The sequence below is a fragment of the Corynebacterium liangguodongii genome, from assembly GCF_003070865.1.
Classification (GTDB): Bacteria; Actinomycetota; Actinomycetes; order Mycobacteriales; family Mycobacteriaceae; genus Corynebacterium; species Corynebacterium liangguodongii.
This window is the reverse complement of record NZ_CP026948.1, coordinates 394,764-451,674: the sequence shown is the minus strand read 5'-3', so window position 1 is coordinate 451,674 and position 56,911 is coordinate 394,764. Positions and strand designations below refer to the sequence as shown.

General features: G+C 67.9%; 53 protein-coding genes and 2 pseudogenes (2 of these 55 only partly in view). 17 read left to right on the top strand and 38 right to left on the bottom strand.

From position 1 onward, the window contains the following. On the top strand, positions 1–205 hold the 3' end of the coding sequence (locus tag C3E79_RS11730; protein ID WP_341866414.1) for a DUF3800 domain-containing protein. Its footprint begins 596 nt before the window's first position; only the last 205 of its 801 coding nucleotides appear in the window; its start codon lies beyond the left edge, outside the window; its stop codon occupies positions 203–205. Positions 206–262: 57 nt separating this feature from the next. Here the strand turns inward: C3E79_RS11730 and C3E79_RS02205 are convergent, their stop codons facing one another. After that, positions 263–3,376, bottom strand: a complete 3,114-nt coding sequence (locus tag C3E79_RS02205) for an error-prone DNA polymerase (protein ID WP_108403438.1) — start codon at positions 3,374–3,376, stop codon at positions 263–265. Positions 3,377–3,480: 104 nt separating this feature from the next. Then, positions 3,481–4,038 carry a mycothiol transferase gene (locus tag C3E79_RS02200; RefSeq protein ID WP_108403437.1) on the bottom strand — a complete coding sequence of 186 codons (558 nt, stop codon included), beginning with the start codon at positions 4,036–4,038 and terminating at the stop codon, positions 3,481–3,483. A gap of 56 nt (positions 4,039–4,094) precedes the next feature. Between C3E79_RS02200 and C3E79_RS11780 the strand changes: the two are divergent. Both C3E79_RS11780 and C3E79_RS02195 read left to right on the top strand, forming a co-directional pair. Then, positions 4,095–4,310 (top strand): annotated as a pseudogene (locus C3E79_RS11780) (helix-turn-helix transcriptional regulator); the annotation flags it as partial. A 141-nt stretch (positions 4,311–4,451) separates the two neighbouring features. Further along, the gene (locus tag C3E79_RS02195) at positions 4,452–5,099 is read left to right on the top strand and encodes a helix-turn-helix transcriptional regulator (RefSeq protein WP_235840558.1); all 648 of its coding nucleotides are present in this window, start codon (positions 4,452–4,454) and stop codon (positions 5,097–5,099) included. 75 nt (positions 5,100–5,174) lie between these two features. Here C3E79_RS02195 and C3E79_RS02190 read toward each other — a convergent pair whose 3' ends face one another. The 3 genes and pseudogenes from C3E79_RS02190 to C3E79_RS02180 form a co-directional block, all read right to left on the bottom strand. Continuing rightward, positions 5,175–6,878: a DUF5635 domain-containing protein gene (locus C3E79_RS02190; protein ID WP_235840548.1), complete on the bottom strand. Its 1,704-nt coding sequence runs from the start codon at positions 6,876–6,878 to the stop codon at positions 5,175–5,177. Between the two features lie 119 nt (positions 6,879–6,997). Continuing rightward, a complete protein-coding gene (locus tag C3E79_RS02185) occupies positions 6,998–7,225 on the bottom strand; it encodes a hypothetical protein (protein ID WP_179948304.1) in 228 nt (75 codons plus the stop codon). Between the two features lie 114 nt (positions 7,226–7,339). Further along, positions 7,340–7,480: pseudogene (locus C3E79_RS02180) on the bottom strand (galactokinase); the annotation flags it as partial. Positions 7,481–7,890: 410 nt separating this feature from the next. Between C3E79_RS02180 and C3E79_RS02175 the strand changes: the two are divergent. The 6 genes from C3E79_RS02175 (at position 7,891) to C3E79_RS02150 (ending at position 13,493) form a co-directional block, all read left to right on the top strand. Further along, complete coding sequence (locus C3E79_RS02175) at positions 7,891–9,135, top strand: adenosylmethionine--8-amino-7-oxononanoate transaminase (protein WP_179948330.1); 1,245 nt, start codon at positions 7,891–7,893, stop codon at positions 9,133–9,135. Next, positions 9,132–9,809 carry a dethiobiotin synthase gene (bioD, locus tag C3E79_RS02170; protein WP_108403434.1) on the top strand — a complete coding sequence of 226 codons (678 nt, stop codon included), beginning with the start codon at positions 9,132–9,134 and terminating at the stop codon, positions 9,807–9,809. Before C3E79_RS02175 ends, bioD begins: the two co-directional genes overlap by 4 nt. Positions 9,810–9,994: 185 nt before the next feature. After that, positions 9,995–10,891 (top strand): MetQ/NlpA family ABC transporter substrate-binding protein, encoded by an 897-nt coding sequence (locus tag C3E79_RS02165; protein WP_108403433.1) that lies wholly within the window; start codon positions 9,995–9,997, stop codon positions 10,889–10,891. A 9-nt stretch (positions 10,892–10,900) separates the two neighbouring features. Further along, complete coding sequence (locus C3E79_RS02160) at positions 10,901–11,788, top strand: MetQ/NlpA family ABC transporter substrate-binding protein (RefSeq protein WP_108403432.1); 888 nt, start codon at positions 10,901–10,903, stop codon at positions 11,786–11,788. Next, positions 11,788–12,816, top strand: a complete 1,029-nt coding sequence (locus tag C3E79_RS02155) for a methionine ABC transporter ATP-binding protein (protein ID WP_108403431.1) — start codon at positions 11,788–11,790, stop codon at positions 12,814–12,816. Before C3E79_RS02160 ends, C3E79_RS02155 begins: the two co-directional genes overlap by 1 nt. Beyond that, positions 12,813–13,493, top strand: coding sequence for a methionine ABC transporter permease (locus C3E79_RS02150; protein WP_108403430.1), 681 nt, complete (start codon positions 12,813–12,815; stop codon positions 13,491–13,493). The genes C3E79_RS02155 and C3E79_RS02150 overlap by 4 nt, the downstream gene beginning before the upstream one ends. Here the strand turns inward: C3E79_RS02150 and C3E79_RS02145 are convergent. The 4 genes from C3E79_RS02145 to C3E79_RS02130 form a co-directional block, all read right to left on the bottom strand. Then, positions 13,480–14,394, bottom strand: coding sequence for a sucrase ferredoxin (locus tag C3E79_RS02145; RefSeq protein ID WP_108403429.1), 915 nt, complete (start codon positions 14,392–14,394; stop codon positions 13,480–13,482). The genes C3E79_RS02150 and C3E79_RS02145 overlap by 14 nt on opposite strands. 49 nt (positions 14,395–14,443) lie before the next feature. Beyond that, positions 14,444–16,012 (bottom strand): DNA polymerase Y family protein, encoded by a 1,569-nt coding sequence (locus C3E79_RS02140; protein ID WP_108403428.1) that lies wholly within the window; start codon positions 16,010–16,012, stop codon positions 14,444–14,446. A 1-nt stretch (position 16,013) separates the two neighbouring features. Beyond that, a complete protein-coding gene (locus tag C3E79_RS02135; RefSeq protein ID WP_235840549.1) occupies positions 16,014–16,502 on the bottom strand; it encodes a hypothetical protein in 489 nt (162 codons plus the stop codon). 424 nt (positions 16,503–16,926) lie between these two features. Further along, positions 16,927–17,577 (bottom strand): LuxR C-terminal-related transcriptional regulator, encoded by a 651-nt coding sequence (locus C3E79_RS02130; protein ID WP_108403426.1) that lies wholly within the window; start codon positions 17,575–17,577, stop codon positions 16,927–16,929. A 28-nt stretch (positions 17,578–17,605) separates the two neighbouring features. On the opposite strand from C3E79_RS02130, the gene C3E79_RS02125 reads away from it, so the two are divergent. Both C3E79_RS02125 and C3E79_RS02120 read left to right on the top strand, forming a co-directional pair. Beyond that, positions 17,606–19,495 carry an FAD/NAD(P)-binding protein gene (locus C3E79_RS02125; protein ID WP_108403425.1) on the top strand — a complete coding sequence of 630 codons (1,890 nt, stop codon included), beginning with the start codon at positions 17,606–17,608 and terminating at the stop codon, positions 19,493–19,495. A gap of 51 nt (positions 19,496–19,546) precedes the next feature. After that, positions 19,547–20,635 (top strand): oxidoreductase, encoded by a 1,089-nt coding sequence (locus C3E79_RS02120; RefSeq protein WP_108403424.1) that lies wholly within the window; start codon positions 19,547–19,549, stop codon positions 20,633–20,635. A gap of 9 nt (positions 20,636–20,644) precedes the next feature. Here the strand turns inward: C3E79_RS02120 and C3E79_RS02115 are convergent, their stop codons facing one another. After that, positions 20,645–21,802, bottom strand: coding sequence for an ATP-binding protein (locus C3E79_RS02115; RefSeq protein WP_179948303.1), 1,158 nt, complete (start codon positions 21,800–21,802; stop codon positions 20,645–20,647). Positions 21,803–21,914: 112 nt separating this feature from the next. Here C3E79_RS02115 and C3E79_RS02110 point away from each other — a divergent pair, with 112 nt between their 5' ends. Next, positions 21,915–22,943, top strand: a complete 1,029-nt coding sequence (locus C3E79_RS02110; RefSeq protein WP_108403422.1) for a PspC domain-containing protein — start codon at positions 21,915–21,917, stop codon at positions 22,941–22,943. Positions 22,944–23,033: 90 nt separating this feature from the next. On the opposite strand, the gene guaA is transcribed toward C3E79_RS02110, so the two are convergent. From guaA to guaB, 3 genes are read right to left on the bottom strand one after another with little or no spacing between them, the layout of a single operon-like run. Then, the gene (guaA, locus tag C3E79_RS02105) at positions 23,034–24,596 is read right to left on the bottom strand and encodes a glutamine-hydrolyzing GMP synthase (RefSeq protein WP_108403421.1); all 1,563 of its coding nucleotides are present in this window, start codon (positions 24,594–24,596) and stop codon (positions 23,034–23,036) included. A 50-nt stretch (positions 24,597–24,646) separates the two neighbouring features. Beyond that, positions 24,647–25,801, bottom strand: a complete 1,155-nt coding sequence (locus C3E79_RS02100; RefSeq protein ID WP_108403420.1) for a GuaB3 family IMP dehydrogenase-related protein — start codon at positions 25,799–25,801, stop codon at positions 24,647–24,649. 12 nt (positions 25,802–25,813) lie between these two features. Continuing rightward, positions 25,814–27,337, bottom strand: coding sequence for an IMP dehydrogenase (gene guaB, locus C3E79_RS02095; protein ID WP_108403419.1), 1,524 nt, complete (start codon positions 27,335–27,337; stop codon positions 25,814–25,816). 148 nt (positions 27,338–27,485) lie between these two features. Between guaB and C3E79_RS02090 the strand changes: the two genes are divergently transcribed. Further along, complete coding sequence (locus tag C3E79_RS02090; protein ID WP_108405002.1) at positions 27,486–27,842, top strand: DUF5319 domain-containing protein; 357 nt, start codon at positions 27,486–27,488, stop codon at positions 27,840–27,842. An 8-nt stretch (positions 27,843–27,850) separates the two neighbouring features. Here the strand turns inward: C3E79_RS02090 and C3E79_RS02085 are convergent, their stop codons facing one another. Then, positions 27,851–28,624, bottom strand: a complete 774-nt coding sequence (locus C3E79_RS02085) for a hypothetical protein (RefSeq protein ID WP_108403418.1) — start codon at positions 28,622–28,624, stop codon at positions 27,851–27,853. Further along, the gene (locus C3E79_RS02080) at positions 28,602–29,192 is read right to left on the bottom strand and encodes a sigma-70 family RNA polymerase sigma factor (protein WP_108403417.1); all 591 of its coding nucleotides are present in this window, start codon (positions 29,190–29,192) and stop codon (positions 28,602–28,604) included. Before C3E79_RS02080 ends, C3E79_RS02085 begins: the two co-directional genes overlap by 23 nt. 337 nt (positions 29,193–29,529) lie before the next feature. Here C3E79_RS02080 and C3E79_RS02075 point away from each other — a divergent pair, with 337 nt between their 5' ends. After that, on the top strand, positions 29,530–29,847 hold the full coding sequence (locus C3E79_RS02075; RefSeq protein ID WP_108403416.1) for a WhiB family transcriptional regulator: 318 nt from the start codon (positions 29,530–29,532) through the stop codon (positions 29,845–29,847). A 71-nt stretch (positions 29,848–29,918) separates the two neighbouring features. On the opposite strand, the gene groL is transcribed toward C3E79_RS02075, so the two are convergent. From groL to glmS, 10 genes are all read right to left on the bottom strand, one after another. Continuing rightward, positions 29,919–31,535, bottom strand: a complete 1,617-nt coding sequence (gene groL, locus C3E79_RS02070; RefSeq protein ID WP_108403415.1) for a chaperonin GroEL — start codon at positions 31,533–31,535, stop codon at positions 29,919–29,921. A gap of 20 nt (positions 31,536–31,555) precedes the next feature. Then, complete coding sequence (gene groES / locus C3E79_RS02065; protein ID WP_108403414.1) at positions 31,556–31,855, bottom strand: co-chaperone GroES; 300 nt, start codon at positions 31,853–31,855, stop codon at positions 31,556–31,558. A 125-nt stretch (positions 31,856–31,980) separates the two neighbouring features. Next, positions 31,981–33,036 carry a tRNA (adenosine(37)-N6)-threonylcarbamoyltransferase complex transferase subunit TsaD gene (tsaD, locus tag C3E79_RS02060; protein ID WP_108403413.1) on the bottom strand — a complete coding sequence of 352 codons (1,056 nt, stop codon included), beginning with the start codon at positions 33,034–33,036 and terminating at the stop codon, positions 31,981–31,983. Then, positions 33,033–33,506: a ribosomal protein S18-alanine N-acetyltransferase gene (rimI, locus tag C3E79_RS11550; RefSeq protein ID WP_108403412.1), complete on the bottom strand. Its 474-nt coding sequence runs from the start codon at positions 33,504–33,506 to the stop codon at positions 33,033–33,035. The genes tsaD and rimI overlap by 4 nt, the downstream gene beginning before the upstream one ends. Beyond that, positions 33,506–34,207, bottom strand: coding sequence for a tRNA (adenosine(37)-N6)-threonylcarbamoyltransferase complex dimerization subunit type 1 TsaB (tsaB, locus tag C3E79_RS11545; RefSeq protein WP_108403411.1), 702 nt, complete (start codon positions 34,205–34,207; stop codon positions 33,506–33,508). Before tsaB ends, rimI begins: the two co-directional genes overlap by 1 nt. Positions 34,208–34,228: 21 nt before the next feature. Next, a complete protein-coding gene (locus C3E79_RS02045) occupies positions 34,229–34,726 on the bottom strand; it encodes a hypothetical protein (protein ID WP_108403410.1) in 498 nt (165 codons plus the stop codon). 25 nt (positions 34,727–34,751) lie between these two features. Further along, positions 34,752–35,243, bottom strand: a complete 492-nt coding sequence (gene tsaE, locus C3E79_RS02040; protein WP_108403409.1) for a tRNA (adenosine(37)-N6)-threonylcarbamoyltransferase complex ATPase subunit type 1 TsaE — start codon at positions 35,241–35,243, stop codon at positions 34,752–34,754. Between the two features lie 3 nt (positions 35,244–35,246). After that, positions 35,247–36,344, bottom strand: a complete 1,098-nt coding sequence (gene alr / locus C3E79_RS02035; RefSeq protein ID WP_108403408.1) for an alanine racemase — start codon at positions 36,342–36,344, stop codon at positions 35,247–35,249. 3 nt (positions 36,345–36,347) lie between these two features. Beyond that, positions 36,348–37,004: a hypothetical protein gene (locus C3E79_RS02030; RefSeq protein ID WP_108403407.1), complete on the bottom strand. Its 657-nt coding sequence runs from the start codon at positions 37,002–37,004 to the stop codon at positions 36,348–36,350. Positions 37,005–37,009: 5 nt separating this feature from the next. Then, positions 37,010–38,872 carry a glutamine--fructose-6-phosphate transaminase (isomerizing) gene (gene glmS / locus C3E79_RS02025; RefSeq protein WP_108403406.1) on the bottom strand — a complete coding sequence of 621 codons (1,863 nt, stop codon included), beginning with the start codon at positions 38,870–38,872 and terminating at the stop codon, positions 37,010–37,012. A gap of 89 nt (positions 38,873–38,961) precedes the next feature. Between glmS and C3E79_RS02020 the strand changes: the two genes are divergently transcribed. Beyond that, positions 38,962–39,816 carry a dienelactone hydrolase family protein gene (locus C3E79_RS02020; RefSeq protein WP_108405001.1) on the top strand — a complete coding sequence of 285 codons (855 nt, stop codon included), beginning with the start codon at positions 38,962–38,964 and terminating at the stop codon, positions 39,814–39,816. Between the two features lie 4 nt (positions 39,817–39,820). On the opposite strand, the gene C3E79_RS02015 is transcribed toward C3E79_RS02020, so the two are convergent. The 10 genes from C3E79_RS02015 to eccCa form a co-directional block, all read right to left on the bottom strand. After that, entirely contained in the window at positions 39,821–40,057 is a 237-nt protein-coding gene (locus C3E79_RS02015) for a hypothetical protein (protein WP_108405000.1), read from the bottom strand. Next, on the bottom strand, positions 40,057–41,568 hold the full coding sequence (locus C3E79_RS02010; RefSeq protein ID WP_108403405.1) for a hypothetical protein: 1,512 nt from the start codon (positions 41,566–41,568) through the stop codon (positions 40,057–40,059). The genes C3E79_RS02015 and C3E79_RS02010 overlap by 1 nt, the downstream gene beginning before the upstream one ends. After that, entirely contained in the window at positions 41,565–41,864 is a 300-nt protein-coding gene (locus C3E79_RS02005) for a hypothetical protein (RefSeq protein ID WP_108403404.1), read from the bottom strand. Before C3E79_RS02005 ends, C3E79_RS02010 begins: the two co-directional genes overlap by 4 nt. 127 nt (positions 41,865–41,991) lie before the next feature. Then, positions 41,992–43,335, bottom strand: coding sequence for a phosphoglucosamine mutase (gene glmM, locus C3E79_RS02000; protein ID WP_108403403.1), 1,344 nt, complete (start codon positions 43,333–43,335; stop codon positions 41,992–41,994). A 127-nt stretch (positions 43,336–43,462) separates the two neighbouring features. Next, positions 43,463–44,011, bottom strand: a complete 549-nt coding sequence (gene rpsI, locus C3E79_RS01995; RefSeq protein WP_108403402.1) for a 30S ribosomal protein S9 — start codon at positions 44,009–44,011, stop codon at positions 43,463–43,465. Continuing rightward, positions 44,011–44,454 (bottom strand): 50S ribosomal protein L13, encoded by a 444-nt coding sequence (gene rplM, locus C3E79_RS01990; RefSeq protein WP_108403401.1) that lies wholly within the window; start codon positions 44,452–44,454, stop codon positions 44,011–44,013. The genes rpsI and rplM overlap by 1 nt, the downstream gene beginning before the upstream one ends. A 321-nt stretch (positions 44,455–44,775) precedes the next feature. Continuing rightward, positions 44,776–45,060 carry a WXG100 family type VII secretion target gene (locus C3E79_RS01985; RefSeq protein WP_108403400.1) on the bottom strand — a complete coding sequence of 95 codons (285 nt, stop codon included), beginning with the start codon at positions 45,058–45,060 and terminating at the stop codon, positions 44,776–44,778. Between the two features lie 25 nt (positions 45,061–45,085). Further along, complete coding sequence (locus C3E79_RS01980) at positions 45,086–45,403, bottom strand: WXG100 family type VII secretion target (RefSeq protein WP_108403399.1); 318 nt, start codon at positions 45,401–45,403, stop codon at positions 45,086–45,088. A gap of 143 nt (positions 45,404–45,546) precedes the next feature. Further along, on the bottom strand, positions 45,547–46,515 hold the full coding sequence (locus C3E79_RS01975; RefSeq protein WP_108403398.1) for a type VII secretion-associated protein: 969 nt from the start codon (positions 46,513–46,515) through the stop codon (positions 45,547–45,549). Between the two features lie 2 nt (positions 46,516–46,517). Next, entirely contained in the window at positions 46,518–50,162 is a 3,645-nt protein-coding gene (eccCa, locus tag C3E79_RS01970; RefSeq protein ID WP_108403397.1) for a type VII secretion protein EccCa, read from the bottom strand. Between the two features lie 144 nt (positions 50,163–50,306). Here eccCa and eccD point away from each other — a divergent pair, with 144 nt between their 5' ends. Then, positions 50,307–51,626: a type VII secretion integral membrane protein EccD gene (eccD, locus tag C3E79_RS01965; RefSeq protein WP_108403396.1), complete on the top strand. Its 1,320-nt coding sequence runs from the start codon at positions 50,307–50,309 to the stop codon at positions 51,624–51,626. Then, positions 51,626–52,765 carry a S8 family serine peptidase gene (locus C3E79_RS01960; RefSeq protein WP_108403395.1) on the top strand — a complete coding sequence of 380 codons (1,140 nt, stop codon included), beginning with the start codon at positions 51,626–51,628 and terminating at the stop codon, positions 52,763–52,765. The genes eccD and C3E79_RS01960 overlap by 1 nt, the downstream gene beginning before the upstream one ends. On the opposite strand, the gene eccB is transcribed toward C3E79_RS01960, so the two are convergent. The 3 genes from eccB to truA all read right to left on the bottom strand — a co-directional run. After that, positions 52,762–54,009: a type VII secretion protein EccB gene (eccB, locus tag C3E79_RS01955; protein ID WP_108403394.1), complete on the bottom strand. Its 1,248-nt coding sequence runs from the start codon at positions 54,007–54,009 to the stop codon at positions 52,762–52,764. The genes C3E79_RS01960 and eccB overlap by 4 nt on opposite strands. Positions 54,010–54,114: 105 nt before the next feature. Next, positions 54,115–56,310 (bottom strand): DUF6541 family protein, encoded by a 2,196-nt coding sequence (locus tag C3E79_RS01950; protein ID WP_179948301.1) that lies wholly within the window; start codon positions 56,308–56,310, stop codon positions 54,115–54,117. Between the two features lie 86 nt (positions 56,311–56,396). Further along, a protein-coding gene (truA, locus tag C3E79_RS01945) for a tRNA pseudouridine(38-40) synthase TruA (protein ID WP_108403393.1) crosses the window boundary here: on the bottom strand, positions 56,397–56,911 show its 3' portion. Its footprint extends 355 nt past the window's final position; 515 of the gene's 870 nt are visible here — the last part of the coding sequence; the start codon falls outside the window, past its right edge; it ends in the stop codon at positions 56,397–56,399.

Genomic DNA, 56,911 nt, shown 5'->3' with positions numbered 1-56,911 from the left:
GTCGAATGCTGAAACCAAAGACTCTAAATGCTTCCCTGACCAACTGGTCAATGCCACCCCGTTCTGGGAGATCGAGCAAAGACGACATTCTCAGCAGGAACGAAAGCGGCTCAAAAATGGGGGAATGTACCAACGCCTCATAGACGCTAGCTCCCCGGAGTTTCAAGCAAAGCTAGACGACATAAGAAAAGGCGATACACTCTAATCTCTCCGCGGAGCTGGCTATCGAGCACATCAAAGGAAGTCCGGAGAGCAGAAATCATCAATGGAAATCCCGCGACCCCCGGCTCAAGTACTCCCCCGCCTCGAGCGGCTCGAGCTTGTCGGCCACGACGTTGACGGCGCCGGAGGCGTTTTCCACGATGCCGCGCACGATGAGCGCCCTCGCCGTGCGCGCCACGACGTGCTGGCGCTTCCACAGTCCCGGGGAGACAACGACATTGATGAGACCTGTTTCGTCCTCCATCCCGAAAAAGGTCACACCACTGGCGGTCTGCGGCCGCTGCCTGTGCGTAACCACACCGGCCACCCGCACGCGAGTGCCGTCCTCCACGCCACGCAGGTCGGCCGCGGTGCAGATGCCGCGCTCGCGCAGGACCGAGCGCACAAGCTCCATCGGCTGCTTGTCGGGTGTGACCCCCGTCGCCGCGATGTCGGCGGCCATGAGCTCGAAGGCGTTCATACCGGGCAGCGCCGGGGCGTCGATGGCGGACAACCCCGGCAGCATGCCGTCCTTTTCGGTGGCGGCCACGCCCGCCTGCCACAGCGCCTGGCGGCGGTCCACGCCGAAACAGTCGAGGGCGCCCGCGCGCGAGAGCGCCTCGACGTGGCTGACCTGCAGGTCGGCCCGGCGCGCGAGGTCCGGGATGCCCGTGAAAGGCTGCGCGTCCTCGATGCGGTCGGCGGCGGCGCCGCCAAGGCCCTTGATCAGGTTGAGCCCGACGCGGATGGTGCGGCCGTCCACGCAGCGGGCCTCGCGGCCGGAGCCGTTGACGCTGACGGGCAGCACCTCGATGCCGTGGCGGCGCGCGTCCTGGATGAGCGACTGCGGAGAGTAGAACCCCATCGGCTGGGCGCGCAGGAGACCGACGCAGAACTGCGCCGGGTAGTAGCGCTTGAACCAGGCGGAGAAAAACACCAGGGAGGCGAAGGACTGCGAGTGCGACTCCGGGAAGCCGTAGGCGGCGAACGCGACGATCTTCGCCCACAGCTTCTCGGCCGTGGCCTCGTCGATCCGGTGGGTTGCCCAGCAGCCGTCGTAGAAGCGGCGTTGGAGCCGCGCCATCTTCTCGGGCGAGCGCTTGGCGCCCATGGCGCGTCGCAAAGCGTCCGCCTCGCGGCCCGTAAAGCCCGCGGCGTCGACGGCGATCTGCATGAGCTGCTCCTGGAACAGCGGGATGCCTAGCGTCTTGCCCAGTGACTTCTCCAGCACCGGGTGGTCGTATGTCACCGGCTCCCTGCCGTCGCGACGCCGCAGGTAGGGGTGGACCGACCCGCCCTGGATGGGCCCCGGACGGATCAGGGCCACCTCCACGACGAGGTCGAAGAAGCAACGGGGTTTGAGCCGCGGCAGGGTGGAGAGCTGCGCGCGCGATTCGACCTGGAACACGCCCACGGCGTCGGCGCGGCAGAGCATGTCGTAGACCTGCGGGTCCGTCACGTCGAGCTCCCACAGGTTCACCTCGCGGCCCGTGGTGTCGCGCACGAGGTCGATCATGTGGTGCAGCGCCTCGAGCATGCCCAGGCCGAGCAGGTCGAACTTCACCAGCCCGGCGGAGGCACAGTCGTCCTTGTCCCACTGCACCACCGAGCGGTTTTCCATCCGCGCCCACTCCACCGGCACGACGTCGGCAATCGGGCGGTCGCAGATGACCATCCCGCCGGAGTGGATGCCTAAGTGCCGGGGCTGGCCTTTGAGCTGGCTAGCAAGCTTTTCGACGCCCTCCGGTGGCCGCGAGATCCCCTTCGACCACGAATCCGCCGCACCCTGCGCGTACCCGAGCGCGCGGGCGGCGTCGCGAATCGCCCCCTTCGTCCGATACGTGATCACGTTGGCCACCTGGGCGGCGTTGTCGCGCCCGTAGGTCTCGTAGACGTACTGGATCGCTTCTTCGCGACGCCCCGATTCAATATCGATGTCAATATCCGGCGGCCCGTCCCTATCCGGCGACAGGAAGCGCTCAAACAACAGCCCCGCGCTGATCGGCTCCGCGTTGGTGATGCCAAGCGCGAAGCACACCGCCGAGTTCGCCGCCGAACCCCTGCCCTGGCAGAGGATGTTTTCGCGGCGGCAAAAGTCCACGATGTCGTGGACGATGAGGAAGTAGCCGGGGAAGTTCAGCTCCTCAATGACGCCGAGCTCGTAGTCGATCTGTGCCATCGCCTTGTCCCGGATCTCGGCGGGCCGGGTGGCGTAGCGGATCTCGGCGCCGGCGCGCGTGATGCTGCGCAACCAGCTCATCTCATCATGCCCCTCCGGCGTGGGGTAACACGGCAGCTGCGGCGCGACGAGGTTGAGCGCAAACGCGCACTGTGTGCCGATCTCCAGTGCCGTGTCGATCTTGCCGCGCGCCCCGGGCAGCATCTTCTCGATCTGTGCGGCGGAGCGCAGCCAGTTCGCTCCCATCGGGTGGAGGTGCGGGTGGGCGCTACCAAGCGAATCACGCCTGGCCAGCGCGCGCTTCGCCGCAGCTAGGCGCGCGCCATCGCGTGTCGACGCCCCCGGCACCGCCGTCACAATCGCCGGTACGTGCGGGTACCGATCGAGTGCCGCGTGGTGGTCGGCGTCCTCCGGCATCATCGACACCTCGTACTCGCGCACCACGTTATCGCCGAAGAGTTCGACCAGCCGGTCGAGCTCCTTCACCCAACGCCACCCCGCCAGCACGATACAGGTGCCTGCCAACTCGTGGGCGATGAGCTCCAGCGGCGGGTAGGCCACGGCCCCCTTTTCCCGGGTGGCCATGCGCGCCTGTGCGATGAGGCGGGAGAGCCGCCGATACCCCTCCGGCCCCTTCGCCAGCACCGGCAGGACGCGATCATCCAGTGTCAGCTCCGCGCCGAAGACCGTATTGATGCCGTGCTCTGCAGCAGCCTCGGCGAACTTCACCGCCCCGTAAAAACCGTCCCTGTCCAGCAGCGCGAGCGTGGTGACGCCGAGCTCCTTGGCGCGGCGCACCATCTCCTCCGGCTCGCTCGCCCCGCCGAGGAAGCTGTAGGCCGACACCGCGTGCAGCTCGGCGAAGGGGGCTTGGTCGGTGCGTTCCTGGGGAGCCGGCTTCTGCGTGTAGGCGGGCACCGGCACCGGCCCGGGGCGGCCGGAGAGGATGCGCTCCATCCGCGACCACGACAGCGGCACCCCACCGTTGAACCTCATGGAGGAAAATATTAGCCGTTTTCGAATGTGTTTTCTAGTTTTTCACCTTGGGGCACTTGAGCTCCAGCTTCACCCCCACCGATGGAAAACCGCTCATCGTCTTACTACGAACGCCAGGGGGTGACGTACTCGTTCGCCGGTCTCCCCTCAGCTGCCGCAATCAATTCGGGAGCTTTCGCGCCGTCCAATTGCTCGCGAATGATGTCAGCATGACCAGCATGACGGGCAAGCTCCTCTACATCGTGCACATACCGGTAACGCAGCCTGGCCTTCTGGGTTTCATGTACTCCGTACCACGGCATTGGCCCCACAGAGATCTCGGACTCAAGATCTCCCCCGCGGCAGGCACTCAAATAAACACTGCGCACGCGATCAAACTCACGCAACAGGTCGGAAAGGGTTTCGCTCCTTCCCGGCACGAAACTATCAAAAAAGGCCTCATCTGACTGGTCTGTTTTTGTATCCTTCGCAGCTATCAAGGACTGGTTCATCACGAACGTGACGTGCTTAATAATCCCACTAATGCTCAGCTCGCTGCGCAAGGGAGTTTCGCGGGCTTTACAGTCATCGAGACCGTAGGCACTGGCACGCAGAGACGAGAGCTGGTCATCAATGAAGTTGCAAAGCGTATCTCGCTCATCGTCCAACTTAGGTACATACATCCTTTTTCCTCCCGGAAGTGATTGCTTGTATGACGCAATACAGACGCTAAGCGACAATGCGGACAGATCTTGACCTCTGCCACTGGCAAAATATCCATATGACGAACGCGACTCACCGAGCACTCCAGCTTCTCGGGCTGCTCCAATCCCGTGACACGTGGCATTCCCGGGAACTAGCCGACCGGCTGGAGGTGTCTGAACGAACGGTTCGCAGAGATATCACGCGACTGAGAGAGATGGGGTATCCAGTCGATTCCGACCGTGGAACAGATGGGGGCTACCGCCTCGGGACCGGACGTAAACTGCCTCCGCTGTTGCTAGTCGCTGAAGAAGCAGTTGCCTTGGTCGCTTGCCTCCGTATGGGTGCCACAAACGGAGGCGATCTCCTAGGGGAGGCTGCACTTCGAGCCTTGATGAAAATTGAACAAGTTATGTCGCCTGCGTTACGCACAACAACATCAACGCTCAATGCCGCCACCCACGCCTTGCCGCGTAGACGAGCAGAAATCAGCATCACCCTTCTCCAGGAACTAGCTCGAGCGCAACAGGATCACTATCTTGTTCGTTTCAGATATCGCAGGGCAGATGGCGAAGAAACTGACCGGGAAGCAGAACCTCACAGACTGATGACACAAGGAGCCTTGTGGTACCTGCAAGCATTCGATCGCGCACGGAAAGACTGGCGTGTTTTCCGCCTGGATCGCATGGAAAGTTTCCATGTCACTTCGTGGCAGTTCACACCACGGGTGGCGCCGCCAAGCAACTTTGAAAAAGACCTATGCGAGCTTTATTCATGTACTCTTCGCGTCGAAATAGAGGCTACCGAGCAACAAATACTTCACAGGATTCCCGCTCCGTACCACGCCGAACTCGAAGTGACCCCCTACGGGTGCCGGTTCCTGGTCGGCGCAAACCGGTGGGATGATCTCGCGTGGCATCTGTTGTGGGTAAGCCGTGACTTAGGCCGGCCTATCCTTCTTCCTGATTCACCCGAAGCCGCTGAGTGCCGTGACGCGATGAAACGCATCGCAGCTAACGCCAACGAGATTGCTCAGGGTTAGCGCCACCTGGGGAATGTCAGAATAGGACCCCCTTATTCTGTCACGATTTCGCCGATCCGACGGAACCGTGACAGATTAGGCCAGCCGATAACGGGTCGACCTTCCCCCACCGACGGCCTCGATAGTGCCGTCGGCAAGCAGAGTGTCTACACACTTTTTCGCCGTCCCCCGGGACACATCGCACAGCATCACCAGATCGCTCGTCGCTACATCCCCCACCTCGGTGAGCCACAACATTGCCACTTCCTCCATCGTCGCGGGGTCGGTACCGAGATACGGAAGCCGAGCAGCCAGCACAGCCCTCGAACTAGGCCCGAGAATCCACGTCTGACGATAAGGCTCAACGAGGGGCTCACCATCAACCGTCGTCTGAGCGGCGGCTTCAAGGGCATTGCGCGCCTGCTCCTGGGCCGCCTGCAGCCCGTGGGCCACCGCCTCTTCCGTCACGAAGGCGCGGGACATGAGGAGGTAGAGGATGATTGCGATTCGGTAGTCCCTCTGCCGCGCCTTCGGTACAATGCGCGAGACCAGATCGAGCACCGCCACCACCGGCGGACCACCAACCAGCGTGTTCTCAACATACGGGCCGGCAACCTCCTCGATGATGGGAGGGCGGTGGCCGAGGGTAATCATGGACTGGTACATGCGGTCGACGCCCACCCCCTGCTTATCCACGAGTCCCACCGCCCGATACAAGTCAGCGAGCGCCGGATAGCGTGCAGAGCGATTGCTCAGGACATTCTCGGAGGTAACTTCCGCCGGGAATCCACCCGGGCTGCGCACGATGAGTGTGTTATCCAGCTCGATCCAGCGGACATCTACAGGTTCGCTGCGGTTCCAATCTCGGTGGATCAACGCGTTGAGCAGCGCCTCGCGCACCGCGCTGTGCGGAACCAGTGGTACCGGATCGTGTACAAACCCTTTCACGAGTGTGGCATTCCTATTCACCACACGCAACGACCTTTCGACGAGATCCAGCTGCTCGAGCACTGAAGTCCCCGGCTCGCTAACTACCCGATTGCTGATATCGCCACCGAAGACATCAAAGACTGTCAGCTCAACCACGGGTGCCGGTTGCGCCGTAAATACCAAAGCACCAGCAGCACTAAGTCGGCCGTCGGGGCCAAGCGCGCCGAGGTGGCGCATTACCTCTTCCGTCGTGAGCTCATCGGCCTGGGGGAGCGAACGCCGAAGGATATCGATGGCACCGGGACGCACGTCTGCGATTGTCTTGCCCGTCGGCTGCGCCATCTCGTCGAGCACCTGGTGCTCACGCTGGAACTGCCACCACTGGGAGCGATCTACCGGTACACACGAATCACCAACCCGCCAGCGCAATCTTCCGCTCGTATCCCCCACCGGCTCACGCGCTGGAGCAACGAAGATGACTAAAACCCTCTGGCCTTCCACTCGCTTTTCGACGATATCGGGGGCCACGTCGACTCCCGAATAAATCCGCTGCCGGAGCCATTCGATATCCAACTCGGTTCCGATAATTACCCCGGTCTTATCCTCCACCCCGACAATAAGGGCACCACCGCCTGGGGTGTTGGCCATGCATGCAACTTCGTCGGCAAGCTTCGTCGCCGCCGCGCCATTTTGTGGCGAACCCGGTTCAATACCTGCACCATTTCTGCGGCCCGCCTCCTCCTTGAAATCAATAGACTGCGTTTCGCGAATCTTGCCTACGCGCCCATCCGAGGCCGATCGCAAGATGGCGTCGACCTCCTCCTCCAGCCCCCTGCGACGCTCTCCTGGGTCACCGAAACCGACCAACACGCAAACCTCCCACCTGCACAATGCCAGAATAGATACCCCATATTCTAACATTGTTTCGCCGATCTGTCGGAACTGTGACAGATTAGGCCGCTACTCAACCGGCCCAGCCGCTTAAGGCCCTACCCCCGCGGCGCGAGATCCTGAGGCAACACCTCCTCGCCGGTCACGCAGCAGGTGAAGGTTTCATCGGAGGGGTTGCGGTGGGCGTCGAAAAGCGGCGCCTCGATGCCGCCATGGCTGCGGCGGCGGTAGTACCTGCCCTTGGTCAGCACGGCGATCAGCGGGGTGCACACAACCGCAATGAGCGCGGCGACGAGGGCCGGCCGACCGAGCGAGCCCAGGACCACCGGGTTGACGATCCAGGCGATCGCGAGGTTGGAGTAGAAGCCGAGGACGAAGAACGTGCGCCCCGGGTAGGACTTCGTGATGCGCGTCTACGCGTTGGCGGTGCCGTGGGTGACTCCGAAGCCGCCCCCGGTCATGCGCGCGCCATCGCGACCTGCGGCCTGGAACGCGGATTCGAGTTCCGGGGTGACCACCTCGTAGTCATCACGAAGCGATTCGTGGCTGGCCCGCATGAGCCGGCGGAATTCCTCCATCTCCCGGCGCGCGCCCCGCGCCCAGAGAGGAAGAAGTCTATCGAGGACGACACCTTCGAGCGCGCCGCCCAGCCAATGCCGAGGACGAAGGCAAAATAGAGGGCGATGATGGCGTAATCGAGCCACGCAGCGTCGAGCCGCAGAGCAGAATCCATGCCAAACCTTTCCTCACACTATTGCCCGCATGTGCATGCGGTGGACGATGGGGCAATCGTTCCCCAGGCGCGCGAGGTCGGCGCGGTACTCGCCGTGCGATAAGGCGACCGCACCGCTCTCACGTCCCGTCATAGCCCCACCCAAAATGGGTCAAACGCGGCTCCGATCTGGGAATAAATGCCCGAGATACTAGCGCCCGGGAGTGCGCGCGGCCACACCCGACCCGCACCCGTGCTAGACCTAGATCCATGCCCCAGATGAACAGCGTTCAAGTCGAGCGTGTTGACACCGCCCATATCTGGCACCCCTACGCAGCCCCCGGCGAGCCCACCATAGAGGTCACCGGCACGCGGGGGGCCTACCTCGAGCTTGCCGACGGGCGCCGCGTCATCGATGCCATGAGCTCCTGGTGGGCGGCCTGCCACGGCCACTCGCACCCCCGGCTCGTCGCGGCCGCCAAGGACCAGATCGACCGCTTTAGCCACGTCATGTTCGGCGGGCTCACCCACGAACCGGCGGCACGGTTAACGCAGAACCTCCGAGAGCTCACCCGCGGGGACTTCTCCCAGGTCTTCTACTCCGACTCCGGCTCGGTCTCCGTCGAGGTGGCCATCAAAATGGCGCTGCAGTACTCCCGCGGCACCGGGCACCCCGAGCGCACGAAGCTGCTTACCTGGCGCTCCGGCTACCACGGCGATACCTTCGAAGCGATGAGCGTGTGCGACCCGGTCGGCGGGATGCACTCCATGTGGGGCCCGGCCGTCACCGCGCAGGTCTTCGCTCCCCCGCCGCCGGCCGAGGGGGCGTCGGCAAGCGAGCGCGAAGCCTACCTCGAGCACATGTCCTCTCTGGTCACGGACGATATCGCCGCCGTCATCATCGAACCCGGCGTGCAGGGCGCCGGCGGCATGCGCTTCCACGACCTCGAGCTGGTCCGCGGGGTGCGCGCGCTGTGTGACGCCCACGGAATCCTGCTTATCGCCGACGAAATCGCCACCGGCTTCGGGCGCACCGGCGTGCTCTTTTGCACCCAGGCCGCCGGCGTCGTCCCCGACATCATGTGCGTTGGCAAGGCGCTCACCGGCGGGTTTATCTCGCTCGCCGCCACGCTCGCGACCGATCGCGTCGCGCGCGGCATGGAACCGGCGGCACTCATGCACGGGCCAACCTTCATGGCCAACCCGCTCGCCTGCGCCGTCGCCGCCGAATCCACCGCCATGATCGCCGAAGGGAACTGGGCGGAGCAGGTCGCACGCATCGAGGCGGGGCTGCGACGCGGGCTTGCCGACGCCCCCGGCATCACCCGGGTCCGCGGGGCTATCGGGGTGCTCGAGATGCCCCACGAGGTCAACATGGCCGCCGCCACCAGCGCCGCGCTCGACGAGGGGGTGTGGCTGCGCCCCTTCGGCCGGCTCATCTACACCATGCCCCCGTACATCTGTACAGAAGAAGAAATCTCGCGGATCAGCCACGCCGTCGTCAAAGCAGGAGAAGCCGCATGATCATCTGTGTCACGGGAACGAACACCGACGTGGGTAAGACCGTCGCCACCGCCGCTTTAGCCTCCGTGGTCAAGGGGACGGGGCGGCGCGTGGCGGTGGCCAAGCCGCTGCAAACCGGGGAGCCGCAGGGCGCGGGCGACGCCGCGAGCGTGGCCTCGCTCGCCCGCGTGACGACGCACGAGTTCGCCCGCTACCCCGAGCCATTAGCCCCTAACCTCTCCGCCCGCCGCGCCGGAATCCCCCAAGCCGACCGCGCCGAGCTTCTCGCCTGGCTCCGCGGCCTCGAGTCCACCACGGACGTCCTTTTCGTCGAGGGCGCCGGCGGACTCCTCGTCCGCCTCGCCGATACCTTCACGCTTGCCGATATCGCCTCTGACCTCAACGCCCCCCTCATCGTCGTCACCTCCCTCGGCCTCGGCAGCCTCAACGCCGCCGAGCTCACCGTCGAGGCAGCCCGCGCCCGCGGCCTGACCGTTTTAGGGCTGATCGGCGGTTCCCTCGCGCAGGAGCCCGACCTGGCCACGCGCCTCAACGTCGCGGAGCTGCCCGTGGTCACCGGCGTGCCGCTGATCGGCTGCCTGCCCGCCGGGATGGGTTCGCTGGAGCCCGGCGCGTTTACCGAGGCGGCGCGCGGGGCGCTGGGCTCCTTTTCGGTGGGCGGGGCGATGTCTTAGTGTGGGGCCGATCTGCGGGGTTTCCCATCTAGGCCACCCCGCCATCCCGCACCAAAACACCCCCCCAAAAAACCAGCACAGCCCCACAGATGCAGACCCGGTTGTGCAAGACAATAGACTAAGCGGTACGGAAGGTGATAGATTCAGTTCCCGACGTCAATCTCCCCCTACATAAAGGAGCACTCATGCACCTCAACCGCGTGATCGCCACCATCGCCGCCGCGGGCCTCGCGGCCACCAGCCTCGTTGCGTGCGGCGGCGAGTCCGCCGAGCCCGCCACCCCCGGCTCGACGGATGCCAACGGCCAGACCACCATCAAGATCGGCACGACTGAGGCAGACCAGCAGGCGTGGTCGGTCTTCCACGACCTTGCCGCCGAGCAGGGCATTAACCTCGAGATCGTGCCGTTTTCGGACTACGCCCCGGTCAACGAGGCGCTGGCGCAGGGCGAGCTGGATGTCAACAAGTTCCAGCACATCAAGTACCTCGCGGAGTACAACGCGTCCTCCGGCAAGGACCTGCGCATCGTCGGCTCGACCGAGATCGTGCCGCTGGCGCTGTTCTGGAAGGGCCACACCTCCCTCGACGGCATCGAGGGCCAGGAGGTCGCGGTGCCCAACGACCCGTCGAACCAGGGCCGCGCAATTAACGTGCTGGTGCAGGCCGGCCTGGTCAAGCTCACTGACGGTGTGGCGGATCCGCTGACCCCGACGCCGGCGGACGTCGATAAGAAGGCGTCGAAGGTAACCATCGTGCCGGTCGATGCCTCCCAGACCCCGGCCGCCTACAACGAGGGCCGCCCGGCGATTATCAACAACACCTGGCTCGATCGCGCCGGCATCGAGCCGGACCTGGCCATCTTCGAGGACGACCCGAACTCTCCGGAGGCCGAGCCCTATATCAACGTCTTCGCCGCCCGCGCGGGCGATATCGATAACGAGACCCTGAACAAGCTCGTCGAGATCTGGCACGACCCGAAGGTCATCGAGGCCAACGAGCAGGATTCCAAGGGCACCTCCGTTGAGGTCACGCGCGACAAGGCCGAACTCAACGACATCCTGACCAAGCTCGAGAAGAAGTAGGAGCACACGATGTTCAAGCGCATTGCGGCGACCGCAGCCGCCACCGTCCTCGCCGCCGCCGGCCTCGTCGCCTGCGGCAGCGAATCCGGCGAGAACGCCCCGGGCGAGGGCAACGACACCGTGACCATCAAGATCGGTACCACGGACGCGGACCAGCAAGCCTGGACCGCCTTCGAGCAGAAGGCCAAGGACGAGGGCATCAAGCTCAATATCGAGAAGTTTACCGAGTACCCGCCGGTCAACCCCGCGCTCGACGAGGGCCAGATCGAGGTCTCGAAGTTCCAGACCATCAACTACCAGGCGCAGTACAACGCCTCGGCGGGCAAGGACCTGCGCATCATCGGCTCCGGGGAGATCAACATCTTGGGCCTGTATTGGAAGGACCACTCCTCGCTCGACGGCATCGAGGGCGAAGAGGTCGCCGTGCCCAACGACCCGTCCAACCAGGGACGCGCTATTAACGTGCTCGTTCAGGCCGGCCTGGTCACCCTGAAGGACGGGGCGCCGAAGCTCACCCCGACACCGGCGGATATCGACGCGGCGGCCTCCAAGGTCTCCGTCGTCGCCGTCGACGCCTCGCAGACCCCCTCGGCCTACCACGAGGGTCGCCCGGCCGTGATCAACAACAACTGGCTCTCCCGCGCAGGGATCGACCCGGCCTCCTCCGTCGCCGCGGACGACCCGAACTCTGAGCTTGCGGAGCCCTACATCAACGTGTTCACGGTGCGCGCGGAGGACGTGGACAACCCGATCTACGCGCGGCTGGTCGAGGTGTGGCACTCCCCCGAGGTCACCGACGCGCTCAACAAGGACTCCGGCGGCACCGCCGTCCAGGTCAAGCGCGATAAGGAAGAGCTCAACGCCATCCTCGATAAGCTCACGGAGGAGTACAAGTAATGGCTACCACCGGCACCCGGGTCGAGTTCCGGGACGTGTCCAAAGTCTTTACCACGGGCAAACGCGAGGTCAGGGCCGTCGACGGGGTGAGCCTGACCGTCGAGCCCGGTGAAATCCTCGGCGTCATCGGGTACTCGGGTGCCGGTAAGTCGACGCTCGTGCGCCTCATCAACGGCCTCGACATGCCGACCGGGGGCGAGCTGCTTCTCGACGGCACCAACATCGTCGGGATGAAAGAGCACGAGCTGCGCTCCATCCGCCGCGGCGTGGGCATGATCTTCCAGCAGTTCAACCTGTTTAACTCCCGCACCGCCGCGGGCAACATCGAGTACCCGCTCACGATTGCTGGCATGGGGGCGTCGCAACGCAAAAAGCGCGTCGCGGAGCTGCTCGAGTTCGTCGGCCTTTCCGACCGCGGCTCGAACTACCCCGAGCAGCTCTCGGGCGGGCAGAAGCAGCGCGTAGGCATCGCGCGCGCGCTCGCGACCAACCCTTCGCTCCTGCTTGCCGACGAAGCCACCTCCGCCCTCGACCCAGAGACCACCCGCGAGGTGCTCGGCGTGCTGCGCCGCGTCAACGAGGAGTTCGGCATCACCATCGTCGTCATCACCCACGAGATGGAGGTCGTGCGCGCCATCGCCGACAAGGTCGCCGTCATGGAGGCCGGCAAGGTCGTCGAGTACGGCACCGTCTACGAGGTCTTCTCGCAGCCGCGCACCGATGTGGCGAAGCGCTTCGTGGCCACCTCTTTGCGCAACACGCCCGACGAGATCGAAGCGCGCGAGCTGCTCGCGCAGCCCGGCCGACTGTTCACCGTGGATTTGAGCGAGAACTCGGGCTTTTTCGGCGCGGTGGAATCCGCACGCCGTCAAGGCGTCGAGGTCCAGCCTGTGCACGGCGGGGTGACCACGCTGCAAAACCACTCCTTTGGCAAGATGACCGTGCGCCTGACCGGCGACGACGCCGCCGTCAGCGAGTTTTTGTCCACGCTTCAGCGCACCACCGAGATTGAGGAGATCGTCCGATGAACCAACTCGTCCTCGCGCAGGCCAACTGGGAGCGCCTCGGCCCCACGTTTGTCGAATCGATCGGCGACACCCTTTTCATGGTGGCCATCACTATGGTCGTCGGCGGCTTCTTCGGGCTCCTCCTCGGCCTGTTCCTCTACACCACCCGCCCCGGCGGGATCCTGCAGAGCACACCGGTCTACTGGATCATCAACGTGCTGGTGAACTTCTTCCGCCCCATCCCGTTCATCATCATGATCGCCATGCTCTACCCCATCACGCTGGCCGCGGTGGGCACGACCATCGGGCGCTCGGCGGCGACATTCGTCATGTGCTTCTCCGCAACGTTTACCGTCGCCCGCATCGTCGAGCAGAACCTCATCTCGATCGACCCGGGCATGATCGAGGCCGCCCGCTCCATGGGCGCCGGCCCGTGGCGAATCATCCGCACCGTCATCCTGCCCGAGGCCCTCGGCCCCCTGATCCTCGGCTACACCTTCATCTTCATCGCCGTGATTGACATGTCCGCCATGGCCGGCTACATCGGCGGCGGCGGCCTGGGAGACTTCGCCATCGTCTACGGCTACCGCCAGTTCCAGCCCGCCGTCACCTTCGCCGCCGTGATCGTCATCGTGGTCATGGTGCAGCTCGCCCAGTTCCTGGGCAACTGGCTGGCGAAGAAGGTCATGCGCCGGTAGAGATCTCTTCCACTCCCCAGCTCACGCCGTCCTTCGGTTCCTCGCCACACGAGGAGATCACCCCGCTCACGGCGCTTTGGCGAAGCGTGACGTCGAAAGTGGCGCCCGTGTGGGCGTCGACAAGCGACACGCTCGCACGCTGGCCGTCGACTGTTTCGTCGACAACCTGGAGCTGCGCGTAGCTAATCCGCGTACCTCTCCCGGCGAGCTGCGCGGCGACGGCGACCTCGGCGGCCTGCGCGGGAGCGGAGAAGATCCCACGGCCGCGATTGCCCGGCACGAAATACATCCCTCGCATCGCGTCCTTAATCATCGCGTCGGTGGCCTCGAGGTTCATCCGCCCGAAGCTATAGCCCCACGGCATGAGCATGAGCGTGGCGGCAAAGCGGTGCCCTTTGAGGTGGGAAGACTCCCACACCACGTCGCTGCCCCGGTTGAAGGGGTAGAGGCTTTCTAACTCGCTGACCAGGGGGCGGCCCTTGACGGCGCAGCAGCGGTCGCGCTTGCCGTGCGTGCACACGAGCACCAGCGGGCTAAGCCTGGCCATCGCGTGGTTCAGCCCCGGGCCCGAGAGGTCGAGATCCAAGATCGCCTCGGGCCCCGCGACATGCTTGACCTCTGTGAGCCCAATGCGGGTGTGGACGATGTAGAGGTGGTGGTTATCAATCCTGCGGCCCTCGCGCGTGGGGTGGCGGATGAGCTGCAGGGTCGCGCCGAACTTCTTCAGGTGCGCCTTGATTCGCGCCGAGAGCTCGGGGCCGAGGGTTGCGCCGTCGAGCACATCGTGGCTCCACGGGCCGGGCCACTCAAAAAGCACGTAAACATCGCCTTGCTTGGCGGTGCCGGGTAGCGGCTCCGCCTCCACATCGGAGCAGAAGGTCCCGTCGGTGCTGGCGCTCATAGGAACTTAGCATACCCTTCCCCCGATTTACGCAATACTTGTGTGACGTTTAAGAGTAGACGGCCTCCACACGCCAGCTCCCGCGCGTCCACGCCAGGAGCCAGCCGCACGTCTCCTCCCCGCTTCCCCGCGTGCTTCCTTGCGCGCTCTCCCGCGTGCCGACGACCTGCATCCGCGCCACCTTATTCGGCGCTCTCGTCCACCACCCCGCATCCACCGGCCAGGGCCCCGCCCACCCTGTGACGAGGTATCTCCCCTCCCCCCAGGCCAGAGCGTAGGGCTCGGCGGTCAGCAGCACTTCAGCGCTCACCCCGACGGGGCGTCCCCCCTGGTCGATGAGCCTCACGCGCGAGGCCGGGTGGTCTACTCCCCCGCCGAGGCGCGCGGGGAGCGGCGGCGGGATCTCCCCTGGCCACGGCCGGCCGTCCGGACCCGGCGCGTCCTCGCCAAAAGGCACGAGCTCCACGCGCTCTGCCACCCCGCGCCCGCCGACAAGCCGGGGCTGCACCACCGCGTCGATGCCTAGCTGGGATTGCACCCGCTGCGCCACCCGCAGCGCCTCGTCGCGCGTCGTGCCCGCAGACCACAGCTCGCCGAGAACCTCCGGGGCAGAGAGCTCGAGCGGTTCGAGAATAAGCGAGGTGATCTGCCCCGCCCCGCCGGCGGTGAGCCACCCGTCGAGCTGCCAGCGCACGCGGTCCGCGGTGGCGGATTCGCTCAAGGCCTCGCGGGTGCGCCAGACGCGCTCGACCCGACTGCCGTCGCCCAGCTCCGCAGTGACCTTCAGGCGCAGGCAGACGCTCCCCGCCTCCTTCAGCCGCTCGTGCAAGCCGGCGGCGAGCGCCCGGGCGGCGAACGCGGCGGCATCGACGCGCTCGATCGGGTCTTCCGGGGTGATCGCCACCGCGAGATCCCGCGTCGGCAGTTCAGGCGCGACTCGGCGGTCGGGTGCCGCGCGCGCGATGCGGTGGATATGTGCCCCGCGTGCGCCGAAGCGGGTCGCCATCGCCTGCGGCGGGACCTCGGCCACGTCCCCCAGCGTGGCCAGCCCGAGCTGGCTCAGCGCGGCGAGCGTATCGGCATCGGCTCCCAGCGCCTCCTCCGCGCGCAGCACCTGCAGCGGCTGGGAGGCCAGAAACCGGGCGGATCCGCCCGGCTCAACCACGGCCTGCGCGCGCGTGGCGATCACCGCGGTCGCGATTTCATCAGCAACCCCGGCGCAGGCGTCGATGCCACGGCGCGCGGAGGCATCAATAAGCATCTCCGTGGCGCGGTCTTCGCCACCGTGAAACTTCCCCGCCGCCGCCATATCGACCACGGCGAGTCCCGGGCGGAGGATCTCCACGCTCGCGGCGACATCGTCGAGCCCTGCGGCGAGCCCAGCGAACATACGCCCGTCGCGCTCCGGGTCATCGTCTACCGCCTGAAGCTCCGGGACAAGCGCCTGAGCGTGACGCAGCTTCATCCCGCGGCGCACCCCGCGGGCGCGGGCATCCTGCGAGCAGGCCTTAACCCTGTGCTGGCGCACGATGGCGATAGGTTCTGCCAGCTCACCGTCCGCGTCCAGGCGCGCGGCCTGAACCGGCCAGTCCGGGAACCACACGGCGGCCACGCGCACCTTAGCGCACCGCCTCGAGCGGGGCACGCCCCGCCGCCTGCCCCAGCGTGATCACCGCCGAGGCCGTGCGGTGACCCGCCGCCTCGACCCGCAGGTCAAACCCCGTAATGCGGCCAGAGCCGCGCCCGATGCCATGGAAGCCGACCACCCGCGCGCTCAGCCGCAGCGCCGGGGAAGGCACCTCCGCGTTGACGGTGATAAGCGCCGCCCGGCCACGCCGCACGCGGGCAAGCAGCGGGCGGGCGCGCACCGGGCTCAGCGCGATGCGCTGCGGTAAGTGCAGCACCACGAGGTCGAGGCCCTCAACAAGCACCCCGGCAACGCTCAGCGGGTCGATCCCGGGATCCGGCACAGCGATGACCCGCTCGAGATGGGAGATCCCGGCGTACGACAGCTCCGGCCAGCCCACCACGCCGGCAAAACCGCCCGTCGCGGTGACTGCCTCTAGCATCTCGACAACCAGGGCGGCGGTCTCGCTCGCGTGTGTCACCGCCTGGCGCGGCAGACCCCCGCGGGGAAGGAGAGATCGAAACTGTGAGCCAACTTCTAAGACGTCCCCCGGCGCGAAACGGCGCGGCTCCGGGGCGCCCCCCATAGCCTCTACCCTGGCACGCAGCTGGGCAATCTGGGCGCTGCGGGAAGGTTCCTCCCCCTTCCCCTGAAATCGAATAGCCGTTCCATTCACGCTCTACAGTATGCACCGCGGTCGCGACATGAGCAACGCCGCGTTTCGAACAAATAGCCTAATGCTCGCCCGCCACGCCAAGGCCGGGTTCAGCCTCAACCCGGACACCCCGAACATGCTCCGAGTTGAGGCGGAAGACCCGCGGGTTTACCTCTCCGGGTTTACCTCTCCGGGTTTATCTCTCCGGGTTTACCTGATCCAGACAGCGCCCCTCGGGGCCGAATGGTGCCTAATCCAAATCCCGGTCCGCCGCCCACCGGGTCAGCTGGTGCCGGTTGGAGGTCTGGGTCTTGCGCAGGATGTTCGACGCGTGGGTCTCTACGGTCTTGACCGAGATGAAGAGCTCTTTACCGATCTCTTTGTAGGTGTAGCCGCGGGCGAGTAGGCGCAGGACTTCGAGTTCGCGGCGCGTCAAGGCGTCGACAAGCGGGTCGTCGACCTTGACCGGCTCGCCCGCCGGATCCTCGACCACCCCGCCCGTAGCGAAGGCGTCGAGGACGAAACCGGCCAGGCGTGGGGAGAAGTAGGCATCCCCGCCGTTGACCCGCTCGATGGCCTCGGCGAGCTCGGCGCCGCTGATATTCTTGGTCACGTACCCGCGCGCGCCCGCCCGGATGAGCGCGATGACGTCCTCGGCGGCGTCCGAGACGGACAGCGCGAGGAAGCGGGTCGGCGCCGTGACTCCCCGGATGACGGCGAGGCCTCCGCCGTCGGGCATGTGGACGTCGACAAGCACGACGTCCGGGCGCGCCACGTCGATGCGGGAGATAGCCTCCGCGACCGTGCCTGCCTCACCGACGATGTCGACCTTTGCCGCCAGTTCGGCGCGCACGCCGGCCCGGAACACCGAGTGGTCATCAACCAAAAAGACGCCAACCATACACCCGATGCTAGCTAGTGTGGTGGACATGGACGCACACATCGCACTCATCGGGATGGGGCCGCGCGGGATCTCCACCGTCGAGCGGATCGCCGCGTATCTCGACGGCGTCGCCGCCGTGCCGCAGCTCACGCTGCACCTTATCGACGACTCCGAGATCGGCTCCGGCCGCGTTTGGCGCACCGACCAGCCCCGCGAGATGCGCATGAACACCCTCGCCGGAGCAGTGACGCTGTTTACCGAGCCCGGCGCGAGCGTCGGCGCGGCCGTGCTCGAAGGCCCCACACTCTACGAGTGGATCCAGGCCCTGCGCGGCGAGCCCCTCACTGAACCCAAGGCGAGGCTGCTTCGCGCGCACCCCGTAAGCGAGGCGGTGGCCGAGGGGTTTGCCGCGGAGATCGCGCGCACCCGGGAGGAGTCGAACCCCACCCGGGCGCTCTACGGCGCCTACCTGCGCTGGGTACTCGGTGTCGCGCTGGCGCGGCTGCCGGAAGCGGTGACGGTGGAGCGCCACCGCGCCCGGGCGGTGGGCATAGCAGAGCGAGACGGGCGAGACGAGATCACCCTTGAGACCGGCGAGCGCATCACCGCCGACGCCACCGTGGCCTCCACGGGATGGCTCCTCAACACCTCCGAGGAACGCCTCGCGCGCAGCGGGCACCCCTGGGTCCGCCCCGACAACCCCATCGAGCAGGACGTCGATGCCTTACCGGCGGGCGAGGACGTGCTCGTGCGCGGGCTCGGCATGGGCTTTTTCGACCTGCTCACCCTGGTCACCGCCGGGCGCGGGGGCCGTTTCGAGCCCGCCAGCCTGCGCTACGTCCCCTCCGGCGCAGAGCCGCGGCTCACCGTCACTTCGGGCCGCGGATACCCCTACCTGCCAAAATCCGACTACCGCTCACTGCCGCCGAAGGCCGTGCTCGCGCGGCACAAGGCGCGCCTCGCGCAGCTCTCGCGCGGCGATGCCGAGATCAGCTTCGGCACCCAGCTCTGGCCCGACCTCGTGCGCGACGTCTTCGAGGCCTACTACCGCACCCTCGCCCGCGTGAGGCCGGAGGCGCTCAACGAGGGCGTCGATAAGATTGTGCGCCGCATCGACGACGCCGACCTTGAGGCGCACGCCTCCGCGCACGACATCGAGCGCGTCCCCGCCGCCCTGACCGCAGCGCTCGACGGCGTATCCAGCGAGCCCTTCGACCTCGTCGAGCGCATCACTCCGCTGCGCGGCACCGAGGGGCTCGGCATCGACGAGCTCACGGCCCGCATCAAGGACCTGATGGGGCGCGACATCAGCGAGGCGGCCGCGGGGTGGGATTCGCCGGTCAAGGCCGCCCTGTGGGAGATCCACGGCGCGCGCAAGCCCACCGGCCTGGCCACCGAAAACGGCCGCGCCGCCCCCGACGATACGGCGCTGGGAAAGTTCATGGCCTTCGGCCAGATGGTCGGCTCGGGCCCGCCGCTCTTTCGCACCCGCGAGCTCTACGCGCTCGTCGAGTGCGGGCTCGTGCGCTTCCTCGGCCCGCGGCCCTCGCTCGCGATCGACGAGGCCGGCTACGAGCTCTCCAGCGAGGGGAGGGTGGCGCGAGCGGGCGTACTTGCCGACGCCTTCTTGCCCAACCCCAACCTCTCCCGCACCGCCGACCCGTTCATGCGCTCGCTCCTCAGCGCCGGCCGCGTGCGCCCGTTTAGCCCGCACGGCACCCCCACCGCCGCCCCGGAGACCGACGGGGCGACGAGGCGCGTCGTCCGTGCGGACGGCGAGCTCGACCCCCGGGTTCACGTCTGTGGCATCCCCACCGACAGCCAATGGGCGGACGTCGCCATCTCCCCGATGCCCGGCACGAACGCCCCTTTTCTGCAGGAAACTGACAAGGTAGCGGCCTCGTTGTTGAGTGTCGCAAAACAGCGTAGCATGTAGCGAGCGAGGGCAATTACCCTATCGATTCTATTAGAATGATGGAAAGGTAACATGGCTAACATCGATGTTCTCTGGCAGCCGCTCACCGCGGGTTCGATCGAGCTGAGCAACCGCGTGGTGCAAGCGCCGATGGGTAGGCTGCGCGCCGCAACCGACGGCACCCCCACCCCGATGATGGTGCAGTATTTCCGCGACCGCGCCTCCGTCGGTCTCATCGTCACCGACGGCACATCCCCTTCCCTGGCCGGCCGTGTCCAGTACACCCAGCCCGGCCTCTACGACGATAAGCACATCCCCGCCTGGCGGGAGATCACCGACGCTGTCCACGCCGAGGGCGGAGCGATCGTCGTCCAGCTCATGCACGCCGGCTGGAACACCCACACCAAGGTCACCGGCCTGCCCGTCGAGGCGCCGAGCGCGGTAGCCCACGAGGGCCACAGCCGCGACGAGCAGGGAAACCACCTGCCCTACGAGACGCCGGAGCCTGCCACCGCAGAGCAGCTGGAGAAGGCTCGCGACGAGTTCGTCGCCGCGGCCCGCCGCGCCATCGAGGCAGGTTTCGACGGCGTGGAGCTCCACGGCGCCAACGGCTACTTCCTGCACACCTTCCTGGGCAAGAACTCCAACGTGCGCGACGACGAATGGGGCGGCACCCCGGAAAAGCGCGCCGCCTACCCGATCTCGGTCGCCCGCGCGGTTGCCGAGGAGATCGGCGCGGACCGCCTCGGCATCCGCATCTGCCCCGGCATGAGCATCCAGGGCGTCGACGAGTCCGATGAGGCGCACGGGATCGAGACCTACACCGCGCTCGTCGACGCGCTCAACGAAATCGGCCTGGCCTACATCTCCATCGAGCAGGAGAACCTCAACGGCACCTTCGCCAAGCTCGTGCGGGAGCACTTCGATGGTGTCATCTTCGGCAACGCCACCATCAGCACGCCGGAGACCACCACCCGCGAGGACGCTGCCGAGATGGTCGAGCAGGGCTGGGTCGACGCCGCCGCCGTGGCCCGCCCGATCCTGGCCAACCCCGACCTCATCGCCCGTTGGAAGTCCGGCGCCGAGGAAAATGTGCCCGATCCCGCCACCTTCTACGTCGGCGGGGAGAAGGGCTACAACGACTACCCCGCCCTCGGCTAGAAGGCAAGGCTAGGCTGGCAGCGAAAGCTCGACCTCCGTGCCCTCCCCGGGCGCGGAGGTCACGCTCGCGCTGCCCCCGGCGCGTTCCATCCGCGCCACAATCGATTCACTCACGCCGTGCCTATCCGCAGGCACCGCGCCGACGTCAAAGCCGCGCCCGCGGTCGCGCACAAACACGCTGAGCCGGCCTGCGAGGTGCTCCGCGTACACATCGATGGCATCGGCCCCCGAGTGCTTGCCGGCGTTGACCATTGCCTCGCGCGCCGCTAGCACGATCGCCTCGTTGCCCTCGGTGTAGGCGACGTCCTCGCCGACGGTGACGGGGCGGATGATCACGGAGAACAGGTCCTCGACCTCGCCTGCCGCCCTGGTCAGCGCCGTAAAGACCGTGGCGGGGTGCGCCTTCGTGGCACCGTCGCCGTCGAAAAGCCACGAGCGCAGCTCGCGCTCCTGCCCGCGGGCCAGACGCGAGACCTCGGCGGGGTCCCCGGCACGCTTTTGTATCAGCGCGAGGGTCTGCAGGACCGAATCGTGCAGCTTCGAGGCGATCTCGGCGCGCTGGTCGGCCGCCGCCTTTGCTTCTCTCTCCGCGACGAGCGATGTGGCCAGGCGCACGATGAGCGGAACCACGAGCAGGAGGACCCCGAAGACGCTGGAGAGCACGGCGGCGACGATGCCGAAAAGGCCCGCGTTCTCGCCGAGCACGGCAATGGCGAGCACCCCGCTCATCACCAGCGCGATGCCCGCAGCGAGCGCCGCGACGTTCCTTTTCGACCCCAGGTCGCGGTCGTACGCCTGCCAGGCCACCACCGCACCGACGGCCACCACCCCAACGATGAAGGTAAAGACCGCCCCAAGCCCGCTCGCCAGCGATACCGAGACCAACACTCCCGCCAGGCTCACCGCCACGAGCGTGGTGTTGACCCAGCGCGGCCAGCTCCCCGCTCCCCGCACCGCGGTGCCATCGCGTAGCGGCGCGAGGGCCCACAGCGCGGCATAGAGGATTGGCCCAAGTCCCCCTGCGAAGCTCGCCAGTGCGAAGAACACGCGCACCCACGACACCTCCACCCCGAGGTGGGAGGACAGGCCGGCGGCTACCCCGGCGACGACGCGGCCGGGGCGGCTGCGCACGTAGCGCGGGTAGAGGGAGGCAGTCTGGTCTGGCATGCCCCGATTCTCACACGGCGCTCGCCTCAGGCGCATCAGGGTTTACCCCGAGTGGGAAAACCCGGGGTTTTCCGGATGGTGTGACGAGGCGCGGATACGCCATGCTTAAAGCATGAACACCACGCTTCAGGACATCTGGTCCACCCGCCCCGTACGAATCCCCAAAGACCAGGGCGGCAACGCCGCCATTGCCGGTGTCTGCGAAGGCATCGGCGCCCGCTACCGCATCGACCCCGTCGTCGTCCGCATCGCCTTTGTCGCGCTCACCCTCGTCTACGGCGGGGGCCTCTTTCTCTACCTGCTGATGTGGCTCAACATGCCGCGCTTCGGCATGGATACCTCCCCGTGGAGGGCGATCAACGCACCCAAGGGGAGCCTCGACGCGCACCAGAAGAAGGACCGCGAGACCGGGTGGTGGCTGCTTGTCGGGCTCGTTATCCTCCTGCCGTCGATAAGCGCCGGCGCAGGCGGCGCAGCAGCCTCCTCGCTGGTCACCTTCGCCCTCGCCGGTATCGCCCTCTACCTGCTGCACAACGCGCACCCGGTGCCCCCTGCGGGTCTCGGTGCCCGCCCCGGCGAGGGTACGGTCACCGAGGAGGCGGATACATCCCATCTCACGGCGCCCGAGGGCTACCCCCACCCCGGGGTGGGCTCGCCCCGGCCGCCGAAATGGGACCCGCTCGGGACGGTTCCCGAGCTGTGGCACCTGCCCGATCCGTCGGAAGAGCCTGCGCCCGCGCCTGCTTCGCGGGGTCGCACCGGCGCGCTCGTCGCTCTCGGCACCGTCGCGGTGGCCATCGCGGTGTTCGCCTCCGGCGCGCGATTGATCAGCGTCGACCACTCCGACGACACCTTCACCATCACCGACAACCTCGACGGCTCCTACAACTCGGGCATCGGCACCGCGTCCTTCGACTTCTCCGACATGGCACCCCTGACCGAAGACAAGACGGTGACCATCGATCACGGCATCGGCAAGGTCACCATCACCGCCCCGCGAGATACCCGCGTGATGTTCTCCTGCGACGAGGGCATCGGCGAGCACAACTGCCCGCCCGTGCTTAACGACGCCTCCCCCGGCCCCACCCTCACGCTCGACGTCAACGTCGGCATCGGCGAGATCAGCGTCGTCAGCCCCTAAAAACCCTCCCCCTAGCCGCGGTAACGCCGGGCCTCATAGCTCGTTGATCCGCGCTCATGGCACCGTGCACCTTGCCCCCCAGGGGTGGCGCTACTCCCACTCAATGGTGGCCGGCGGCTTCGAGGTGATGTCGAGCACGACGCGGTTGACACCTGCTACCTCGTTGGTGATGCGGGTGGAGATGGTCTCTAGCACCTCGTAGGGCACGCGCACCCAGTCCGCTGTCATCGCGTCCTCCGAGGCGACGGGACGCAGCACGATCGGGTGCCCGTAGGTGCGCCCGTCGCCCTGGACGCCGACCGAGCGGACGTCGGCAAGCAGCACGACCGGGCACTGCCAGATCTGGCTGTCGAGTCCTGCGCGGGTGAGCTCCTCGCGGGCGATCGCATCGGCCCGGCGCAGAGTCTCCAAGCGCCCCTCGGTGACCTCGCCGATGATGCGGATGCCCAGGCCGGGCCCCGGGAAGGGCTGGCGGTTAACGATGACCTCGGGCAGCCCCAACTCGCGGCCCACCGCGCGGACCTCGTCCTTGAACAGGAGGCGCAGGGGCTCAACGAGGGTGAACTCGACGTCGTCAGGCAGGCCGCCGACGTTGTGGTGGCTCTTGATGTTCGCAGTACCCGTGCCGCCGCCGGACTCGACGACGTCCGGGTAGAGCGTTCCCTGGACGAGGAAGTCCACCGTGTGGTCGGAGAGCACGTCAGAAACCGCCCGCTCGAAGGAACGGATAAACTCCGCGCCGATCGCCTTGCGCTTCGCCTCCGGCTCGGTCACCCCGGCGAGCTTGTCCAAAAATGCCTCGCGCTCGTCCACGGTGACCAGCTTCGCGCCGGTGGCGGCAACAAAATCCTGCTCGACCTGCTCGCGCTCGCCCTGGCGCAGCAGGCCGTGATCGACGAAGACGCAGGTGAGGCGGTCCCCGATGGCGCGCTGAACGATGGCCGCGGCGACCGCGGAATCGACCCCGCCGGACAGGCCGCAGATCGCGTACCCCTCGCCCACCTGCTGCCTCACCTGCTCGACGAGCTGGTCGGCGATGTTGGAGGCCGTCCAATCCTGCTCAAGCCCGGCGATGTCGGTGAGGAAGCGGGTGAGCACATGCTGGCCGTGCGGGGAATGCATGACCTCGGGGTGGTACTGCACGCCGGCGAAGCGCTTCTCCGCGTTCTCGAACGCCGCCACCGGCGCGCCCGCGGACGACGCCGTCACGGTAAAGCCCTCCGGTGCCTGGGTCACGGAGTCGCCGTGGCTCATCCACACCGGGTGCTCGGTGGGCAGGCCGCCGTGGAGCACGCCTTCGGTGGTGAGCACGGTGGTGCGCCCGTATTCGCGCTTGCCGGTTTCCTCCACCGTGCCGCCGAGGGCCTGCGTCATCACCTGAAAGCCGTAGCAAATACCGAACATCGGCACGTCGAACTCGAAGATCTCAGGGTCGAGCTGCGGGGCGCCCTCCGCGTAGACGGAGGAGGGACCTCCCGAGAGCACGAGTGCCGCGGGGTTGAGCTCGCGGACCTCGGACGCAGTGATTGTCGACGGCACCACCTCCGAGTACACCCGCGCTTCGCGCACCCTGCGCGCGATGAGCTGGGCGTACTGGGCACCGAAGTCGACGACGAGGACGGGGCGTTGCTGGGGCTTCTGGGCTTGAGTCACAGTGTCACATACTAGCCGACGGGCCCGCTGCCCCTCCCCTACGCACGCACCTAGCGCGAGACCGTCAACCCGACCTTCTGAAACGACTTCACGTCCGTGTACCCGCACTTCGCCATGATGCGGCGCAGGCCACCGACCAGATTCGTCTCGCCGAAGGGATCCGAGGACGGGCCCTTGAGCACCTGCTCGAGAGGGGCCGGGGCGCCGCCCAAATCGATACGCTCGACAGAGCCGCGCGGGAAGCGCGGGTGCGCAGCCGCGTGCTCCCAGTAGTAGCCGCGGGCCGCCGCCTCGGCGGCCCGCGCCAGCGGGCGGCCGAGCATCACCGCGTCAGCGCCGCAGGCGATCGCGGTGGCGATGTTGCCGCTGTTGGCGATCTCCCCGTCGGCGACGACGTGAACGTAGCGGCCGCCCGTTTCGTCGAGGTACTCGCGGCGCGCGGCGGCGACGTCGGCAATCGCAGTTGCCATGGGCACGCCGAGGCCGCCCGTCGAGGCCGAGGAGACTGTCGAGGACCCGACGATGATGCCCGCCGCCCCGGAGCGCATGAGGTGCATCGCCGTGGTGTAGTCGTAGAGCCCGCCCGCGATGACGGGGACGTCGAGGGAGCCGATGAATTCCTTTAAGTCGAGCGGTTCTCCACCCCGCTGCACGTGCTCGGCGGAGATGATGGTGCCCTGGATAAAGAGGATCTCGGCGCCGGCCTTAATCACCACAGGGGCGAGCTCGCGGGCGTTTTGCGGGGAGACCCGCACGGCAACGGTAACACCGGAGTCGCGCACCTGGGCGATGCGCTCGGCGAGCAGGTCGTGGTCGAGCGGGGCGGCGTGGAGGGCCTGCAGCGCCTTCGTCGACTCGCGCCCACCCTTGAGGATGTCATCGTAGGTCCACTCTCGCGGATCGAATTCGGGCGGAAGCACGCTGGCGATGGCGTCGTCAAGCGAGGCGTGCCTGGCCAGAATGCCTTCGGCGTTGAGCACGCCGAGCCCGCCGAGCTTACCCATCTCGATGACAAACTCCGGGCTGGCCAGGGCGTCGGTGGGGTGGGATACCAACGGGATGTCGAAGGTGTAGGCATCGATGTTCCAGGTCGTATCCACGTCCGAGGACGACCTCGTGCGCCGCGAGGGAACCAGCGAGAGCTCGCCTAGCCGGTAGGCGCGGCGGGCCTCCCGGCCGATCCCGATTTCTACGTAGTCGCGCATCTGCTTGCCTTCCTAGCCACGGTAGTTGGGTGCCTCGACGGTCTGCGTGATGTCGTGCGGGTGCGACTCGCGCAGCCCGGCGGAGGTGATCTGCACAAACCGCTTCGTCTGCAGGTCCTCGATGGTCGTCGAGCCGGTATAGCCCATCGCGGCGCGCAGGCCGCCGACGATCTGGTGGGTAATGGCGTCGAGGTCGCCGCGGAAGGGAACGCGGCCCTCGATGCCCTCGGGCACGAGCTTGTCCTCGCTAGCAACATCGGCCTGGAAGTAGCGGTCCTTGGAAAAGGAGCGCTTCTCGCCGGTGAGCCCGCGGCCCTGCATGGCCCCCATCGAGCCCATGCCGCGGTAGCGCTTGTACTGCTTGCCGCCGACAACGACGATGTCGCCCGGCGCCTCCGCCGTGCCGGCGAGCATCGAGCCGAGCATCACCGTCGACGCGCCGGCGGCGATCGCCTTGGCCACGTCGCCGGAGTGCTGCATGCCGCCGTCGGCGATGACGGGCACGCCCGCGGCCTGGGCTGGCACGGAGGCCTCGAGGATCGCCGTGATCTGGGGCGCGCCCACGCCGGCGACGACGCGCGTGGTGCAAATCGAGCCCGGTCCGATCCCCACCTTGATCGCATCGGCTCCGGCCTCGATCATCGCGGCGGCCGCCTCGCGGGTGGCGAGGTTTCCGCCGATGACGTCGACCCGGTCGCCGAAATCGCGCTTGACGCGGGAGACCATCTCGAGCACGCGGTTGTTGTGCGCGTGGGCGGAATCGACCACGAGGGCGTCAACCCCGGCCTCCACGAGCAAGCCCGCGCGCTCGTAGGAGTCGTCCCCGGTACCGATGCCTGCGGCGACGAGCAGGCGGCCCTGGCTGTCCTTCGACGCGTTCGGGTACTGCTCCGATTTGACGAAGTCTTTGACCGTGATCAGCCCGGTGAGCTTTCCTGCGTCGTCGACAATCGGGAGCTTTTCGACCTTGTTGGACGACAACTTGGCCAGCGCCTCCTCCTTCGAGACACCGTCGCGGGCGACGACGAGCGGCATCGCCGTCATCACCTCGGAGACGGGGCGATCGAAATCGGACAAAAACCGCATGTCGCGGTTGGTGATAATGCCCACCAGGGTCCCCTCGGAATCAACCACGGGCAGGCCTGAGATGCGGAAGCGCGCGCACAGCGTATCGACGTCCCTAATCGTCATCTCGGGAGAGGCGGTCACGGGGTTGGTGATCATCCCGGACTCGGAGCGTTTGACAATATCGACGTGCTCCGCCTGGTCCGCGGCGCTCAAGTTGCGGTGCAACACGCCGATGCCGCCCTGGCGCGCCATGGCGATGGCCATGCGCGACTCCGTGACCGTATCCATCGCCGCCGACGCGATCGGGATGCCGAGGCGGATGTTGCGGGTGAACTGCGAGGACGTGCTCACCTCGGAGGGCACGATGTGCGACTCGGCCGGCAAGAGCAGGACGTCATCGAAGGTCAGGCCCCGCAAAGCCACCTTGTTCGGGTCGTCTCCACCTGTAGCTACTCGTTCGCTGGCCATGAAACCGCCTCTCCCCTGTGACTGCAAAAGGTTCACCTCGTACGTTTCACGTCATGATATACCGCTGCTGGGGCTGCCACATACCCACAGGTGAATTGCCCCGCTTATGGCAAGCGAATTAGGGTAGGCCAGTGTGAACTACGACGATATGATGCCGCTCGACCCTTTCAAGGACGACCCGAACGACCCGGCATCGTTCATCGAGGACGACGAGGTCGTTGAGCCGCTCAGCGCGGAAGAGCGCGTGAGCGTGATTCGGGACCTCGCGCAGGTGCGCGAGTTCAAGGAGGTCCTGCGCCCCCGCGGCATCCTCGGCATCTACTTCGAGTGCGAGGACTGCCGCGAGATGCACTACTACGACTGGGAGATCATGGAGCAAAACATGCTGGCCACGCTCAACGGCGAGCTGCCTCCAGTGCACGAGCCGAGCGCCCAGCCCAACGTCGAGGCCTACGTGCCCTGGGATTACGCGCTGGGCTACCTCGACGGGCTCGACGCACGCTAGGGGCGCCCCTACTCCGCGGTGCCCGGCGCGGCCGAGGAGCTCGGCGTGCCCGACTCGCCCGCCGCCGGTGCGGTGGTCGGCTCGGAGGCCTGCGCCGAGGTCGGCTCCGAGGGCCGCGCCGCGGGGGTTGCGGTGACCGTGGCGGTGACGGTGAGCGTCTGCGTGACGGTCTCGGTCGGCGCCGGCGAGGACGGTGCGGGCGCGGAGGGCTCCGCAGGCTCCGCGGGGGCGGGCTGCGGTGCGGGTGCGGTAACCGTGTGCGTCACCGTCACCGAGTCCGCTTGAGCCTCGGGCCTCGCCGGGGACCCCATGGATTGGACGAGGTCGCGCGCCTGCTCGAGCAGGCTGCGGGACGCCTCCCGGTCGCCGGATTCGCTGGCGATCTTGAGCTCGTCGAGCGTGCTGGCGAGCTCGACGACGTTGCCGCGCTCCCCGAAGACCTGGCTGGAGGGGCCCCACAGGGCGGAGCCCGGCTGGGCGTTGTAGAGCGCCGCGCCCGAGCCGGCGACGATCACGGTGGCGGCCGCAGCTCCCATCAGCCCCGCTGCGAGCGGGCCCGGCCCGCGGCGAGACGCAGGGGCGGGCGGGAGATCGAACTCGGGTGCGGCGGGCATTGGCTCATCGACGTCCGCCCGCAGCTCCAGCAGCGCAGCCGCGAGCGGGTCGCTGCCTTCTGAGGGGTCTACGCCGCGAGAGAGCTCGGTGAGGAACCTGTCGTCGTCGAAAAGCGGCCGCAGGTGCGGCGTGACGTCGTCTGCCTCAGATCGAGAGTGACGCTTCATCGCTCCCCCCTTCCTCTAGTGCCTTGCGCAAGGTCGCCAGCGCGCGGTGCTGCGCGACGCGCACCGCGCCAGCGGTGCCGCCGACGGCCTGCGCAGTTTCTTCTGCCGACAATCCCACGAACACACGCAGGATGATGATGTCTCTTGCTTTATCACTGAGTACATCGAGAAGCTGGCGCACTCTGTTACTTCCATCCGCCTCTAAGATCGCCTCCTCGGGCGTCGCCGTGGCGTCATCTGCGGAATCCGGTACCTGCTCCGTGGGGGTGAGCTTGTCGCGCGCCAGCGCCCGGTGAGCATCGGCCACCTTGTTAAACGCGATGCCGTAGACGAAGGCCATGAAAGGCTTGCCCATATCGACGTAGCTGCCCACGGATGTCACCACGGCGAGGCAGATTTCCTGGGCGACGTCCTCCGGCGTCGGCATCCGGCCCCCGCTGATCCTGGCGCGGGCGTAGCGCAGCACCCTGGGATGGATCGTGCGCACGAGCTCGTTGAGGGCCCCGGGCTCGCCGGCCGCGGCGCGCCTGGCCAGGCGCGCGAGGTCATTGTCCTCCTCTGTCGCCACGGGGCTCCTCTCTATCTCTGAACTTCCCGCCGTGCCTGGGCGGGGCCGGGCGCTGATTCGGGGCCGAAGCGGGCCCAGATCCGCGCTGATCCTACCCGCGCGCGGGAGAGCACGCCGGGTATCCAAGAATTCACCGACGTTTAACCTTAATCAAACTCCCAGCGTGTTGCCAATATTTCCGCCCGCTTTTCATGCTTTCAAGCTTGGCGTTACCGCCGGGAAACTTGCAGTTAACCCGGCCGTACTTAACTTCTTCCACGTGCAACGCCTCCGTTGCTTTCGTTGGAAATCGACGCGCGCCACGCGCGTCGCCGTGGAGTAAGGAGCCTCAAACGTTATGTCTCAACCTCAGCAGCTGCCCGGGCCGAACGCGGATTTCTGGGATTGGCAATTGCACGGCGCGTGCCGTGGAGCAGCTTCCGAGGTTTTCTACCACCCCGACGGCGAGCGCGGCCGCGCCCGCATCCAGCGCGAGAACCGCGCGAAGGCGATCTGCTACAACTGCCCGGTCCTCGCGCAGTGCCGCGACCACGCACTGCGCGTCGCGGAGCCCTACGGCATCTGGGGCGGCCTGAGCGAGTCCGAGCGCCACGCCATCCTGCGCGGCACCGGGTCGCGCACCTCGCTGCCGGTCGCGGCGGTATCCGCGAAGTAGAACGCGCACGGCAAAAGGCCCCGCCGAAGCGGGGCCTTCTTTCACGTCCGCGTGCGCGGCACCTGCCACTCCTAGTGGTGGTGGTGGCCGTGCCCGTGATCGTCGTCGTTTTCCGCAGGCTTCGTCACCACGGAAGCCTCCGTGGTAAGCACCATGCGGGCCACGGAGGCGGCGTTGACCACCGCGGAGTGGGTCACCTTCACCGGGTCGATGATTCCCTGCTCGATGAGGTTGCCGTACTCCAGCGTCGCGGCGTTAAAGCCCTCGCCGTTGGGGCGGTCGGCGACCTTGGACACAACGACGGCGCCGTCGAGCCCGGCGTTGTGCGCGATCCAGTACGCCGGCTTCGTCAGCGCGCGTGCGACAGAGAGCACGCCGGTGCGCTGCTCGCCCTCGAACTGATCGGCAAAGGCCTCGAGCTCGCGGGAGATCTGCACCAGGGCCGAACCGCCGCCGGCGATGATGCCCTCCTGCACGGCCGCGCGGGCGGCGTTGATGGCGTCTTCGACGCGCAGCTTGCGCTCGTTGACCTCGGTCTCGGTGGCGGCGCCGACGCGGATGACCGCCACGCCGCCGGAGAGCTTGGCCAGGCGCTCTTCCATCTTTTCCTTGTCCCAGGTGGAATCCGTCGCCTCGATCTCGCGGCGGATCTGCGCGCGGCGCTCCTCAACCGCCTCAGCGGTGCCCGCGCCGTCGACGATGACGGTGTCGTCCTTGGTCACGGTGATGCGGCGGGCGGAACCGAGGTGTTCCAGGGTGGCGTCCTTGAGGTTAAGGCCGACCTCCGGGTCGATGACGGTGGCGTCGGTGACCACGGCGAGGTCATCCATGAACGCTGCGCGGCGCTCGCCGAAGTACGGCGACTTCACGGCAACGACCTTCAGCGACTTGCGGATGGTGTTGACCACCAGCGTCTGCAGCGGCTCGCCCTCGACGTCCTCGGCGACGATGAGCAGCGGCACCGATTCGGTGGCCACCTTCTCCAGCAGCGGCAGGAAGTCGGGCAGGGAGGAGATCTTGCCGCGGACGAGCAGCACTCGGGCGTCATCAAGCACGGCCTGGCCCGCGTCGGGGTCGGTCATGAAGTAGGGCGAGAGGAAGCCCTTGTCAAAGGAGATGCCCTCAGTGAGGTCGACGTAGGACTCGATGGACTGGGATTCCTCGACGGTGACCACGCCGTCCTTGCCCACCTTCTCCATCGCGCCGGCGACCATCTCGCCGACCTCCGGGTCGCGGGAGGAGACGGTGGCGACGTTCGCGATCTCGCCGGTGGACGAGACCTCGGTGGCGCGGTTAACCAGCTCTTCGACGGCCTTGTCCGCGGCCGCCTTAATGCCCTTGTTCAGCTCGATCGGGTTGGCTCCAGCAGCAACGTTGCGCAGGCCCTCGGCGATGAGCGCCTGGGCGAGCAGCGTCGCGGTGGTGGTGCCGTCGCCGGCGATGTCGTTCGTCTTCACCGCGACGGACTTCACCAGCTGAGCGCCGAGGTTTTCGAAGGGGTCCTCGAGGTCGATGTCGCGGGCGATGGTGACGCCGTCGTTGGTCACGGCCGGGCCGCCGAACGCCTTGGCAAGGACGACGTTGCGGCCGCGCGGGCCGAGGGTGACCTTGACCGCGTCGGCGAGGGTGTCCACGCCGCGCTGGATGCCCTCGCGGGCCTGTTGATCAAATGCAATGAGTTTTGCCATAGTAGGCGATCGCCTCGCTTCTACTTCTCGACGACGGCGAGCAGGTCACGGGCGGAGAGCAGGAGGTAGTCTTCGCCGTTGTACTTCAGCTCGGTGCCGCCGTACTTGGAGAACACGACGGTGTCGCCCTCCTTGACGTCCACGGCGATGCGGTTGCCGTTGTCGTCGAGGCGACCCGGGCCGACTGCGATGACGACGGCTTCCTGCGGCTTCTCTGCGGCGGAGTCGGGGATGACCAGGCCGGAAGCGGTGGTGGTCTCCGCCTCAGCGATCTGCACCAGGACCTTGTCCTCGAGCGGCTTGATGTTAACGTTTGCCATGATCGATCAATGACCTTTCGTGATGGTGTATCTCTCTTCTGATCGGTTTCCATCTCGCGGCAGCCGTCGTCGCGGGTAAACAACTGTGCTCAATGCAACCTATTGGCACTCTACCCGCGAGAGTGCTAACTGACAACACGTACAAGCGGCACGTCGACCTCCAACGAGGTATCCGTGCCCACCCCCAGATCCGACGGCCCCCAACCGGCGCGGATGAGCTCGGCGGCCAGGGCCGCGACCATCACACCGTTGTCCGTACACAGCGCCAACCGGGGCACGCGCAGCTCGATCCCTGCTGCGGCGCACCTTTCCTGGGCCAGCTCGCGCAGCCTCCCGTTCGCCGCGACACCCCCGCCGATGAGCAACACCTCCGCGCCCGTATCCTCGCAGGCCATGACCGCTTTGCTGGTCAGCACATCGCACACCGCCTCCTGGAAGGAGGCGCAGACGTCTTCGACGGAGATCACGCGCCCCTCCCGCTCGGCCGCCTCGACGTAGCGGGCAACGGCGGTCTTTAGCCCGGAGAAGGAAAAATCGTAGCGGTGCTCCCCGCGCAGGTCCTCCGGCTTGCACAGCCCGCGCGGGAACGGGATCGAGGGCTGGCCCCGGCGCGCAAGCGTATCGACGACCGGCCCACCCGGGTAGCCGAGCCCGAGCAGGCGCGAGACTTTGTCGTAGGCCTCGCCGGCGGCGTCGTCAAGCGTGCTGCCCAGCTCCCGCATGGGCCTGCCCACGGAGACGACCTCGAGCAGCTGCGTGTGCCCGCCGGAGACGAGCAGCGCCACGGAGTGCGAAAGCTCGCCGGCCCCGTCGAGGTTGGCCACGGCGACATGCCCGCCTAGGTGGTTGACCGCGTAGAAATCCACTCCCCACGCGGCCGCGTACGCCTTCGCGGCAGAGGCGCCGACGAGCAGCGCCCCCGCCAGACCAGGGCCGACCGTCGCCGCGACGCAATCCGGCTTGTCTATCCCGGCCTGCGCCAGCGCATCGGCCATGACCTGCGGCATCGCCTCGAGGTGTGCGCGCGAAGCGATCTCGGGCACCACCCCGCCGAAGCGGGCGTGCTCGTGCATGGAGGAGGCCACCGAGTCCGCGAGGATCGTCATCGTGCCGTCGTCTTTCAGCTCGACGATGCCCACCGCTGTTTCGTCACAGGACGATTCGATACCAAGGACGATCATGTTCCGGGGTCCCTTTCGTTGCTTGCGTGCCGCATCATGGAATAGGCATCCGCGCCCGAGGGCTGATAATAGGCCTTTCGAGTGGCCAGGATGGAAAAGCCGTAGCTTTCATAGAGCGCGATCGCCGCGGCGTTATCGGTGCGTACCTCCAAAAACATCGGGCCCCCGGCGAGGTCCGCAGCGTGGACGAGCTGATCCATCAGGGCCCGCCCGATGCCGCGCCCCTGGTGCGAGCGCGCCACCCCAATCGTGTGCACCTCGAATTCCGGGTCCTCCCTCGGCCCGAGCATGGCCAGGCCCGCGTAGCCGACGAGCTCATCGGCTTCGAACGCGCCCACGTAGAAGGTGTATGGGTGGGCGAGCTCGGCGAGGAAGACATCGCGCGACCAGGGCGCGTCGCCGGCGAAGAGGTCCGCCTCGATCGCGGCGAGTGCGGCGGCGTCGCCAGCCGCCAGCTCGCGAAAGCGCACTACGCATCCCCCAGGGCTTGCGTATCGACGTCCGGAATCGCCCGCGACTTCGGCCCCCGCGCCGGGGGCACCGCGTCCGGGCGGCGCAAATAGTGCGCCACGAGCGGGCCGGGCCGCGCCGCGAGGTCCGCGGCGGCAACCAGCCCGGCCGGCCGCGGCGCGCAATAGATCACCTTGGCGTCGTGGGCGGGCAGCAATCCTGCGAGTTCCTCGGGCACGCTCAGCATTTCCACCCCGATGGTATCGACCTGCGACGGCGCGGTCACGTGCGGCCCGGAGACCCGGCGCCCGCCGGAATACCTCGCCCAGTAGACCTCGCGGCGGCGCGCGTCCGTTACCACCAGGCATTCCGCGCCGCTCTCACCGCACGCACAGCGCGCCACCGCATCGTGCGTGACCACTCCGTGCACCGGCACCCCGAGGGCCTGCCCGAACGCCTGGGCCGTGGCCATGCCGACGCGCAGTCCTGTAAACGGGCCCGGCCCGCAGCCCACGACGATCGATTCGATATCGGCGAACGAGGCCCCGGCTTGCTCGAGCAAGCCATTGACCGTGGGCACAAGACGCTCGTTGTGCGCTCGGGTGCGCGTGACCGATTCCGCCAGCGCCCGCGCTAAGGCCTTGGTTTCTCCGGCCTCACCCGCCTCCACGACGCCGGCGACGAGGTCCGCCGTTGCAGTATCGATCGCGAGAACAATCACAACGCCACCTCCCCGCCGCGGCTAGGAGGCAATCCCCATCGTCCAGGTGCCGTCTTCGACGAAGAACGGGATGGCCGCATCGATCCGGAAAGACTCGGTTTGCGGCACCGTGCAGATGTTGACCGCGTTGAGGTTGACCGGATCGAGCATGACATCCCCGCTCTGCCGCGCGGGCAGCAGCACCATGTAACCGCTCTCCCCGCCAAGGTCGAGCTCGGATGCGTCCAGGCCAAACGCGTCGAGCTTCGCGTCGATCATCTCGGCAGGCTCGTTCGGGCACAGCATGGTGTAGCCCGCGTACTCCTCACCGTAGATGCGGGCCGGGTTGACCAGCTCGCCCATCACGGCGTCGCTCTTCGCCGGCTCCGAGAGCTGCAAAGCCTTCTCCAGCGAGTTGGGGTAGGCCGCGGCGGTGGTCCCCCGGCTCAGCGGGATGAAGATGATGGCGACGAGCACAATGAGCCACAACGCGAGCGCCAGGCCAACCCAGCGGCGGTTGATGTTGGAAAGCTTCAGCATGCCCTAGAGCCTACATCGGGCCCGGCTAGCACCCCACCATCTCCCACGAGATGAGGCGGGCCTGGGAGTCGGGATCTTGCCCGGCTAGGCTCTCGCGGTCGAGTCGCACGACAAGGTAGCGGGAGGCAATGGATTCCACCACACCACCGCCCCATTCGGCGACGACGACGGCCTCGCTGAGCTGCGCGTCTAAATCGAGGGCATCGAGCTGCCCCAGCGGATCGCCCACAGAGCCCTCGCCGAGGAGCCGGTAGGCGTCGACGTGGATGAGCGACGGGCCCTCACCGAGGGGCTTGTGCTCCCGGGCGATGATAAACGTCGGGCTGGTCACCCTGCCCCGCACCCCCATACCCGCGGCGATGCCCTGGGTCATGGTGGTCTTGCCCGCCCCGAGCGGGCCATCGAGGATCACCACATCGCCCGCCTCGAGTGCGGCGCCGAGCTCACGGCCAAGCCGCGCGGTGTCCTCCGCGCTCGGGCACATCCTCGAGCCGCGCTCGGGAAAATCCGCCTTCACCTGCTACTCCTTCTCCCCTGCGAGGATATCCCCACCATAGACGCGCCGTGTCCGTCCCTTCGGCGCGCACACGACCTCGTAATTGATGGTACCCACGCCCGCTGCGAACTCGGTCGCGCTCACGCCGCCCGCGCCGAAGATCACGGCGTCATCGCCCACCCGCACGCCGTCCTCGTTATCACCGAGCCAGACGATGAACTGGTCCATGCACACGCGCCCGACCTGGGGGTATTGCTTGCCTGCCACCGTGACGGTGAACGCGCCCTGCCACGAGCGCGCCACCCCGTCGGCATACCCCGCAGGGATCACGGCGGTATACCCGTCGCGCGGCGCCGACCACGTCAGCCCGTAGCTCACCGGCTCCCCGGCGGCGAGCCGCTTCACCGCGAGCACCGGCGCGGACCACGTCATCGCCGGCCGCAGGCCGTGATCTCCGCCCGCGATCGGCTCGAGCCCGTAGAGCCCCAGCCCGGCGCGCACCTGGTCGAAGGCCAGGTCGGGGCGGCTCAGGAGCGCCGGGGTGTTCGCGAGGTGGCGCACCGTGGGGGAAAGCCCCGCCGCAGCGGCGGCCCGCACCGCCTCCTGAAAGCTCTCCGCCTGGGCGCCTGTGTAGGGGTCTGCCGGGTCGTCGGCCACCGCGAGATGGCTGAAGAGCCCGACGACGTTGAGCCCCGCCTGCGCGGCGCGGGCGAACGCCTCGTCCCACTCGTGCCTGCCGAGGCCCGAGCGGTGCATTCCGGTGTCTACCTTGATGTGCAGCGGGGTGCCGGCCGGGGGTGCAGAGGGGGCGTCGATAAGCCAGCGAAGGTGCTCCATCGTGGGCACGCCGAGCTCCACACCATCGGGAATGGGCTGGCCCGGCACCCACAGCCACGCGAGGACGGGCGCATCCGTCAGGGCGCGCACCGCGGCCGCTTCCTCCAGCGTGGCCACGCCGAAGGCGTCCGCGCCGGCGGCGTCCATCACCGGCACGACGCGCTCGGCGCCGTGGTTGTAGGCATCCGCCTTGACCACGCACATCAGGCGCGCATCCCCGGCGAGGCGCTTGAGCACGCGCGTGTTGTGCGCGATAGCACCAAGATCAATCCGTGCGGTCAACATGCTCTACAGCATATGGACGAGCCCGAGGACCACCAGCAGCGCAGCAACCGCCCACGTCGCCGCGCGCGTGACCGCCTCCGGGCGGGCCCTCGCCCACTCGAACGCCCGCGCAGGGCTGCTGGCCGGACGCGCCCGCACCCACGCCACCGCGAGCGCGCACGCGGTGGGCAGGCTCAACGCCACCGTGGCGTATGCCACGAGGGATCCGTAGCGCACGGCGACCTCAATCCCCGCGGCGGAGAGCAGCGCCAGCCCGCCGTAGAACGGCACCGAGGTCGCCGACTGCACCACACCGAGGATGAAACCGGTGAGCACCGTCATAGGGCCCGGGCGGCGCAGCGGCCCCATGATCCGCTCGATCAGCTCCGAGTTATCCCCTCCCCGCAACGCCAGCAGAGCCGTGGCCAGGCCCGTGGCCACGAGCACGAGGCCGAAGATAGGGCCGTCGACGAAGCTGCGGACCACGGGGCCCAGGCCGTCGAAAATCGCGAGCATGACCAGCGCCAGACCCGCCACCCCCAGCCAATCCCCGGCGATAAGCAGGCCGGTGATCCGCGCGAACCGGCCGCCGGCGGGCACCACGATGCCCACCGCGAGGATGACACCGATCAGCAGCAGGTTGATCGAATCGACGAACGCGAAGGAGAGTGCTGCGAGCATCCGCGCTACTCGACGGTGACCGACTTGGCCAGGTTCCGCGGCTTGTCAATGTCGTCGTTACCGCACTGGCGGGCGATATCCGCCGACAAAAACTGCAGCGGCACGGTGGCAAGCAGCGGCTGCATAAGCGGGCGCGTCGCCGGGATGCGCACGAGCCAGTTCGCAAACGGCTCCACGGCGGTATCGCCCTCCTCCGCGATGACGAGGGTCTTCGCCCCGCGGGCGCGAATCTCTTGGATGTTGGAGACGATCTTCGAGTGCAGCTGGCTCAACCCACGGGGGCTCGGGACGACCACGACGACGGGCAGGTCGTCTTCAATCAACGCGATCGGGCCGTGCTTGAGCTCGCCGGCGGGGAAGCCCTCGGCGTGAATGTAGGCGAGCTCTTTGAGCTTCAGGGCGCCCTCGAGCGCGATCGGGTAGCCCACGCCGCGGCCGAGGAAGAGCATCGTGGTCACCGCGCCGAGGGTCTCGGAGATCTGCTTGAGCTGGTCGCGGGTGCCCAAGGTCTCGGAGATCTTCTCCGGCACTGCCTCGAGCTCTGCCCAGATCTCCGCAACCTCCGCGGGGCTCAGCGTCCCCTTCGCCTGCGCCAGGGCGAGGCCGACGATGTAGTTCGCGGCAACCTGGGCGAGGAAGGCCTTCGTCGACGCCACGCCGATTTCCGGGCCCGCGTGGGTGTAGAGCACCGCATCGGACTCGCGCGGGATCTGGGAGCCGTTCGTGTTGCACACCGCCAATACCTTCGCCCCTTGCCCCTTGGCGTGGCGCACGGCCTCTAAGGTGTCCGCCGTCTCGCCCGACTGCGAAATCGCAAGCACAAGGGTGCGCTCATCGAGCACCGGATCGCGGTAGCGGAACTCGCTGGCCACCTCAATCTGCACGGGGATGCGCACCCAGTGCTCGATGGCGTACTTCGCCGCGAGGCCGGAGTGGTAGGCGGAGCCGCACGCGATGACAAAGACCTGGTCGAACGCGGCGAGCTCGGCCTCGCCCAAGTTGTTCTCGTCGAGGGTGACCCGGCCGGCTGAGAAGTGCCCCACCAGGGTGTCGCGCACCGCCGCGGGCTGCTCGTAGATCTCCTTCATCATGAAGGAATCGAACCCGCCCTTCTCCGCGGCCTCCAAATCCCAATCAATGGTAAACGGCGTGCCCTCAGAGGCGGTGCCATCGAAGTTGAGGATCTCGTAATCATCCTTGGTGATGATGACCACGGAGTCCTGCCCCAGCTCGATGGCTTGCTTGGTGTGCTCGATAAATGCGGCAACGTCGGAGCCGAGGAACATCTCGCCCTCGCCGACGCCGATCATCAGCGGGGTTGAGCGCCGCGCCGCGATGATCTGGTCGGGGTGGTCGGCGTGGATAAACAGCAGGGTAAAAGCGCCCTCGAGGCGCCGCAGCACACCTAGTGCCGAGGCCCGGAAATCCCCGGCGGTCTCCCCCTCGTTATACGCCCTGGCCACCAGGTGCGCGGCCACCTCGGAATCTGTCTCCGATGCGAGCTCGATGCCTGCGGAGACGAGCTCATCGCGCAGGGGTGCGAAGTTTTCGATGATGCCGTTGTGCACGATGGCGACCTTGCCGTCGTAGGAGAGATGCGGGTGAGCGTTCTCGTCCGTCGGGCGGCCGTGGGTGGCCCACCGCGTGTGCCCGATCCCCGTGGTGCCGCCGAGGGTATCTGCGCCGATCTCGGCGATCTTGTCCTCCAGGTTGGCCAACTTCCCGGCCCGCTTCGCGCTGACGATGCCGTTCGACCCCGCCACCGCGATACCGGCGGAGTCGTATCCGCGGTATTCCATTCGGCGCAAGGCATCGAGCGCGATGGGCAAAGACTGCTTTTGGCCGACGTATCCGACGATTCCACACATGCGCCCAAGATTAATACACGCCACCGCCCCCGCCACGTTGCGCGCCACACCGGCGGCTTGAGGCGCGGAGATGACGTATTCTGGTGGGCGTGTCTGCGAATCTGAAGAAGCTGTCTGATCTGTCGAAGCGCGGCCCGCACCGGGTCCTCGAAGGCGACTTGGGCTACACGGGCCTGCCGGGCAAGGTCTACACCCCCGCCGAGGGCGACGGCCTGCCCGCCATCGCGTTCGGCCACGATTGGATGCGCAGCGTCGATGACTACCACGCCACCCTGCGCCACCTGGCGAGCTGGGGCATCGTCGTCGCCGCGCCGGATACCGAGTCTGGGCTGCGCCCCGACCACTCCGGGTTCGCCGCCGACCTCGATACCGCCGTGCAGATCCTCGCGGGCGTGCGGCTTGGCAACGGCAACGTCACCGTCGCCCCCGCGAAGATCGGCGTGGCAGGCCACGGCATGGGCGGCGGCGCGGCGGTGTTGTCGGCCGTCGATAATCCGAAGGTCAAGGCAGTCGCCGCGATCTACCCCGCCAACACCGCCCCTTCTGCCATCGAGGCCGCGCGCAACCTGTTGATTCCCGCGATGGTGATCGGCCCCGGGGAAGATTCCGATTCGCTTTTTGACCCCGGCAACCCTGCAAAGCTCGCCTACAACTGGGCCGGCGAGGTGGTCTACCGCGCCCCCGCCAAGGGCAGCCAGGCGAGCTTTAGCGAAGACGGCCTAGCCAAGCGCCTGCTCGGCCTGGGCAAGCCCAACTCCAAAGTCCAGGCGAGCGTGCGCGGCCTGCTCGTGGGCTACCTTTTGCACGAGCTCGCCGGGGAGCGCAAGTACTCGGCTTTCAGCGAACCCGACGCGACAGGTCCGAAGGTCTCCTCGCTCTCCGGAGAGGCGCTCGCCGAGCGTGCCGGCCTCACCCGCGACGACGCAGCGTTCTCCTTGTTCTAACGTTCTAATCTCCCGGTTCGCCCCTGCGCAGGACCCCTTGGACGCGGCCGCCGCGCCGGGTAGGCCGGTAGACCCCGCGCGGCGTGGTGGGCTCGACGCGCAGGTTGAGTTCCCGCGCGATCGCCTGCTGCCGGTTGACCTGTTCCATTTGTCGGTGCGCCTCGGCGACGGCCGCTTCGAAATCGAGCATCCGCTTTGCCGTACGTCGCTTGTATTGCTCGGCAAATTCGGCGAAATCCATCACCACTCACCTGACTTTCTCATTTTGGGCCCGCCGGATTCAGCCGGGGGTGCCGGGGGTTGCTCCTTAGGTGCGCTCGGCGGTTCGGCCGGGGCGGGTTGTGCAGCCGGTGGGGGTTCCGGCAGCGAGGCAGCGGGGGCAGGTGCCGGTTCTGGGGATGGTGCAGGTTCCGGTGCGGGCGACGCGAGCCCGGCAGCCCGCAGCTTCTCCGCCGGCGCAGGTGGTTCCGGCACCTCGGCGAGCTCGGGTGGAGGTGCAAACTCATCCCGCGCCGGTGGCTCCGGGGGTGGCGGTGGTGGCGCGGGTTCCTCCGGGCACGGCTCCGGGGGTGGCGGTGGTGGCGCGGGTTCCTCCGGGCACGGCTCCGGGGGTGGCGGTGGTGGCGCGGGTTCTTCGCATGCATCGGCGAGGTCGTGGATCGCTCCCTCGATGCAGACAGAAAGAACGTCAAGGGCGGCGAGGGTCACGCCGAAACCGAGTTCCGCGAGCGCCCCCTGGAAGCATTCGGTCTGCAGCGGCTGCGGGGGTGCGCATTGCACGGCCGCCTCACGGCTTGGAGCCGCGAGCGAGGCGGTGTGGGTGCACTCGCAGGAGAAGTCGAAGGTTATGGCCCCATCGGCCCGAGCCTTCAACCTATCGACGCCCGCATCCTCGCACTGCGCCGCCACCGTCGGTACCTGACCCGATGCCTGCGGCGGAGCGGGAGCAGGCTTATCGACGCCCGCATCCTCGCACTGCGCCGCCACCGTCGGCGCTTGAGCAGGTGCCTGAGCCGGCGCTTGAACGGGCGCTTGAGCCGGCGCGGGAGCAGGTTGATCAACGCACGGTTGAGGTTCGGGCTCCGGGCATTGCCACTGCCGCGGTGGGTCAGGCTGGTGCTCGAGCATCCCGTTGCACTGGTCCGTGACCGCCCCCAGGGCGGTGCGCACCTGGTCGTTGCGGTCCTCGACGATGCCCAGGAGGTGCTCGACGCCTTCGACCACGAGCGGGAGGATCAGGGCACCGGCGGCGACGTAGGGATTGGCGCGCGCGATGCCCACAAGCCCGATGACAACCTGGAGGACGCCGTCGATGGCGGTATCGGCCGTGGAATCGATCTCCTCGATAGATCGGCAGCACTGCTCGATCTGCTCGCACAGCTCGGCGGCGTTGTCTCCCTGGACTGCCTCGCCGTCCTCGCGCCTCTTCTCGTCCTCCGATACCCCGAGATCGGTAAACCACCCGGCGGTCAGGTCGGCGCCGATCTTGCTCACCACGTCGACCAGGAACTTGATGATGGTACCCGCAATCCCGCCTTTCGATCCCCCGCCAGATCCGCCCGATCCTCCGGAGCTGAGCTTGGAGGCTCCCTCGCGGACCTGCGCCAGGTCCATCCCCTCGGTCTTGCTGTATTGGTGGCCGAACGCCTCGGCGAGGGCAGCGAGCCGGGCCGCGACCGCGGGGTCAGACCCCGGGATGGACGACGCCTCCGCGGCCACCGCCGAGACTTTGTCAATCAGCGCGGCGGTCATGGCAGCCTCACACCCTCGGCGTGGGATTGGTCGGTGTGCTCGACCGAATCCATCAGGCCCTGTAGCTGGCGCCACCCCTCGACGCGGCTCTCCAGGAAGGAGACGTTGAGCTCCTGCATGCGCACGAGGGCTGCGGCGAGCCGTGTGCCGTCGTCAAGAAAGCCCGCCCCGACCGCGCCTGCGGGAAACTCGGGAGAGCCCGCCTTCAGCTGCGAGATGGCCTCCTCGTAGCGCGCGATAGCCGCACCCAGCCGCTGGCGTATGTCCTCCGGATCGACGTGTAACGGTTGATTCACTCTCTCCCCCCAAACTTTTCGCGCGGACCGCACCGCGGCCCGAGACCACGACACGCTTACACCTTGATTAGACTCCCCCGAGCCGCGCGTGGTTCCCTCCGCTGCGAAAAAAGATCTCGCCTGCAGGCTACACGGACGAGACCACCGCCGCGAGGCGGCCGGCGATCTTGCGCGCGTGCTCTTGCTCCGCAGCCTCGACCATGACGCGGAAGATCTCCTCCGTGCCCGAGGGCCGCAACAGGACCCGCCCGGTCTCCCCCAGCTCGGCCTCGGCCTCGGCGACGGCGTCTTTGACCGCGGGGGCGTCCGCGATGCGGGATTTATCGGCGACGGGGACGTTGATAAGCACCTGCGGCAGGACCGTCATCACGCTCGCGAGCTCCTCGAGGGACTTACCGGTCTCCGCCATCCGCGCCATGAGAATGAGACCAGTCAACGTTCCGTCGCCTGTGGTGGCGTGGGCCGGAACCACGATGTGGCCGGATTGCTCCCCGCCGAGCGAGTACCCCCCGCGGCCAAGCTCTTCGAGTACGTAGCGGTCCCCCACCTTCGTCTGCTTCATCGCAATGCCCTCGCGCTCCATCGCCAGCTTCAGGCCCAGGTTGCTCATCACCGTGGCCACGAGCGTGTTTTCCTGCAGGATGTTCTTATCCCGCATGCTCGTGGCGATAATCGCCATGATCTGGTCGCCATCGACGACGTTGCCTTTGGCGTCAACCGCGAGGCAGCGATCGGCGTCTCCGTCGTGGGCGAGGCCGATATCCGCACCGTAGTGCAGCACCGCCTCCTGGATCTTGTCCATGTGCGTCGAACCCGAGCCGTCGTTGATGTTAAAGGCGTCGGGGGTGTTAAAAATCGGCGTGACCGTAGCGCCCGCCGCCGCGTAGGCCTTCGGGGCAACCTCAGAGGCCGCGCCGTTGGCGCAGTCCACCACCACCTTGATCCCAGAGAGGTCAGCAGTCACCGCCCGCTTGAGGTGCGCGAGGTAGCGCTCCTGGGCGTCGGGGGCTTCCTCGATAACGCGGCCGATGCCGGTGCCGGTCGGCCCGGTATCGTCTAGGTGCGCCATCGCCTCTTCGATGCGGTCCTCGACGTCGTCGGGAAGCTTGCGCCCGCCCGCGGAGAAGAACTTGATGCCGTTATCGGGCATCGGGTTGTGCGACGCCGAGATCATCACCCCGATGTCAGCGCCGTAGTTGTCGGTCAAAAACGCCAGGCCCGGCGTCGGGATCACGCCCACGCGGATGACGTCGACGCCCTTGGACGCCATGCCCGCCGACATGGCGGCGGCGAGCATCTCGCCCGAGACGCGCGGGTCGCGCCCGATGATCGCCGAGGGGCGGCGCTTTGCCGACGCCCGGTTCTCCGTCAACACCGTGGCGGCCGCCGCCCCGAGCTTGAGCGCCAGCTCGGCCGTGAGCACCTGGTTTGCCAGGCCGCGTACGCCGTCAGTTCCAAACAATCGAGTCATTCTTCACATTATGCCCGAGCGCACCGGGGCGACAGGCTAGAGCACCGCCGCCGTCCTATAACAGAGAAAACCGCCGCGCACCCCACGGTATGCGGGGCGACGCGGCGGCAGCGACAAGCGGAAGAAACTAGCGCTTGGAGTACTGCGGCGCGCGGCGGGCCTTGTGCAGACCGGCCTTCTTGCGCTCCACGGCACGGGCGTCACGGGTGAGCAGGCCGGCCTTCTTCAGGGTCGGGCGCTCAGCCGGGTTGTAGACGTTGAGTGCGCGGGCAATCGCCAGGCGCAGAGCACCAGCCTGCCCGGTCGGGCCGCCACCGGAGATGTTGGCCTTGATGTTGAACTGGCCTTCGCGCTCAAGCAGCGTCAGCGGGAGCATGATGTCCTGCTGGTGCAGCTTGTTCGGGAAGTAGTTCTCGAACTCGCGGCCGTTGACGGTGATCGTGCCGTCGCCCTCGGTCACGGTCACGCGGGCGATGGCGCGCTTGCGGCGGCCCACGGTCTGGATCGGGCCCTCGTGGAGGGAGACCGGCTCGGCGACCTCAGCGGCCTCGGGGTCGACCTCGGGCGCGACAGCGTCGCCGATGGTGTAGTTGAACTCCTCGGTTGCCGCGGTGGCGAGATCGACGTCGACCTCGGCGTTGAAGTTTTCCTCGGTGTAGTTGTTCGACTCGGTCATTACTGGGCCACCTGCTTAAACTCGAGGGTTTCCGGCTTCTGCGACGCGTAGGGGTGCTCGGAGCCGACGAAGACGTGAAGCTTCTTGATGGACTGGCGGGAGAGCTTGTTGTGCGGCATCATGCCGCGGATCGCCTCTTCGATGACGCGGTCCGCGCGCTCATCCAGGGCGCGACCAAGGGTCATGGACTTCAGACCACCCGGGTAGCCGGAGTGGCGGTAGCGCATCTCGCGCTCGCGCTTGTTCGAGGAAATGTGGACCTTATCGGCGTTGATCACGATGACGTGATCTCCGGTATCCACGTTGGGTGCGTACTGGGGCTTGTGCTTGCCGCGCAGGATGTCTGCGGCGGTAGACGCAAGCTTGCCCAGCACCACGTCGGTAGCGTCGATGACGTACCACTTACGGGTAATGTCACCGCTCTTCGGGTGGTAAGTAGACACGTGCGACTCCTTAAAGTCTGTCTAGATGGCTGCCGGCCAAAACAGTTCTCCGCGCGTCCTCGACACCCAGACGGCGGCCGGTGGAGACCCGACGGGAATCGGCGTGCGCCGCGGGCTCCCAGGCACTCAGTGACCTCAGTGACCTCAAAGACCCAACGGCGCGACAGAACGCACAGGTAGTACACCCTACGGCAGGACCACCCCGTTTACCAAAACGCGCCAGCGCGCCGACACGGTGCCCCCAATATCCCCCACGCACCGCGCCGACGCGCTGTTGTCCATCCCCCGAAAAATGTGCCCCCGTGTGTTTACTCGGGGCCGCTACCCCCAGCTCTGGGCCGCTGCGTTGTTGACCTGCAGCATGCGCGTGTTGCCGCCGTCGACGGCCTGGGCAACCTGGGCGAGGATGGTGTTGAGGTCCTCGGCCGCGCGGTCCCACTTGTCCTGGTGGACCTTGTATGCCTCGGCCGCCTCGCCGGTCCAGGTAGAGACCATGGGCTGCAGGCCCGCCTTGAGGTCTTCGAGCATGCGGGTGATCTGGAGCGCGGAGCCGCGCAGGTCCTCGGCCGCGCCCGCGAGCTGGCCGAACTCGTACTTGATGGTCATTGGCTATCCCCCTCGTGGTGAAAATCTAGAGCGCGAGACCGGCGCTGGCGCCGATCTTGTGCAGGTCGTCGGTGTTGGACGCTTCGATGTGTTCGTAGTTCTTGGCGTTGTCGCGCAGGTTATCGGCGATGGCGGCGAGCGCCTCGACGAGTCGGCGCTGGGCGTCGTCGTAGCGCAGCATGACAGAATCGAAGGACGCCTGGGCCTCGCCCGCCCAGTAGGAACGAGTCCCCTCGACAACCCCTTGGATGCGCTCGATCTCCCTGTTGACTGCGTTGTTGGTGTCATCCACGTTGCCTGCGGCCGCGCGCATGACGTCGGCTTCAGTGTGCAGCTGAGCCATCTCTCTCCCCCTTGTGAGCGTTGAATGCATATCAGCCTTGTGTGCGGCTTGTGTGCGGTACGTGCGTGAGCGCCGGAGCCGGCCTCACTTATATTTGACTGAAGAAACAGCCCCGAGGTTCCATCCCGGAGGAAAAATTTTTTCTACCCCGCCGCGTCCTCGGCGTTAAACGTGGCGGATTCCATCGCCATCGTGCACGTGGCCTGCTGCACTTGGCTCGGCGCCGCGCGGGTGTGGCACCCCACCGAGATCTGGTGGCCGGCCTCGACCCATGTGCGCCACAGCGATTGCGAGCCGTCGTTGCCCGTTTCTCTATACGTCAGCGCCCCTGCGGAGTTATCGAGCAGCTCCACACTGGGGTCTGCCTCGATTTCCTCCAACACCTGCGCGATGAGGCGCTCCGGGGGCAGCTCGAAGAGCGGGTCGACTGCGAGCTGAACGCGCAGGTCGGGATCCTTGCCGGTGAGCCGCCACATGTCACCGTCGGGGGCGGCGCTAAAGCCGGCTGGCACTTCGACAAGCAGGCCCTCGCGCGAGATGACGGTGGGCGTGGGGCTGGGCATGCGTGTCGACGCCTCCGTGCCCGCCTCATCCCCCACAGCATTCCCCACAGCATCCCCCACAGCATTCCCCGCGCCGTCCCCCGCGTCGACCGGCGCCGGGCGCAGCGACGTGGCGGTGTAGTACACCGCGGCGACGCACAGCAGTGCCGCGAGGGCCACCGCGAGCATCGACCACACCGTCATCCGCCGCGCCCCGTCGGCCTCGGTGGGCCGGGTGACCTCGATGGGATCGTCGATGGGATCGGGGTGGGGCGCGGGATCCGGGTCGGTTGCCGCGTGGGCGTCGACAAGCGCGTGCCTGCCCGATGAGCGCTCGTGAGCGAGTTCGATGCCGCTGCCGTCCAACGCTCGGGAGAGCTCGGCGAAGTCGGCCTCCGACGCCACGACGGCGACGCGCACCGCGGCGGCCTCGGGCCCCACGACGCTAGCGACGTAGTGGGCGATCTCGGCCGGGGTGGGCCGGTCGTAGCGGCGCACGTTAGCAAGGCCCTCGAAGATCGTCGCCTCCGGCGTGATCGTCACCTTTAGATCGGGCAGGGTCGTTGTCACGCTCACTCCTCCCCCGCGTCTGCTGCCGCCTCAAGCGTGGCCACCTGGATGAACCCGGCATCGACGCCATCGCGCACGAGCCTGCCCCGCCCGGCGGGCAGCGGCTCCGGCTTGACCCCGAACACGCTGCCCTCGTCGCGGTTGCCGCTGAGCAGCACGGCGTCCGGGTTGAGGTCTTTGACAGCGCCGAGCAGCCCGCCATAGAGCGCGCGGGCCGTTCCCCCGAGCTTGCGGGCCACGATGACGTGCAGACCGATATCGCGCGCGTGCGGCAACAGGGCGAGCAGCGGGGCGACGTCTGCCTCGGCGACGAGGTCGGCGTCGTCAATGATGAGGTAGATATCGGGGCCTTCCCACCACGACCGCTCGGCGAGCTCGGCGGCGCTTACCCCCGCGCCGGGGAGGCGGGAGCGGAGAGTCTCCACGGCCGCGCTCACCGTGTCGCGCACCGCGGCGGAAGACGCCGCGTAGCTCGCCACCATGTCGCTGCCCGCCGCATCGATGTGCCTGCGGCGCGGGTCGATGATGACCATGCGGGCCGCATCGCGCGGCAGCGCGTCGATGCCTGCGATGAGCGTGGCCAGAAGCGTCGATTTACCGCTGCCGCGCACCCCGATGGCCACGAGGTGCCTGCCCTCGAGGCACACCGCATCGAGGTTTCTGCCGCCGCGGGCAAACGGGAGCCGGCTGGCCTCCTCCCCGCCGAGCAGTGCCGCAGCGGAGACGGCGGCGGGCAGCACCTTGAGCCGGGGCGCAGGCGGCTGGCCGGCCGCCTGCGCTGCGATATGAGCAAGGTCCTGAGGCGCGGTGGCGGCGATGAGCATGTGGCGCCCGTGGGGGTTGAGCCCGCGGCCCGGGCGGGCCGGAACCTGCTGCTGCGCCTTCCTCCCCAGCAGCGAATCCGCCGGTTCACTCAGGTGCAGCTCGAGGCGGGTACCGATGAGGTCGCGCACGTTGGCCCGGATAGCGCTCCAGCGCTGCGTGGAGGTAACGATGTGGACACCGGCGGCCGGGCCCGCAGAAGCGATGCGCGCTAGGGCGTCGCGCAGGTCCTCGAGCGAGGAGTCGGGGGCGAACACGGAGTGCCAGCCGTCGAGGACGAGGAAGGTCTGACGGCGCGCCGCTGGGTCCTGCGGGGCGGTGGCGTGGGCGTCGATAAGCGCGAGCATCTCGTCGACGATGCGCCTGCACTTATCCTCCTCGGCCGGGGTGGCCACCCCGGCGACGTGCGGCAGGCATTCGAGGTCGGCCAAACCCCCGGCACCGGCGTCGATGACGTAGAAGCACACCTGCGAGGTGGTGTGCGTCACAGCCAGCGCGGCCACGATCGTGCGCAGCGCCATCGACTTGCCCGTGCGCGGCCCGCCCGCGATGGCCACGTGCCCACCGGCGTGGGAGAAATCGATCACCGCGGGGTCTTGGCGCTGGTGATAGGGGTCGTCGATGAGCCCGATGGAGACCTGCAGCGGCGCGGGCGACTCGCACACCGTGGAAAGCTCGACAACCTCCGGCAGCGGCGGGAGCCACACCTGATGCGCGCTCATTCCTTGCACCCGCGCGGTGCTGCGTGCCTTGCCCACCACGGCGGCCAGCAGCGTCGTCGACTCATCAATGCGTATGTCGGCCCGGTCGTGGTCCTCCTCCACCTCGCTCCACCCGGTAAACAACGCCACCGCGGGCCGCGCGTGCCCCTCGTCGCCTCCGACGCGCCGCTCGAGCGGGCCGGAGACGTAGGCCGCACGGAAGCGGACGAGCTCTGTTGATCCAGTCTTCAGGTAGCCGCTGCCGGGCTCACCAGGTAGCTCGTAGGCGTCCGGCACACCGAGCACCTGGCGCGACTCCCCCGCCGAGAACGTCTTGAGCCCGATGCGGTAGGACAAGTGAGAGTCGAGCCCGCGCAGCTTGCCCTCCTCGAGGCGTTGCGACGCCAGCAGCAAGTGCACCCCCAGCGAACGGCCCAGCCGCCCCACGGCAACGAAGAGATCCGCGAAGTGCGGGTGCTGGCCGAGCAGCTCGGAGAACTCATCGACGATGATGAGCAGCGACGGCAGGGCACCCACGTCTGCCCGGCCCGCCTGACGGGCGTGGAAGTAATCGGTGACGTTGGCAAAGTTTCCCGCCTCGCGCAGCAGCTCTTGGCGCCGGTTGAGCTCGCCGGAGATGGCATCGAACATGCGCTCAACCAGCACAGATTCGGCCTCGAGGTTTGTAATCACCGCAGCGGTATGCGGCAGGTCTTCGCAGCCGAGGAACGTCGCCCCGCCCTTGAAATCGACGAGGACGACGTTGAGTTCCTCGGGCGAATGCGTCGCCGCCAGCGCGGTGACGAGGGTCCTTAGTAGTTCCGATTTACCGGACCCCGTCGCCCCGATGCACAGCCCGTGCGGGCCCATCCCTCCGTGCGCGGCCTCCTTGAGGTCGAGGTGGACGGCACCGCCGTCCGGGGTGGAGCCGAAGGGGACGACCAGGTGGTGCCGGGTGCCGGCGCGCCCGCGCCACATGGAGTGCTCGTCGAGCTCGTCAATGTCGCTAAAACCCAGCATGCTCATAAGGCCGCCAGCGCCCTGCGCTCCCGAGCTTTCCGGGCGGCGGTAAAACGCGAGGTGGCGGGCTATAAGCTCTGCCACGAGCACGGGCAGCGTATCGACGCACCCGAGCTCCTCATCACCCTTGAGAGTGCGCGCGACAACGACACCCGCCTCGCACACGAGGTGCAGCGAATCCTCGTCCACGCTGTAGTCCGGGTCCTGGTCCACGGCGATGACGCAGTCGATGCCCGGCGACATCAGCGCCGCATGTGCGTGGGCGCGGTCCGCCAGCGCGACGGCGAAGGCCGCCTTGTGCGGCGCGCGGGTGTGCGGGAACCACTTCACCCACTCGAAATCCGGGTCTTTGTGAAGGTTGTAGAGCCCGGCGACCTCCGGGCCGTGGAAGAAGCACAGCTGGCACAGCGCGGCGCGCGCCACCTCGTGCGCCTGGGCGCCGGTGAGCACGATCGAGGGGAAGGCAGCGAGGTTAATCACGATCGGCATCCCGGCCACTGTCCCCACTGCGGCGACCATCCGGCGCAGGCTCACCGCGCAGACGGGATCGAGGTCCTCCGGGGAGCCTGGGTCAGCGACGTGAACCGGGGTGCACAGCGAGGTCGTGCCCTCGCCGAATCGCACGTGGAGGGCGCGCGGGGAGTCATGCCCGCGCTCCCACACCCGCGAGGTCGCAGTGGCGTGCAACAGGTGGCTCGGGGCGGGGTGAAGGTAGGAGGCGTGCGCGCGCTGCCGGTCGGCGTTGGTGCGGGCGCTCTCGGCGAGAGCGCCAAGGTGGCGCAGGTAGACCCGGCGCGTCTCGTCGATATCCCCGGCCTTCTCCGGTGGGTTGATCATCATCAGCGCGCTGAGCCCCATCATGAGCGGGAAGATCGCCATTGTGGGGCTGACCTCCCTCCCGGAGAGAGCGACGACGGCGACCATCGCCCCGATCGCGGCGATCATGATGATCGGCATGAGGATTTTGATGATCGGCTGCGGTTGGTCGCGCTGCGCCTCCGGGATGGGCTCGGCGGCCAGGCTGCCCTCCGGCAGCGGCGGTTCTTGGTCGTCTCCTGCCGCGTGCTGCGGCGCTAAGACGGCGGTTCTATCGAGCCCGAGCATCGTGATTTCCCCCCTGAGATCGGCTGCGTCCGCGAGTTCCGCTCCCCCGAGCTGTGGACGCGTCCGACATTCTAGGCAATAATTGGCACAGATGCGCGGCGTTGGGGGTCCGCGCGCGGTTTGTCACCTTGGGGGGTAGGCGAGATGGTTTCCACGTCCGCGCACCACGTGGTGCGCCTCACCGTGCGTATCGACGTTGCGTCGTTCCACCGCGACGTCGATGTGACGCTACCGACGTCGTCAAGCTTCAACGAGATACTCCCGGAGCTCGCCCGACTGGTAGACATGCCTGAGGTGACGCGACCGTGGGAGGCCACGACCGTCTCTGGCGCCGTGCTCGACTCGGCCCGCCCGCTCTACCAGCTGCGGATCCACGACGGCCAGGTCGTCGTGCTGCGCCCCCGCGAGCCGCTCGCCCCTCCGATCGTGCGCGACGCCGCGGAAGCCCTGGCTGCCGCGGCCGGGCGCCTCGGCCCTGTTCCGGGGCTGGGCGCCGCGGCCTCCTTGGTCGGCGCGGCGATGGTGTTCGTACTCGTCGACGCGATTGCGGGCTTCTACCCGGCGCTCGTCTCGGCCGCCGCCGGCTGCGTGGCGGTCGGTTCCGTGGCGCGCTCGCGCGCGCTGTGCGCCGCGGCGGTGCTGGTCCTCGCGGCGGCCGCGGGAGCGTGGGTGGCTGGCCCGCGCGAGGAGTGGACGGGCAGCGCCGATCCTGCGCTGGGGGCGCTCGCCGCGGCCGCCGTGGTTGGCTTCGGCGCGGTCTGCGGCGGGGCAACCAAGCTTTTCGACGCCCCCGTAACCGCCTTCTTCGCCACCTCTGCCTGCCTCATCGGCCTCGGGGCCGGTTTTGCCTGGCTCGGCTCGCCTACCGCCCCGCCCGCAGGCACCGCGCTCGCCGGTCTGGCGGCGGTGATGGCGAGCCCGGGGGTGGCCACCCGCGCCGCAGGTATCGCCATTCCTCGCGTGCCCACCGCGGGGGAGAACTTCGCGGTGGCGGACGACTACCAGCTGGATATCGATTCCCGCGGGGTAAGCGCGCGGGGTATCTCCGCCGGGATCGCCGCCGCGGTGTGCGCGTGCTGCTCCCCCGCGCTGCTCCTCATCGGCATCTCCGGCGGCGGGTGGGCCTACGCGCTGTGCATCTGCTTCGCGGCCGCCCTGGTCGTTCACGCGTTTCGCCACCACGCAACGGTGCCGAGGGCGTGCCTGGCGGTGACCTCGCTCACCGCGCTGCTTTCCTCCGCACTGGCCGTGGCTCACGCAGGCGCCGTCCACCCCGCGTGGCTCGCGCTGGCCTTCTGCGTGGCCACGGTGGTGCTCACCGCGACGCTGTGGGCGGCCCGAGCACCCGACCTCGAACCGACGACACTGGTGTGGGTCGAGCGGGCGGAGACCGCCGCGATCATCGCGGTGATCCCCCTAGCCTTCCAGCTGGCGGGCGTGTTCAACATAATCAGGGGGCTGTGATGCGCGCCGCTTCCACCGCGCTGGCCGCCGCTGCGGTAACGGCGTGGGCTCCGTGCCCGGCCGCCGCCCAGGCGCAGGACTACCCGTGCGCGGCCCCCGCCGAAAGCACCGCCCCCGCCGCGCAGCCGTGGGTGGCCCCGCTGCGCCAGCTCGCAACCGGGGCGGGCGTGCGGGTGGCCGTCATCGACACAGGCGTCGCCCCCTCCCCGGAGCTCGACCAGGTTCTCCCCGGGGCCGACCTCGTCTCCCCGCAGGCGCCTGACCCACTGTTCGACTGCGACCTCCACGGCACGGTCGTCGCCGGCGTGATCGCCGGCAACTCCGCCGGGATCGCCCCAGCCGCAGAGATCATCTCGGTGCGCCAAACCTCGGCGCACTACAGAGACGCCGGTGGGAACGACGGCGGGGCCGGCAGCGTCGCCACGCTTGCCGAGGCCATCAACAACGCCCTCGACATCGGCGCCCGCGTGATCAACATCTCCGTCGTCTCCTGCCTCGACCCGGCCTCCGCCGCACGCCTCGACGCCTCCCCTCTCGACGCCGCGCTAGCCCGCGCGGAGGCCGGCGGCGCCATCGTCGTCGCCGCTGCGGGAAACGTCACCTCCGAATGCGCACAGGGCTCCACCGTCATCCCTGCCCACTCACCGACGGTCCTCGCCGTCGGTGCGCGCGAGGATGCGCACCAGCTCGCCGAGTACTCCGTTGCGGCACCGCAGGGCGCGCTCGCACTGTCCGCGCCCGGGCGTGTCGAGGCCTCCCCCGCGCCCGGTGCCGGGTGGGCCGCCGGCACCCTGGGCGGGCGCGGGGAGGTCATCCCCTTCGAGGGGACGAGCTTCGCCGCCCCGGTGCTCTCAGGCTCTATCGCCCTGCTCCTAGAGAGGCAGCCCTCGTTGAGCCCCGCGCAGGTGCGCGAGATCGTCGCCGCAGCGGCGGAGCCAGCCGGGGGAGCCATCGAGCCCTACGCCGTGGCCACCCAGCTCCTCCCCGGGCCCCCGGCGCAGCGGGAGCGGATCGCGATCACCCCTACCGCCGAGGCCACCTCGTCCGCCGCCGCGCGGTGGCAGCTGCTCGCCTGGGTGCTCAGCGGGCTCGGCGCGTTCCTCCTCGCCGCCCGCGCGCTGCTCCGCGGACGACGCTAGTACGTTGCTCGGAGGGCCGCGGCGCGGGTCAGGTCCTCGCCCGCGGGCAGCAGCGCGATAATCTCCCACGGCACCCGCTCGGTGTGCACCGCGCCTACCTGCTCCAACACCTCTTGCTCGGCGAGGTGGCGCATTCCCTGCCCCGAGACGACGTGGAAGCCGTGCGCCGTCTCCACCGCCACGGCGCCCTCAGCGAGGCCAGCGAACTCGTCGGCGACCGCCTCGCCCGAAAGCGCGATGGGGTGGACCTCCCCGCCTGGCGTCTCCACGCTCGTCGCGGCGCCGCGGTTTTCGCCCAGGCAGGGAGTCTCCCTTGCCGGGTCCACCCACTCCGGGGCGAGATCGGGAAGGCGGATCTCCGCCGGCGGGGCCGCATCCGGGAGCGCGGCGAGCTCGGCGGCGCTCGCCTCGTCTCGCTGCGCTCCCGCGGCGGCCAAGACGTCCGCCTGCGCGGGGGTGATCGGCTGGATTCCCCCATCGGTGCGCGCCCAATGCTTCCCGTCGGCGGAGAGGATGCCGGGAAGCGGGCTCGGGATCTCCAGCGGCGGCAGCTCGGCGGCGACGTCGAGCATCTCCGGCGCGGGCCGCCAGCGCGGCGTCTTTGCGTCTATCCCCAGCCCGCGGCGGATCACCCGACCCGACTCGCCCGAGGCATCGGGCACCATAATCCGCCCGTCGGCGGTGACCATCCACTCCTTGCCGTCTGCCTCGGCGAGCACGGCGCGGCCTCGGTCGAGGGGCTTCATCGGCTCCCCGGCGATGACCCGCACCCGATCTCCCTGCATGCACGCCGACCACACCACATCCTCCGCATCCTTCGGCGCGAACGCGGCCGGCGCGGTGCCGATGCCGACCGGCACCCCACGCGGTAGTTCCAGCAGGTGCTCATCACCAATGCGACGGGGCTCCTCCGGGGCACCGACGATAAGCCGGGCGGAGGTGAGGTTGGCCACGGGGTGGACGGTATCGTCGACACGCACGTAGAGCTCGCCCGTGGACGCGCGCAGGATTGGGGCGTCGCCGGGGTCGGCGTTGGGGCGTAGCCACGCGAACAGCGCCATCATCGCGCAGACGAGGGCCACGGCGATGAGCCCGAAGATCGTGGCGCGCTGGCGCGTGGCCAGCGGGTCGTGGATCATACGGATATCGCCGAAGACCAGGCCGTGCTCAACGCGGCGGCGCATGAACCTGTGGCCGGAGACCTGCGGGCGTGTCGTCGGCAGCAGGCGGCGCTGTTGAGCCATGTTTTCCCCCAAAACGTGTGCATCAGCGGCCAGCGCACCCCCGCGCCGGCCGGTTCGTGTGACACGCTACCGAAGGTCGGTGCTGTGCGCTACCGAGCCCGCCGCCTAGTACGAAACCCCATACCAAGCGGCAGACCCGCCGCCCGCCAGATCGCCCACCGACGCCGGCGCCGACGACATCTGCTTCAACCGAGGCAGCTCCTCGGAGCCATGTTTGACTGCGTCGCGGCGCATGTCGTTGATCTCGGCGCGCGTAAATGCCTCGTCGACGGCGTAGATCACAGTCCCGCCGCGCTGGTAGACGGGAGTGGCCGCTCCGCCGGGCAGGAGTGCCTTGAGCATCTCGTAGCGCGGCACGACGTGGAACCAGAAGTTCTCCGGGCTGACCAGGATGAACTTCACGTTCAGGTCGCGCGCGGCGCGGTCGACGGGGTTGTCGGCTGAGGCGTCGCCACGCAGGCCCTGGCCGAGGAAGTCGGTGTGCCAGTAGAGCAGGTCGTGCTCGGAGCCGCGGCCGCCGACCGGGTAGAGGTAGTGCCGCGCGGCCGTCGGCACGCCGTTGTAGGCGTAGAGCCAGGAGTAGCCGTCGTCGGGCTCGCCGAGCGTGAGCCCCTCCCAGGCCGCGGGCTGCGTGGCCAGCCAGTCGAAGGCCATGCGGTCGTCGTCGTTGACCATCCGCGTATCCGCCCGCGAGCCTACGTAGGCCGCGCGCGCCGGTTCGCGGGCGGTGTTGACAACCCACCACGTGGTGGCCGCGCCCGCGGCGATCGCGAGCACGAGCGAGGCGCTTATCGACGCCTTCTGCCACCGCGCCGATCCGCTGCGCACCGCCAGCGGCGCGGCGGCAACGAGCCGCAGCGCCGCGGCCACCCCGATCGCCGCACCGGCCACGGTGAGCATGCTCACCGGCATGACGAGACGGTGGGCGGTGTTGTAGTGGAAGCTGCCGATCGCGTCGAGGACGGCGCCGAAAGGCCCGCCCACCGGCTCCAAGACGTTGACGGCGGCGGCGGCCGAGATGCCGAAGAAGAGCAGGGGCCAGATGAGGCGTCGCCACGCGATGAGCGCTACCGCCCCGCCTGCAGCGAGCCAGAGCAGCGCGGTGGCATTGAAGTCGGGGAAGAACTGCTCGGCGTGGCGGGTGTGCATCATCAGCACGTCCATCCACGGGGTATCGGTGGCGTCGTCGGGGTGCGCGACCCACTCGGCAACCTCTTCGGCCTGCGCAGAGCCCTGGAGGATCTGCGGCAGAAGCGCCAGCCCGCCGATAAGCGCCGGGCCCGCGATCAGCGCGAAGTCCTGCAACCGGGTCCTCACTGGAACGAAGATAAGGCGGGTTGCCCAGTAGAGGAACACCGCCAGCGCGACGACCGTGCCCGCGGAGGGGTGGACCTCGAGGATCCCGATGAAGCCGATCACCGCCGGCAGCGCGGTTTCGGGGCGCGCGGGAAGCGAACAGAACTGCCAGATGACGATGCCGCTGAGGCAGAGCGCAAAGAGGTAGGGCCACATGCCGACGTATTCGGGCACCCACATCACCGTCGGAGCGGCGTAGATTGCAATCGCGGAAAGCGCAGCGGCGATCTGGGTGGTAAGCCCGCGTGACTGCGTCATCGCAAAGACGAGGCAGGCCATCCCGACCGGCAGCGCGAGCCCCGGCAGAATTGCAGAGGCGACGTTGAGCGCCGGGATCGGCTCTAGCCCGGCGGCCTGTGCGAACATCGCGATCGCCGAATGGTAGCCGGTGGGATAGAGAAGCTGCGCGTATGTCTCCACGTTTTGCAGCTCTCCCATCCGCGTCGGCGAGGCGATCCCCTCGTCGAGGATGAAGCGCACGACGTTGGCGTGCCACTGCACGTCCCAGCCCTGGACGATGTTGCCGAGCCCGTGCGGCGTGCGCGCCAGCCACCCCAACCTATCGCCGATGAACAGCACCGAGCCGGTCACTGCACCCACGGCCGGGAGGATCCAGGCCGGGTCGAGGATGCTGCCTGCCCGCCAGCCCTCCCTGAGCAGGCGCTGCCTGAGGGGCGTGCCCGCCGGGTGCCGCCTGTAATCGGTTGCCCAGCGCCAGACCGCCGCGAGGGCGAGCGCAATGAGGTAGCTGATAGTAAAGGTCAGCAGGTTAAAACGCGCCGAGGTCAGGCCCCAGAACCAGGCGCTGAAGCCGACCACCCCGAAGGTCACCGGCAGCGCGCTGGCGAGCGCAACCGGCGCCTTCGCCCCGGCCACCCAGGAGAGGATGAATCCGGGGAGGACGAACATGGCAAGCGCGATTGCCAGCGCGCCGGTTACCGTCATTGCCGCTCCGATTTCACCGATTGTCCAATACCAACACCGTCAGCCGATTGTATTGCCTGGGCGCGCGGCCTCGCCCATCGGCGCGCCTATTCGCGCCGCGCCCTGGTCGCCTGCGCGCGCCGCCCGTAGTCCTCCGGCGGCGGGTAGGCCACCCGCACGAGGGTGAGGCCGTGGGCCGGGGCGAGCCCGACCTGGGGGTTGCGGCGGCGCTGCCCGAGGAGCTCGGAGACCCACTCGGCCTCGCGCGCGCCCTCCCCCACCTTCAGGCAGGTGGCCACGAGCGCGCGCACCATGTTCCAGCAAAACGCGTCGGCTTCGACGTGCGCCTCGTACACCTTGGGCTCTTCGCGTGTCGACGCCTCCACCCACCGCATCGACACCACCTCCCGCACCGTCGTCGCATGCGGCTTGGCCTTGCAAAACGCCGCGAAGTCGTGCAGGCCCGCGACGAGGTCGGCGGCGGCCTGCGCCCGCTCGATGTCCACCGGCTTGCCCCACACGGCGGTGTCCCGCGCGCGGGTGGGCAGGGGCCCGGCGGGGTGCGTGGTCACCCGGTAGACGTAGGAGCGGGTGAGGGCGGAGAAGCGGGCGTCGAAAAGCG

Bases quoted from the DNA above. Each gene is read 5' to 3' on its own strand.
- C3E79_RS02205 (WP_108403438.1), bottom strand. From the start codon at position 3,376: ATGAGGTTCAACGGTGGGGTGCCGCTGTCGTGGTCGCGGATGGAGCGC.
- C3E79_RS02200 (WP_108403437.1), bottom strand. From the start codon at position 4,038: ATGTATGTACCTAAGTTGGACGATGAGCGAGATACGCTTTGCAACTTC.
- C3E79_RS02195 (WP_235840558.1), top strand. From the start codon at position 4,452: ATGAAAATTGAACAAGTTATGTCGCCTGCGTTACGCACAACAACATCA.
- C3E79_RS02175 (WP_179948330.1), top strand. From the start codon at position 7,891: ATGAACAGCGTTCAAGTCGAGCGTGTTGACACCGCCCATATCTGGCAC.
- bioD (WP_108403434.1), top strand. From the start codon at position 9,132: ATGATCATCTGTGTCACGGGAACGAACACCGACGTGGGTAAGACCGTC.
- C3E79_RS02165 (WP_108403433.1), top strand. From the start codon at position 9,995: ATGCACCTCAACCGCGTGATCGCCACCATCGCCGCCGCGGGCCTCGCG.
- C3E79_RS02160 (WP_108403432.1), top strand. From the start codon at position 10,901: ATGTTCAAGCGCATTGCGGCGACCGCAGCCGCCACCGTCCTCGCCGCC.
- C3E79_RS02155 (WP_108403431.1), top strand. From the start codon at position 11,788: ATGGCTACCACCGGCACCCGGGTCGAGTTCCGGGACGTGTCCAAAGTC.
- C3E79_RS02150 (WP_108403430.1), top strand. From the start codon at position 12,813: ATGAACCAACTCGTCCTCGCGCAGGCCAACTGGGAGCGCCTCGGCCCC.
- C3E79_RS02145 (WP_108403429.1), bottom strand. From the start codon at position 14,394: ATGAGCGCCAGCACCGACGGGACCTTCTGCTCCGATGTGGAGGCGGAG.
- C3E79_RS02130 (WP_108403426.1), bottom strand. From the start codon at position 17,577: ATGGTTGGCGTCTTTTTGGTTGATGACCACTCGGTGTTCCGGGCCGGC.
- C3E79_RS02125 (WP_108403425.1), top strand. From the start codon at position 17,606: ATGGACGCACACATCGCACTCATCGGGATGGGGCCGCGCGGGATCTCC.
- C3E79_RS02120 (WP_108403424.1), top strand. From the start codon at position 19,547: ATGGCTAACATCGATGTTCTCTGGCAGCCGCTCACCGCGGGTTCGATC.
- C3E79_RS02115 (WP_179948303.1), bottom strand. From the start codon at position 21,802: ATGCCAGACCAGACTGCCTCCCTCTACCCGCGCTACGTGCGCAGCCGC.
- C3E79_RS02110 (WP_108403422.1), top strand. From the start codon at position 21,915: ATGAACACCACGCTTCAGGACATCTGGTCCACCCGCCCCGTACGAATC.
- C3E79_RS02100 (WP_108403420.1), bottom strand. From the start codon at position 25,801: ATGCGCGACTACGTAGAAATCGGGATCGGCCGGGAGGCCCGCCGCGCC.
- guaB (WP_108403419.1), bottom strand. From the start codon at position 27,337: ATGGCCAGCGAACGAGTAGCTACAGGTGGAGACGACCCGAACAAGGTG.
- C3E79_RS02090 (WP_108405002.1), top strand. From the start codon at position 27,486: ATGATGCCGCTCGACCCTTTCAAGGACGACCCGAACGACCCGGCATCG.
- C3E79_RS02085 (WP_108403418.1), bottom strand. From the start codon at position 28,624: ATGAAGCGTCACTCTCGATCTGAGGCAGACGACGTCACGCCGCACCTG.
- C3E79_RS02075 (WP_108403416.1), top strand. From the start codon at position 29,530: ATGTCTCAACCTCAGCAGCTGCCCGGGCCGAACGCGGATTTCTGGGAT.
- groL (WP_108403415.1), bottom strand. From the start codon at position 31,535: ATGGCAAAACTCATTGCATTTGATCAACAGGCCCGCGAGGGCATCCAG.
- groES (WP_108403414.1), bottom strand. From the start codon at position 31,855: ATGGCAAACGTTAACATCAAGCCGCTCGAGGACAAGGTCCTGGTGCAG.
- tsaD (WP_108403413.1), bottom strand. From the start codon at position 33,036: ATGATCGTCCTTGGTATCGAATCGTCCTGTGACGAAACAGCGGTGGGC.
- C3E79_RS02045 (WP_108403410.1), bottom strand. From the start codon at position 34,726: ATGCTGAAGCTTTCCAACATCAACCGCCGCTGGGTTGGCCTGGCGCTC.
- alr (WP_108403408.1), bottom strand. From the start codon at position 36,344: ATGTTGACCGCACGGATTGATCTTGGTGCTATCGCGCACAACACGCGC.
- C3E79_RS02030 (WP_108403407.1), bottom strand. From the start codon at position 37,004: ATGCTCGCAGCACTCTCCTTCGCGTTCGTCGATTCGATCAACCTGCTG.
- glmS (WP_108403406.1), bottom strand. From the start codon at position 38,872: ATGTGTGGAATCGTCGGATACGTCGGCCAAAAGCAGTCTTTGCCCATC.
- C3E79_RS02015 (WP_108405000.1), bottom strand. From the start codon at position 40,057: ATGGATTTCGCCGAATTTGCCGAGCAATACAAGCGACGTACGGCAAAG.
- C3E79_RS02010 (WP_108403405.1), bottom strand. From the start codon at position 41,568: ATGACCGCCGCGCTGATTGACAAAGTCTCGGCGGTGGCCGCGGAGGCG.
- glmM (WP_108403403.1), bottom strand. From the start codon at position 43,335: ATGACTCGATTGTTTGGAACTGACGGCGTACGCGGCCTGGCAAACCAG.
- rpsI (WP_108403402.1), bottom strand. From the start codon at position 44,011: ATGACCGAGTCGAACAACTACACCGAGGAAAACTTCAACGCCGAGGTC.
- C3E79_RS01985 (WP_108403400.1), bottom strand. From the start codon at position 45,060: ATGACCATCAAGTACGAGTTCGGCCAGCTCGCGGGCGCGGCCGAGGAC.
- C3E79_RS01980 (WP_108403399.1), bottom strand. From the start codon at position 45,403: ATGGCTCAGCTGCACACTGAAGCCGACGTCATGCGCGCGGCCGCAGGC.
- eccCa (WP_108403397.1), bottom strand. From the start codon at position 50,162: ATGCTCGGGCTCGATAGAACCGCCGTCTTAGCGCCGCAGCACGCGGCA.
- eccD (WP_108403396.1), top strand. From the start codon at position 50,307: ATGGTTTCCACGTCCGCGCACCACGTGGTGCGCCTCACCGTGCGTATC.
- C3E79_RS01960 (WP_108403395.1), top strand. From the start codon at position 51,626: ATGCGCGCCGCTTCCACCGCGCTGGCCGCCGCTGCGGTAACGGCGTGG.
- eccB (WP_108403394.1), bottom strand. From the start codon at position 54,009: ATGGCTCAACAGCGCCGCCTGCTGCCGACGACACGCCCGCAGGTCTCC.
- C3E79_RS01950 (WP_179948301.1), bottom strand. From the start codon at position 56,310: ATGACGGTAACCGGCGCGCTGGCAATCGCGCTTGCCATGTTCGTCCTC.